Source organism: Conexibacter sp. CPCC 205762 (assembly GCF_030646155.1).
Lineage (GTDB): Bacteria > Actinomycetota > Thermoleophilia > Solirubrobacterales > Solirubrobacteraceae > Conexibacter.
On record NZ_JAUTDN010000030.1, the window covers coordinates 1 to 57671 of the forward strand.

Sequence of the window (57671 nt, forward strand, 5' to 3'; positions counted from 1 at the left end):
CGCTGCCGGCCGGCGCCGCGGCGGCGGCCGGCGCGGGCGGGGCGGGAGCCGGTGCGGGCGCGGGCGGCGGCGAGCGCCGTGCGGCCGGTGGCGGCAGCGGCAGCGGGGTTCTGCACGGCACGCGCGCCGACCAGGACAGCGGCACGAGCGCGCCGACCGCGACGCCCTACAGCGGCGGCACGCAGACCGGCGGCGGAACGACCGGCAACGGCGGCAACGGCGGCGGGACCGGCAGCAGCGGCGGGACCGGCGCCAACGGGGCCGACGGCGCGAACGGCGCCGAAGGCAGCCCCGGCGGCAGCGGCAACCCCGGCGCCGGCGACGCCGGCACCGGCAGCCCGGGCGCGAACGGCAGCCCCGGCGCCAACGGCAGCCCCGGCAGCCCCGGCAGCGGCGGCTCGGGCGGCAGCGGCAGCGGCTCGGGAACCGGCGGCGGGACCGGCACGGCCGGCACCAACGGCCTCGCAGGCGTCACCGGCGCCGTCGGCGACACCGTCGACGACACGACCAACAACCTCGGCGGCACCGTCGAGCAGACCGGCGGCACGCTCGACCAGACGGTCCAGGGCGTCACGAGACCGGTCGGCGACGTCGTCAACCAGGTGGCGCCGGGGCTGGGCGACACCGTCACGCAGACCGGCGGCGTCGTCGGCGGCGTCGTCAGAACGACGACCGACACCGTCGGCGGCGTGGTGAGAGGCACCGGCGGCCTCGTCGGCGGCCTGCTCGGCGGCAGCAGAGGCACCGCCGCCACGAGATAGCTGTGCGGGCGTCCGCGCGCGGGGGCGACGCCCTCGGCGCGCGGGCGGTGACGGCCGCGGGGGAGGGGTCGGGCGCCTCGCACCCCGGCGAGCCGGCATAATCACGGCCGCGATGGCCGCGACCCAACAGCTCTCCTACGTGCTCCCGCTCGGGAGCCGCGTCAACGACCTCGGACACCTCGAGATCGGCGGCTGCGACGCCGTCGAGCTGGCGCGCGAGTTCGGCACGCCGGCCTACGTCGTCGCCGAGGACGACATCCGCTCGCGGGCGCGCGCCTTCGTCGAGGCGCTCAGAGCCCGCCACGACGACTTCGACGTCCTCTTCGCCTCCAAGGCCTTCCCCTGCACCGCGGTCTACCGCGTGCTGGCGGAGGAGGGCCTCGTCTGCGACGTCGCCTCCGGCGGCGAGCTGCACCTGGCGCTGCGCGGCGGCTTCGACCCGAAGCGGATCTACCTGCACGGCAACGCGAAGTCGCTCGCCGAGCTGGAGCAGGCGATCGACGCCGGCGTCGGCCACGTCGTGCTCGACTCGTTCATGGACATCGAGCGGCTGGAGCGGATCGCGAGCGAGCGCGGCATCCGCCAGGCGGTGCTGGTCCGCGTCACGCCCGGCGTCAACGCCAGAACGCACGCGAAGATCTCGACCGGCCAGGCCGACTCGAAGTTCGGCTTCGGCCTCGACGACGCGAGGCTCGCGATCGAGCGGCTGCGCAGATCGCCGAGCCTCAACCTCGTCGGCCTGCACATGCACATCGGCTCGCAGCTGCTGAGCCTGGAGGCGTACCGCCCGGCGGTCGAGGCGCTCGCGTCGCTCGGCGACTTCCCGACGTACAACTTCGGCGGCGGCCTCGGCGTCGCCTACACGGCCGCGCAGCAGCCGCCGACGATCGAGCAGTACGTCGACACCAACGTCAGCGCGCTGCACGACCTGCTCGGAAGGGACAAGCGGATCCTGATCGAGCCGGGCCGCTCGCTCGTCGCCAACTCGACCGTCACGCTGTACACGGTCGAGACGATCAAGCGCAACGTCTCGACGTGGGTCGGCGTCGACGGCGGCATGTCCGACAACCTCCGCCCGATGCTCTACGGCTCGGTCTACGAGGCGTTCTTCGCCGACCGTCCCGCGCTCGCCGGTCAGGGGGAGCGAGCGCACGTCACCGGCAAGCACTGCGAGTCCGGCGACGTGATCGTGCGCGACGTGCCGCTGCACGAGCCGAAGGCGGGGGACGTGCTCGTCACCCCCGCGACCGGCGCCTACGGCCACGCGATGGCCAACAACTACAACGGGATCCCCCGACCGCCCGTGATCTTCTGCAAGGACGGCGACGCGCGTGTCGTCGTCCGGCGTGAGACCTACGACGATCTGGCTGCCCGTGACCTCTGAACCAGCTCCCTTCCGCATCGGCCTGCTCGGCTACGGCACCGTCGGTGCCGCCTTCGCCGAGCTGCTGCCCCAGCGTGCCGACCAGATCGCGCACGTGACCGGGCTCACGCCCGAGATCTCGGGCGTGCTGACGCGCTCCAGAGGCGACTTCGAGCAGATCCTCGCCGGCTCCGACCTGATCGCCGAGCTGATCGGCGGGATCGAGCCGGCGCGCGACTACGTGATCCGCGCGATGCGCGCCGGCAAGCACGTCGTCACCGCCAACAAGCAGCTGCTCGCGCAGCACGGCGAGGAGCTGTGGGCGATCGCCCGCGAGCAGAACGTGCAGCTGCGCTTCGAGGCGGCGGTCGCCGGCGTCGTGCCGGTCATCCGCGTGCTGCAGGAGTCGCTGGCGGCGGCGCACGTCGAGCGGATCCACGGGATCGTCAACGGCACCTCCAACTTCATCCTCAGCGAGATGGCCCGCACCGGCGCGCCGTACGCCGAGGTGCTGGCCGAGGCGCAGCGGCTCGGCTACGCCGAGGCCGACCCGTCCGAGGACGTCAACGGCAAGGACGCCGCCGCCAAGATGGCGATCATCGCGCGGCTCGCGTTCGACACGCCGGTCCACCTCGACCAGGTCGTCTACGAGGGGATCGAGCGGATCGGCCCCGACGACCTCGAGTACGCGAGGGACCTCGACCTCGGGCTGAAGCTGATCGGCACGGCCGAGCGCGTCGACGGCGGCATCTCCGTCCGCGTCCACCCGGCCTTCCTCTACGCGCGCCACCCGCTCGCCTCGATCGACGGCCCCTTCAACGCCGTCACGATCGAGTCGCCGTCGATCACCGAGATCACGATGTCGGGCCCCGGCGCCGGCGGCCCGCAGACGGCCAGCGCCGTCCTCGGCGACGTCATCAGCGCGATGATCCCGCCGGCCTCGACGCCGGAGACGAGCGCCAGGCTGGAGATCGTCTCCGACGTCGTCTCCTCCTTCTACCTGCACCTGGAGGTGCTCGACGAGCCGGGCGTGCTGTCGCGCATCACCGGCGTCCTCGGCGAGCACGGCATCTCCGTCAAGTCGGTCGTGCAGAAGGGGCTGGGCGACAACGCCCGCCTCGTCATGGTCGTCCATCCCGTCCTGGAGTCGCGCTTCTTCGCGGCCGTCGAGCAGATCGCGACGCTGGAGGCGCTGCGGACCGACCCGCGCGCGATCCGCGTCATCGAGGAGGAGTTCTCAGCATGAGCGTCGGCCTGATCGAGCGCTACCGCGACCGCCTGCCGTTCGCGGACGACGACCCGGTCGTCACCCTCGGCGAGGGCTCGACCCCGCTGATCCACGCGCCGACGCTGTCCGAGCGCGTCGGGGCCGAGGTGTGGCTCAAGTACGAGGGCCTCAACCCGACCGGCTCGTTCAAGGACCGCGGCATGACCTGCGCCGTCTCCGCCGCCGTCCGCGAGGGCGCCGAGGCGGTCATCTGCGCCTCGACCGGCAACACCTCCGCCAGCGCCGCCGCCTACGCCGCGCGCGCCGGCCTGCGCTGCGCCGTGATCGTGCCGGAGGGCAAGATCGCGACGGGCAAGCTGGCCCAGGCGCTGATGCACGGCGCGCGCGTGATCGCGCTCAACGGCAACTTCGACGAGGCGCTCAAGCTCGTGCGCGAGGTCGTCGACCGCCACCCGATCGCGCTCGTCAACTCGGTCAACAGATACCGCCTCGAAGGCCAGAAGACGGCCTCGTTCGAGATCATCGAGCAGCTCGCCTCGATCGACGCGCTCTGCATCCCGGTCGGCAACGCCGGCAACATCAGCGCGTACTGGAAGGGCTTCAACGAGGTCGGCCACAGACCGGCGATGTTCGGCTTCCAGGCCGCCGGCGCGGCGCCGCTGGTGAGCGGGGCGCCGGTCGCCAACCCGCAGACGATCGCGACCGCGATCCGGATCGGCAACCCGGCCCGCTGGGAGGAGGCGATGAACGCGATGACCTCCTCGCACGGCGCCGTCAGAGCCGTCACCGACGACCAGATCCTCGACGCGTACCGCTTCCTCGCCTCCAGAGAGGGCGTCTTCTGCGAGCCGGCCTCGGCCGCCTCGGTCGCCGGCCTGATGGTCCACGGCGCGGGCGACGCGCAGCGGATCGTCTGCGTCCTCACCGGCCACGGCCTCAAGGACCCCGACACCGCGCTCGACCAGGTCGGCGGCGTGCTGCCCTGCGAGCCGACGTTCGAAGCGGTCGAGCGCGCCGTCCTCGGCTAGATGCAGCGTCGCCGCGTCGTTCGCGTCCCCGCCTCGTCGGCCAACCTCGGGCCCGGCTTCGACGTGCTCGCGGCCGCGCTGTCGCTGCGGCTGGAGGTCGAGGTGGTGGAGACCGGCCAGTTCGCGATCGAGACCGACCTCGACATCGCGAGAGACCGCAGGAACCTGATCGTGCGCGCCTTCGAGCGGCTCCACCCCTCCGACGGCTTCAGCTTCCGGATCAGATCCGAGATACCGCTCTCCGGCGGGCTCGGCTCCTCCGCCGCCGCGATCGTCGCCGGCCTGACCGCCGCCGACCACCTCTTCGAGCTCGACGCCGACGTCTTCAAGCTCGCCTGCGAGATCGAGGGCCACCCCGACAACGTCGCCGCGGCGATCCACGGCGGCGTCGTCGTCTGCGCCGACGGCACGGTCACGCGGATCGAGCCGCCGACCGGGCTGGAGGGGCTGCTGGTCGTCCCGCACGAGGCCGTCCGCACCGCCGCCGCCCGCGCCGCGCTGCCGAAGCAGGTGCCGATGGCCGACGCCGTCCACAACGTCGCCCACGTCGCGCTGCTGACGCTCGGGCTGGCGCGCGGCGACTGGGACCTCGTCGGCCGCGGCCTCGACGACCGCCTGCACGAGCCGCACCGCGCCCACCTCTACCCGAAGTCGGCCGAGCTGGTGCAGGACGCGCGCAAGCTCGGCGCGCTCGGCGCGACGATCTCCGGCGCCGGCCCGACCGTGCTGGTCTGGAGCCACTACGAGCAGACCGCCGCCGTCGCCGAGGCGTTGCGCGAGCGCGCCGCCGGCTGGGCGCAGGTCCTCCGCGTCCCCTTCGAGACGCAGGGCGCGGACGTCGTCGAAGTCGTCTAGGCGCGGATCGTCACGAGCGTCCCGATCGGGACGGTGTCGACCGCTCTGCGGATCGCGTCGGTCGGGGCGCGCAGGCAGCCGGCGCTGGCGCGGGTGCCGATCGTCTGCGGCAGGTTGGTCGCGTGGATCGCGATCCGGTCGCCGCCGCCCCAGCCCTGCGGCGTCGAGGTCTGGTGGCCGCTGAGGGCGAGGATGCAGCAGCCGTAGGGGGATGAGCCCGATCCGGTCAGCAGCTTGTCGGTGACGGCGAAGCGGCCGGTCGGGGTCGGCGTCCCCTCGCCGCCGATCGCGACCGGGAAGCGCTGCACGATCTGCCCGTTGCGGCGCACCTCGACGCTGCGCCGGCTCAGCGAGACGTCGATCTGCCAGCGGTTGCGGTGGGCCTGGTAGCGGACCGCTGCGGAGATCCAGCCGACGCGGCCGTTGGGCAGCCGCGCGGTGACGACGCCGAGCCAGTCGCCGCGGACGGCGACGACCGGCAGCACGGTCGGTGAGTCGAACTCGCTTCTCGGGGTCAGTCGCCCGATCACCTTTCCGCCGGGCCGGTCGCGCAGCGCGGTGCTGCGCAGCAGGTGGATCGTCGGGCGCACGCTCGTGACCGCGCGCGCGGAGGCGGAGGCGTCGCGGCTGCCGGCCGGCGCGGGGGCGGCGGTGGCGGCCTGCGGCGCCGGCGCGGCCGCGCCTCCGACGGCATCGCGGTCGCGCGCGCCCGCTGAGGCGGCGGCGGGCTCCGGGGCCGACGCGGAAGCCGCCGGCGCGGTGGCGGTCGCGTTCGGCGCCATATCGCGCCCCTCAGGAGCGGCGGCCTGCGGCGCCGTCGCAGGCGGCGCCTGCACGGTCACCGTCCGCGGCGGGACGGCTGCGGCGGTCGGCTCGTCGCCGCCGCAGCCGGCGATCGCCGTCACCACGCAGGCGAGCACGGCCAGAAAAGCGGCGCGAACGGTCACCGACACAGCGTACGGCCCGTTCTGCGCGCGCTCGGAAGCGGGCGCTCAGGCGTCCGGCTTGTGGCCGTTGGAGGCCGCTTCGATCAGCGGCTTCAGTCTCCGCCGCGCGCCTCTCAGGTCGAGCCGCCGCAGCAGCTCGTCGGCGACCAGCAGGTAGTCGAGCCCGAGGTCGGGGCGGTAGTCGACGATCGACAGCGCCCGCTCGGCGGACTCGGCGTAGGCGATCGAGGAGCGGATCGTCTGCTCGACCAGCTTCTCGCCGAAGTGCTCTCTGAGCGAGTCGTACGCCTCGCGCGAGTGGCGCGTGCGCATGTCGGCGATGTTCAGCACGACGCCGAGCCACTCCAGCCCCGGGTTGAGGTTGTCGCGCGCCAGCTCGATCACCTCGAGCGCCTGCTCGACGCCCTGCATCGCGAAGTACTGCGCCTCCGCCGACAGCAGCGCCCAGTCGGCCGCGACGAGCGCGTTGACGGTCAGCAGCCCAAGCGCCGGCGGGCAGTCGATCAGGACGACGTCGTAGCCGTCGGTGACCTCTCTGAGCGCCTTTCTGAGCGTCAGCTCGCGGCCCATCTTGCCGCCGAGCGTCAGCTCCGCCTCGGCCAGGCCGAGGTTGGCGGGGAGGACGTCGTCGTGGATCGCGTCGGCGGCCTTGGCGCGGCCGGTCAGCACGTCGCCGACCGTCGGCTCGGCGGACGGGTCGACGTCGAGGTAGTCCGACAGGTTGCCCTGCGGATCGAGATCGACCGCGAGCGTCGCGAGACCGATCCGGCGGAAGACGTCCGTCAGCGTTCGCACCGTGGTCGTCTTGCCGGTGCCGCCCTTCTGGGAGAGGACCGCAATCGTGGTCGCCATCAGAGCCGCGCACTATAGACGCGGTCGCGGGCGACAGGCGCCGCCCGCGTGGGTCAGCTGTCTGACCTGTCAGCCGGCGAGCGCCTGCGGCGCCTGCAGCGCGCTGAACTCGCGCGTCCCCGTCACGGCCGGCACGTCGACGAACCAGAGGTGGTGCCTGCCGACGACCAGCTCGTCGCCGTCGCGCAGCGCGTGCCACTCGACCCGCTCGCTGTTGACGAAGACGCCGTTGAGCGAGCGGTCGTCGAGCACGCGCACGCCGTCGGCGCGGCGTACGACGAGCGCGTGGCGGCGCGAGACGGTTGGATCGTCGAAGCGCACGTCGGCGGCGAGGCTGCGGCCGATCCTTGTCCACTCGCGCGTCAGCTCGTGGACGACGGCCGCGCCGTCCTCCTGGTAGACGAGGTACTGACCGGCGTTCTCGATGCCGTCGCGGACGCCGCCGAGCCACTGCTCCGCCTCGACCTCCATCTGCTCGGGCACGCTCGCGGCGGAGACGCCGTGCGCGGTGAAGAGGGAGGCCCGTGCGTATTCGGTCCCGCCGCAGCTGGGGCAGGCGGGGAGGGCGTCGGCCGCGGCGAGCGAGACGACGTAGTCACATTCGACGCAACGAAACGTGCCGGTTCCGGCGAGGGTTCCCGAAGTAAGAGCCTGCATGGTCTTCGACCTCCGTTGCGTGGCCCGGAGCGGGGGCACCGGGCAAGCGGCACGCAAGTAACAAGTGTCACGAGCGAAGTATGGTTCAGGAGAGCGCCGTGGGGCGATCGCCTCGCGTTCTCTCCTACCCGTAGCAGGGCGGGCGAAACTTTATCCCCTATGCAGAGTTCCAGTGCGTCAGCATGCTGGCGTTCGGTCTGTCATGCAGGATTTCTGTCACGAGAGGGCGTCGGCCGCGGGAAGCCGAAAACAAGGGCATGCTCCGCATCTCGCAGTCCGCAGACCTCGAGCGCCAGCTGCTGCGACGCAGCGTCATGGCGCTCTCGGCCGGCCGCGACACCTGCGACGGCTGCCACCGCACCCCGCTCCAGGGCGAGCGCGTCCACCAGTACGAGGGCGGCCGCGTGCTGTGCGAGCTGTGCCGCGGCGAGCGCCGCGAGCAGCCGGTCGGCTCGCGCGTCGTCCACGGCGGCGAGCACGGCAACACCGTGCGCATCACCGACCAGCGTCCCGAGCGGACCGAGCGCGACCGCCGCGCCGCCCGCCGCCGCGCCGTCCGCGCCGCGTAGGGCGGGTTCTGGGGCCGGCCTCCCCGCGGGCGGGGGCGAGTCGTCCGCGCGCCCGCTGGCGTAGACTTGGCCGCGCTATGGAGCCTGTCACTGTCACCGCCTTCATCGCCCGTCCGCGCGAGGAGATCGTCGCCTATCTGAGCGACGTGGCGAACCACCCGGAGTTCAAGGACCACTTCCTCGAGGACTGGCACCTGCTGCGGGAGGACAGCGAAGGCACGGGCGCCGGCGCGCGCTTCCGCGTGAAGCTGCCGTTCAACCGCTTCAGCTGGGCCGACTACACGCTCGTCGAGGTCGCCCCGGGCCGCATCGTCGAGCGCGGCCGCAGCGGCAAGTTCAACCGCAACCGCACGGTCGGCATCTGGACGCTGACCGAGCAGCCCGGCGGTCAGACGCGCGTCGAGTACCGCTTCGAGTCCGAGAGCAACATGCCCAGCGACCGCCTGCGCGAGAGCCGCGGCTGGTGGAAGCGCAAGACGGCGAAGTCGCTCCGGCGCCTCCAGGCGATCCTGGAGGAGAACCGCGACCGCGGCCGTCGAGTGACGGTTGCCGGCCGCTAGTGCCTTGTCCGGTGGCGTCCGGCGTGTCCGGCGCCGTCATCGTCGTGGCTGGCAAGGACGCAGACCCGATGGAATGGCTCTGCCATTTCGAGGGTCGAGGACGCCGCCAGGCGCGGCGAGGACAAGCCCGACACGGCGAACGCTGCCGGACACGGCACGAGACGGATAGACTCCGCGACCGCTCATGACGAACAGACTTCTTCGAACCCCCCCGCTCGTCGGCGCCCTGCTGGTCGCGCTGTCGTTCGCAGCCTGCGGCTACAACGCCAGCGAACCCGTCACCAGAGGTGAGAACGAGTCGGTGAACGTGCAGGCCGGCGACCTGGTCTACCAGGTGCAGATCAGCCGCGCGCTCAACCCGTCGTCGGTCCAGGACAGCCAGTTCCTCGAGGGCGTCGCCCCGGCCGAGGCCGAGCTGAGACCTGAGGACCAGTTCTTCGGCGTCTGGATCCGCGCCGAGAACACGACCGACAACCCGCACCCGTCGGCCGACGACTTCAGACTGCTCGACGCCGCCGGCAACGAGTACGAGCCGATCGAGATCGAGGACACGAACCCCTTCAAGTACACGGCGAAGGTCGTGGAGAAGAAGTCGGGCAACGGCCAGCCGATCCTGCCGGACCCCAACAGCGCCGCCGGCGCCGGCCCGATCCAGGGCTCGCTGGTGCTGTTCAAGGTGCCGCACACGATCTACCAGAACGCTCCGGTCGAGTTCGAGATCACCCCGGAAGAGGGCCTCGTCTCCACCGTCCAGCTGGACATGTAGCGCTCGGTCCGCCGGCGCTTGTCCGGCGGGCAGATCGACACGCTTCGCAAAAGCCCCGGCCTCGGCTGGGGCTTTCGTCTATCTGATCCGCTGCAGCGCGGTGACGAGCACTTCGCGCGCGGCGGGGGCGGCGACCTCGCCGCCGGCGCCGGCCTCGGTGAACAGCACGCCGACCGCGACGCGCGGGTTGTCCTCGGGCGCGAACGAGACGAACCAGGCGTCGGTGTCCGGGATGTCGTCGGTGAGGTGGTCGGGCGTCTCCTCGCCGTCGGCCGGCGCGACCGTGCTGCGCAGCTCCGCGGTGCCGGTCTTGCCGGCGACCTTGACGCCGTCGATCTGCGCGGCGGTGCCGGTGCCCTCGGCGACGACCGCGTCCATCATCTTGCTGACCTCGCGCGCGACTCTCGGCGAGGTGACGCGCACGAATCTCGGTCTGGCGCCCAGCTGCAGCGTCGGCACCGGCCGCTTGCCGCCGTCGGCGATCGTCGCCGCCGCCAGCGTCATCTGCAGCGTCGTCGCCTGCACGAGGCCCTGGCCGATCGCGGTCGAGCCGACGTTGAGGTCGTCGCCCATGTCGGCCGGCTGGGGGATCGTCGAGACGGCCGAGCCGGGGATCCCGAGCGGCTGATTGAAGCCGAACCGCTCGGCGACGTCGAACAGCTTCTCCGGGCCCAGTCTCGCGCCCAGCGGCGCGAAGACCGAGTTGCAGGAGTGCGCGAACGACTGCACCAGCGTGCCGCCGCAGTACTCGCCGTTGGCGTTCTGGATCGGCACGCCCGACAGCAGCGCCTCGCTGACGACCGGGTACTGCGTCGTCGGCTTCGCGATGCCGGCCTCCAGCGCGCCGGTCAGCGTGATGATCTTGAAGGTCGAGCCGGGCGGCTGCAGGCCCGAGAAGGCGACGCCGGAGAGCGCGAGGATCTCGCCGTTGCGCGGGTCGATCGCGGCGATCCCGCCGTAGCGGCCGCCGAGGTTGGCGATCGCCGAGCGCTCGATCTCGGGGTCGATCGTCGTCTTGACGGCCGCGGCCGTCGCCGGCTCCGTTCTGGCCAGCACGCGCGAGCCGCCGAGCAGGCGGCCGCCGGGCGTGCCGGCGAGCTGCTGCTGGAAGATGCGCTCCAGCCCGGAGGCGCCGACGCGCGCGTCGTCGGGGTAGCCGAGCGCGCGGTAGACGGGCAGCTCCGCGGCCGGGATCTGCTGGAGGCCGCCGACGATCTGGCTGGCGACGTCGCTGATGTCGGAGGTGCGGTCGGCGCCCTTGGCGAGCACGGCGCCGTCGCGCGCCAGCAGCGAGGCGCGCTCCGGCATGCTCGTCTCGCGCGTGAGCGCCTCGCCGGGCTGCAGGTCGGGGAAGACGAGCGCTCTGCGCCAGGCGACACGGGCGTCGTCGCCGTCGCCGCTGGTCGGCACGTCGAGGATCCCCTGGATCGTGCCGAAGACGCGCGTGCGCACCGTCACCGGGACCGGCACGGTGTCGCCCTCGTTCGTTCTGATCTGGCCGACCGTCAGCGATCTCGTCGTCGCGGTCGTGGCAGCGTCGCGGTAGGCGAGCTGGAAGGCGTCGAGGCCGATCGCTCTTCTCGAACGCTCGTCGAGCAGCTCGTACATTCTTCTGTAGTCGTTGACGGCCCAGGCGGCGGCGAACTTCTCGGCCGTCTCGCGCGCGCCGCGGCCGGGATCGCGGCTGGCGAAGAAGCCGATCGCGAGCGCGATCACGGCGACGCCGCCGACGACGGGAAGCAGCCGGCGCAGCAGTCGACGACGCCGCTCTACGTCTGCGGCGCTGTATCGCGACGGACCGCCATGCCGCGCGCCCCCATACCGATGACCTGCCTCCACGTGCACGCGAGAGTAGATCATCCACGCGAAAACTGGAAACTCGCTATTTGCGGGGACGGGCGCGCGCGAGCGCCGACCCGTCATGATTTCGCCATACCGTGACCACGATCGACTGGGTCATCGCCGCGCTCGTCGCCCTCTTCGCCCTGTTCGGCTGGCAGCGCGGCTTCATCGTCGGCGCGCTGTCGCTGGCAGGCTTCGCGCTCGGCGCCGTGCTGGGCGCGCGCGTCGGCCCGCTGCTGCTGCCCGACGGCTCGCACTCGCCCTACGCGGCGCTGTTCGCGCTGGCCGGCGCGCTGCTGGTCGGCGGGCTGCTGTCGAGCGGGCTGGAGACGCTCGGCACGCAGCTGCGGCGCACGCTCAAGCTGCCCGGCCTCGGCGCGCTCGACGGCGCGCTCGGGGCGCTGCTGTCGGCCGCGCTGGCGCTCGGGCTGGTGTGGGTCGCCGGCGCCGTCGTGCTGCAGACGCCCGGGATCCGCGACCTGCGCGCCGACGTGCAGCGCTCGGCGGTGCTGAGACGGCTCAACGAGCTGCTGCCGCCGTCGGGCCCGATCCTCAACGCGCTCGCCCGCTTCGACCCGCTGCCGTCACTGCACGGGCCCGGCGCCGACGTGCCGCCGCCGTCGCGCGCGGTGCTGAACAGGCCCGGTGTGAAGGCGGCCGCGCCGAGCGTCGTGCGGATCCTCGGCAACGCCTGCGGCCTCGGCGTCGAGGGCTCCGGCTGGGTCGCCGGCGACGGGCTCGTCGTCACCAACGCCCACGTCGTCGCCGGCCAGAGCGACACGATCGTCCAGCGCGGCGGCACCGGCGCCTCGCTCGACGCGACGCTCGTGCACTTCGATCCCCACAACGACGTCGCGGTGCTGGCGGTGCCCGATCTCGGCCTGCCGGCGCTCGGGCTCGCGCCCGACCCGGCCAGCGGCACGGCGGGGGCGATCCTCGGCTACCCGCTCAACGGGCCGTTCGACGTGCGCGCCGCCCGCATCGGCGCCACCCGCACCGTCCTGTCCGACGACGCCTACGGCAACGGACCGGTGTCGCGCGCGCTGACGACGCTGCGCGGGAGAGTCCGCAGCGGCAACTCCGGCGGCCCGGTCGTCGACGCCTCCGGCCGCGTGCTGACGACCGTCTTCGCCGCGACCACCAGCGGCCGGCCCGGCGGCTACGGCGTGCCGAACGCGATCGTGCGCAGAGCGGTCGCCGACGGCAGCCGCGGCGTTGCCGTATCCAGCGGACCTTGTGCCCGATGACACTGGCGTCGCGGCGACGGAGAGCGCGAGCCGCTGCCCGGGGCGCTATGTTGCACGGCCCATGTCGAAGACGCTCGTCATCGCCGAGAAGCCCTCAGTCGGCAGAGACCTCTCCAGAGTCCTTTCGGGACCGTTCAGAAGAGGCGAGGGCTTTCTCGAAGGCCCCGACCACATCCTGACCTGGGCGGTCGGCCACCTCGTCCAGCTCGCGGAGCCCGACGAGTACGACGACAAGTACAAGAGATGGCGCATGGCCGATCTGCCGATCGTGCCGGAGAAGTTCAGACTCGTGGTGCGCGACGAGCGCTCGAGAAGACAGATGAACGTCGTCAAGCGCCAGCTCGGCCGCGACGACGTCAGCCTCGTCATCAACGCCTGCGACGCCGGCCGCGAGGGCGAGCTGATCTTCGCCTACCTGTACGAGAAGGCCGGCTCGAGACTGCCGGTGCAGCGGCTGTGGCTGTCGTCGATGACGCAGACCGCGATCAGAAACGCCTTCGGCCAGCTGCGCGACGGCGGCGAGATGCGCTCGCTCGAGGACGCGGCCCGCTCGCGCTCGGAGGCCGACTGGATCGTCGGCATGAACTCGACCCGCGCGGCGACGATCCGCCTGCGCTCGTCGTTCGACGGCGCTGTCTCGCTCGGCCGCGTGCAGACGCCGACGCTCGCGATCCTCGCCCGCCGCGAGGAGGAGATCCGCGCTTTCAGACCGGAGCCGTACTGGACCGTCGACGCCTCCTTCGCCGCCGCCGGCGAGCGGCTCTACGACGGCCGCTTCCACGTCGCCGCCGGCAGCGGCGACGGCAGAGGCCCGCGGATCGGCTCGGCCGAGTTCGCGGCCGCGGTCGTCGCGGCCTGCCGCGGCACGCAGGGCGTCATCACGAAGCTGGAGAAGAGAAAGCGCAGAGAGCGCGTCCCGCTCCTGTTCGACCTGACCTCGCTCCAGCGCGAGGCCAACTCGCGCTTCGGCTTCTCCGCCAGACGCACGCTCGCCGCCGCCCAGCGCCTCTACGAGGAGCACAAGGCGCTCACTTATCCGCGTACCGCCTCGCGCTACCTGCCGACGGACATGATCCCCGAGATCAAGCCGATCGCCGAGATCGTCGGCGAGCGCAGCGAGTACGCGGCCGGCGCCAGATACGTGCTGTCGCTCGACGTGCTGCCGCTCGCGCGCGTCGTCAACGACGCCAGAGTCACCGACCACCACGCGATCATCCCGACCAGAGCGCCGCACCCGGTCGACAAGATGAGCGACGACGACCGGCGCATCTACGACCTCGTCGCACGTCGCTTCCTGGCCGTCTTCCACCCCGACGCCGTGTTCGAGAACACCTCGGTCGAGACCGAGGTCGCCGGCCACGTCTTCCGCACCCGCGGCAAGGTGATGCTGGAGCCCGGCTGGCGCGGCGTCTACGGCGAGTCGGCCGACGTCGAGCCGAGAGAGGGCGAGGAGGACGAGGGCCGCGAGCAGCAGCTCCCGAGACTCGAGCAGGGCGAGCAGGTCGACACGCGCGACGTCCGCTCCGAGCAGAAGGAGACGAGACCGCCGCGGCGCTATTCAGAGGGCTCGCTGCTGGCCGCGATGGAGACCGCCGGCAGACTCGTCGACGACGAGGAGCTGCGCGAGGCGATGAAGGACTCCGGCATCGGCACGCCGGCGACCCGCGCCGCGATCATCGAGCGGCTGCTGCAGGTCGGCTACATCGAGCGCGACGGCCGCGCGCTGGTCGTCACCGAGAAGGGCGTCAACGTCATCAGACTGCTCGGCGAGCATCCGCTGACCTCGCCGTCGCTGACCGGCGACTGGGAGCACCGGCTCGCGAAGATCGAGCAGGGGACCGACTCGCGCAGAGCGTTCATGGGCGACATCGTCAAGTTCGCCGAGGGGACGATCACCGAGCTGGACGAGAAGCTCAGAGACGTGCGGATCCCGCGCGCCAACCTCGGTCCCTGCGCCGTCTGCGGCCACGACATCGTCGAGAACCGCAAGGGCTACTCGTGCTGGTCGCGCGAGGATCCGGGCTGCGGCTTCGTGATCTGGAAGGCGAAGGCCGGCAAGACGCTGAGCGCGGCGATCGTCAAGGAGCTGATCCGCACCGGCAGAACCGAGCGGCCCGTGACCGGCTTCAGAAGCCGCGCCGGCAGATCGTTCCGCTCGCGGCTGGCGCTGATGCAGACGCCCGAGGGCAGATGGCGCGTCGAGTTCGACGAGCCGTGGGCGCGCGAGGGCGCGAGACCGCCGGAGGCGGAGGTCGCCGAGGGCGAGGCCGCGACGACGAGAGCGGTCGCCGAGGCCGACAGCGGCAGACAGGCCGCCGTCGCCTGACGTCCTGCCGGCGTGATGTCGTGGGATGCGTGACGCGCGTCCCGACGACCCCGCGAGTTCCCGCTTCGGCGCCGCATGGGCACGCGCCGTCGTGGAACTCGCAATGCGAAGCACGATGCTGAAGCTGTTGACAGGTCCCGCCAACGCGGCCAAGGCCGGTGCCGCGCTCGGCACCTTCCGCGCGCGGCTGCGGCGCGACCCGTGGCTGGTCGTGCCGACCGCCGAGGACGTGCTCGCCTACGAGCGCGAGCTGGCGCACGACCTGCCGGTGCGGCGCGGCGGCCGCGTCGGCACCTTCAACGCCTTCGTGCGCGAGGTCGCGCTGCGGGCCGGCTACGTGCGGCGGACCGTCACCCCGCTGCAGCGCGAGCGGCTCGTCGCCGACGCGATCGCGCAGGCGCCGCTGGAGGCGCTGGCGCCGATCGCCTCCACGCGCGGCTTCCTGCACGCCGCCGGCGCCTTCACCGCCGAGCTGGAGCGGGCGCTGATCACGCCCCAGCGCTTCACCGCCGCCGTCCGCGCGCTGCCGCAGGCGCCGCCGACGCTGCACGAGGTCGCCGCGATCTACGACCGCTTCGCGCGCGCGCTGGAGCGCGCCGGGCGCGACGACGACGCGCTGTTCGCCTGGAGAGCGCTCGACGCGCTGCGCGCCCAGCCCGGCGCCTGGGGCGAGACGCCGGTGATCTTCTACGGCTTCGACGACCTGACGCGGATCGAGCGCGACGCGATCGAGACGATCGGCAAGGTCGCCGGCGCCGAGGTGCTCGTCGCGCTCACCTGGGAGCCCGGCCGCGAGGCGTTCGCCGGCCGCGCCGGCACCGTCCAGGAGCTGACCCAGATCGCCGACGAGGTCGAGGCGATGCCGGCGCTCGACGACTGGTACGACGACGCCGCGCGCACGCCGCTGCACGCACTCGAACGCGGCCTGTTCGAGCCGCAGCCGGCGCAGGCCGAGCCCGGCGACGCCGTCCGCCTGCTGGTCGCGGGCGGCGAGCGCGCCGAGCTGGAGCTGGTCGCGGCAGAGCTGCTGAGACTGCTGCGCGACGGCGTCCCCGGCGAGCAGATCGCGGTCGTGCTGCGCTCGCCGGCCCGCTCCGCCTCGCTCGTCGAGCAGCTGTTCGGCGCCTACGGCATCCCGCACGCGCTCGACTGGCGCGTGCCGTTCGCGCACACCGCGCTCGGCCGCGGCCTGCTGGCGCTGGCGCGCTGCGCGCTGCTGCCGGAGGAGGCGCGCCCGGCCGACCTGCTCGCCTACCTGCGCACGCCCGGCCGGCTGAGAAAGCTGGAGCTGGCCGACAAGCTCGAGCTGACCGTCCGCAGACGGGCGCTGCGCGACCTCGACGCCGCCCGCGCCGCCTGGGAGGAGGCGCCCGGCGGCTGGCCGCTGCGCGAGCTCGACCGCCTCCGCGGCGCCGCCGCCGACGGTCCCGCCGCGCTGCTGGGCGCGCTCGCGCGCGAGGCCCGCACGCTGTTCGTCGCCCCGCACCGCGGCGCCGCCCGCCAGCTCGACGCCGCCGAGGAGGCGGACGCGCGCGCGCTCGCGGCGCTGCTGAGAGCGGTCGAGGAGCTGCGCGAGCTGGTCGCCGCCGAGCCGCGCCGCGCCGGCGAGCTGCTGGCGCCGGCGGCGCTGCTGGCGACGCTGGCGGAGCTGGAGGTGGCGCTCGGCTCGCCGCCGCGCGCCGGCGCGGTGCTGGTCGCCGATCCGCTCGCGATCCGCGCGCGCCGCTTCGACACGGTGATCGTCTGCGGCCTGCAGGAGGGCGAGTTCCCGCGCCCGGCCCACCCCGAGCCGTTCCTGCCCGACGAGCTGCGGCGCGAGCTGAACATCGCCGCCGGGCTCGGCCTGCCGCCGCGCGAGGACGCGCTCGCCGACGAGCGATACCTCTTCTACGCGACCGTCTCGCGCCCGCGGCGGCGGCTGCTGCTGAGCACGCGCGACGCCGACGAGGACGGCAATCCCGCGCTGCCGTCGTTCTTCGTCGACGACGTGCGCGCCGTCCTGCCGGGCCTGCCGGAGACGCATCGGCCGCTGTCAGAGGTGACGTGGCCGCTGGCGCAGGCGCCGACCGCCGCCGAGCGCGCTCGCGCCGAGGCGCTCGCCGGCCCGCGCCTGCAGCCGCGCCCGATCGCCTCGCTCAGCGCCGCCGCGACCGCGCGCCTGCGCCAGCGCGAGGTGCTGAGCGCCGGGGCGCTGGAGAAGTACGCCCGCTGCCCGGTCCGCTGGTTCGTCGAGAGCGAGCTGCAGCCGGCCCGCTTCGAGCCCGACCCGGAGGCGATGACGCGCGGCTCCTGCATCCACGCCGTGCTGGAGCGGTCGCTGGCGTCGCTCGACTGGCCGCTGCCGCTGGACCGCTTCGCCGAGGTCGAGACGGTCGTGCGCGAGGCGGTCGCGGTCGAGTCGCCGAAGTGGGTCCTGGGCCGCGGCAGAGCGGCGCAGGCGGCCGCCGCGCACGAGATCGCCGCCGACGTGCTGCGGCTGCTGCGCCACGAGGCGGAGGCCGGCGGCGCCTTCAAGCCGGCGGAGCTGGAGCTGCAGTTCGGGATGGGGGAGGCGGGGCTGCCGGCGCTGGAGCTGCACTCGCTGGAGCAGCCGGGCGCGGAGCCGCTGCGGCTGCGCGGCGTGATCGACCGCGTCGACCTCGACCTCGCCGGCAGAGCGCTCGTGCGCGACTACAAGAGCGGCCGCCCCGGCAGAGGCTGGCCGGTCGCGCAGTGGAGAGCGGAGGACCAGCTGCAGGTCGCGCTCTACATGGTCGTCGTGCGCGAGCTGCTGAGACGGACGCCGGTCGGCGGCGTCTACCAGCCGCTGCGAGGCGAGAACCTGAGAGCGCGCGGGATCGTGCGCGAGGACGTCAACGCCGGCGTCGCCGTCGTCAAGACCGACCGCCGCTCCCAGCCCGACCTGGAGCAGGAGCTGGCCGCCGCCTCCGAGCGCGCCTGCCAGCTGTCGGTCCAGTTGCGCGCCGGCCGGCTCGTGCCGGCGCCCGACCGCTGCAGCCGCGACGGCTGCGCCTACCCCGGCATCTGCCGCGTGGTCGACGCGTGAGCGCGTCCGTCCCCTTCACGCGCGAGCAGCAGGCCGCGATCGACCATCGCGGCGGCCTGCTGCTGACCGCCAACGCCGGCTCCGGCAAGACCTCGGTGATGGCCGAGCGGTTCGTCCGCGCGGTCCGCGAGGACGGCGTCGACGTCGCGCGGATCCTCGCGATCACCTTCACCGAGAAGGCCGCCTCGGAGCTGAAGGAGCGCGTGCGGCGCCGCTTCGAGACGCTCGGCGATCCCGAGCGCGCACGCCAGACCGAGGGCGCCTGGGTCTCGACGATCCACGGCTTCTGCGCGCGGCTGCTGCGGACCCACCCGCTCGCGGCCGGGATCGACCCGCGCTTCGAGGTGCTCGACGAGAACGCCTCCAGAGCGCTCGCCGACGAGGCCTTCCAGGCCGCGCTCGACGCGCTCGCCGAGGAGCACGGCGAGCCGGCGCTCGACCTGATCGCCGCCTACCGCCCCGGCGACCTGCGCGAGGCGATCCTCGACCTGCACGGCGAGCTGCGCAGCCGCGGCCAGGAGCAGCCGAGCCTGCCCGAGCCGCAGCCGGCGCCGCTGGAGCCGGCGCGGGCGTCGCTGGCGATCGCGCGGATCGAGGCGGAGTCCGAGGTCGCCGGCGCGAAGGACGGCGCGACCGTCGACCGCGCGCGGCTGGCGCTGGCCGAGTGCGGCCTGCTGCTGGAGCGGCTCGCCGCCGCCCCGGCCGACGCGCCGCCGCCGCACCCGAGCGAGCTGGGGCAGTACGCGCTGCCGAGAAACGGCAGAGCGCTCGCCGGGCCCGGCTGCGAGGGCTACCGCGACGCGCTGAGCAGATACGCCGACGCCTGCGCCGACGCCCACGGGCTCGTCGTCCACGCGCTGCTCGACGCGCTGCTGCGCGGCTTCGCGAGCCGCTACGCGAGCGCGAAGGCCGCCGCCTCGGCGGTCGACTTCGAGGACCTGGAGCTGCGCGCCAACCGCCTGCTGCGCGAGCACGACGACCTGCGCGCCCGCTACGCCGAGCGGTTCGTGCACGTGATGGTCGACGAGTTCCAGGACACCAACCCGCTGCAGCTGGAGCTGCTGGAGCGGATCGCCGGCGACCGCCTCTTCACCGTCGGCGACGAGCTGCAGTCGATCTACGGCTTCCGCCACGCCGACGTCGAGCTGTTCCGGCGCCGCCGCGCGCAGCTCGCCGGCAGCGGCGGGACCGCGACGCTGGCGACCAACTTCCGCAGCCACGCGGAGATCCTGGAGACGCTCAACGTCGCCTTCGAACCGCGCTTCAGAGCCAGCTTCACGCCGCTCGTCCCCGGCCGCAGCGAGCCCGCGGACGCGCCGCCGGTCGCCGGGCCGCGGGTCGAGCTGATCGTCGTCGACAGCAGAGCCGACTGGAGCGAGAGCGGGCTCGTGCCGGAGGGGATGGCGGCTCCGGCGCCGCTGTGGCGGATCGCGGAGTCGCGCGTGCTCGCCACGCGCGTGCGGGAGCTGATCGACGGCGGCAGACGGCCGGGCGAGGTCGTGCTGCTGCTGCGCGCGACCGGCGACCTCGCCGTCTACGAGCGCGCGCTGACCGACCTCGCGATCCCGACCTACGTGATCGGCGGGCGCGGCTACTGGTCCCAGCAGCAGGTGCGCGACCTGATCGCCTACCTCGGCGCGCTCGCCAACCCGCGTGACGGCGTCGCGCTGCAGACGCTGCTCGCCTCGCCGCTCGTCGGCCTCTCCAGCGACGCGCTCGTGCAGGTCGTCGCGACCGCGCGTGCGCTCAAGCGCGACGACGAGGCCGACCCGTGGTGGGTGCTGATCGAGTCGACGCAGCTGCTCGACGCGCTCGCCGACGAGGACCGCGCGCGCGTGCTGCGGCTGCGCGAGTGGCTGCCGGGCGAGCGCGTGACGGCGCCACGCCACTCGCTGGAGACGCTGCTGGACCGCGTGCTCCACCACACCCGCTACGACCTCGAGCTGCTGCGGCTGCCGGGCGGCGCGCGGCGGCTGGCGAACGTGCGCAAGCTGATGCGGCTGGCGCGCGAGTACGAGGTCGACCACGGCCGTGACCTGCGCGGCTTCGTCGACCTCGTGATGCAGCTCGGCGGCGGCCTCGACGGCTCCAGAGAGCAGGACCGCGAGAGCGAGGCGCCGGTCGAGGGCGAGGCGCTCGACGCCGTCCGCCTGATGACGATCCACCGCGCGAAGGGGCTGGAGTTCCCGGTCGTCTGCGTCGCCGACCTGGGGCGCGGCTCGCCGTTCGCGGGGGACGTCGTGCGCGTCGGCAGAGACGGCCGCGTCGGCCTCAAGCTGCGCTCGCTCGACGGCGGCAGGCCGCATCCGGCGTTCGCGTACAGAGCGATCGGCGACGCCCGCGCCCGCGCCGACGCCGACGAGGAGGCGCGGCTGTTCTACGTCGCGATGACCCGCGCCCGCGAGCAGCTGATCCTCTCCGGCGGGATCGCGACCGAGCCGTGGCCCGAGTGGAGAGCCGGCGTCCCGCCGCTGACCTGGATCGGCCCCGCGTTCGTGCCCGAGATCGCGAGACTGGCCGCCCCCGACGCCGACGACCCCGCCGGCGTCGCCGAGGTCGGTCCGGGCCTGCACGTCGCCTGGAGCGTCACCCGCCCCGCGACCCTCCCGCCGCCGCCCGCGCCCGCCGAGTCTGCCGAAGTCTGCGGCTCTGCCCCTCCGCTGGAGGGCGAGAGCCGCAGACTCCCCGCCGAGCCGGCGCCGGCCGCGCTGCCGGCGGCGCCGGTCGGGGCGCTCTCCTACACGGCGCTGGAGCTGCACGCGCGCTGCGGCTACCGCTTCTACCTGGAGCGCGTGCTGAGGCTGCCGGCCGCCGACGACCCGTGGATCCGCGGCGGTGGCGGCGCGGGAGGCGGCGGAGGCGGCGGCCTGCAGGCGACCACGCGCGGCACGATCGTCCATGCGCTGCTGGAGCAGATCGACCTCGTGCGGGCGCAGCCGCCGGACGCCGACGCGGTCCGCCGCGCCGCGCTGCGGGTCGCGGGCGTCGAGCCCGCGCGCCAGGAGCTGGACGCGATCCGCGCGCTCGTCGTCAGATTCCTCGCCAGCCCGCTGCGCGAGCGGCTCGCGCAGGCGAGAGAGCTGCGCCGCGAGCAGCCGTTCGCGTTCGAGCTGGGCGGCCTGCCGCTGGTCGGCGTCTTCGACGTGATCGCGAGAGAGGGGATCCGGACGCTCGTCGTCGACTGGAAGTCCGACCGCCTCGGCGGCGCCGACCCCGAGCAGCTCGTGAGGGAGTCGTACGGGATCCAGCGCGCCGCCTACTCGCTCGCGGCGCTGATGGACGGCGCGGCCGAGGTCGAGCTGGTCCACTGCTTCCTCGAACGGCCCGAGGCGCCGGTCGCGGCGACCTTCCGCCGGCAGGACGTCCCCGCGCTGGAGCGGGAGCTGGAGGCGCGCGCCGAGCGCGTGCTGCGGCGCGACTTCCCGGTCGCGCCCGAGCCCGGCCCGCGCCTCTGCGACGGCTGCCCCGGCCGCGGCTCGCTCTGCTCGTGGCCGCTGGAGCTCACGCAGGGCGCGGCCCGCGAGGGCCAGCTGTTCTAGCGGCCCTGCCCGCGGACGCCGCGCCGGCGCCCGCGCCGTCTACGCGGCGCGCCCGCGCCGTCTACGCCGCGTCGCCGGCCGGCGCGAAGGCGGCGTAGGCCTGCTTCTCGTCGTCGCGCAGCTTGCGTGAGGAGCGCGCCTCGCGGTCCCAGCCGACGAGCACCGAGACGCCCTCGGCGGCGACCTCGCCGTCGGGCCGCAGCAGCCGCTGCGCCAGCCGCACGCTGGAGCTCCCGACCCGCTCGACGGACGTCTCGACGACGACCTCGCGCGTCGGCACCGGCACCTCGCGGCGGTAGTCCAGCTCGACGTGCGCCAGCACGTATTCGTTGGAGTCGCTCGCGAGCTGCGTCAGCAGCGCGATCCGGCCCTGCTCCAGCAGCTCGTGGTAGACGGCCTGGTTGAGGTGGCCGAGCACGTCGAAGTCGTTCAAGCGCAGCTGCAGGCTGACCCGCACCGCACTGCCGTTCCCATCGCTCATCGGCCGCACGATAGCGGCGCCCGGCACGCGTCCACCCCGGCCGGAAGCTAGTGTGCGCGCCCGTGCGCACCGTCGCCGCCACCCGCTACGTCACCCCGCTGCGCGAGGGCGGCTCGCTGCCGGCGCTGGTCGAGGCCGACGACGACGGGCTCTACGTCGTCAAGCTGCGCGGCGCCGGCCAGGGCCCGAAGGCGCTCGCCGCCGAGCTGATCGTCGGCGAGCTGGCGCGGGCGCTCGCGCTGCCGGTGCCGGAGCTGGTCTACGTCGAGCTGGACCCGCACCTGCCCGACGCCGAGCCCGACCCGGAGATCCAGGAGCTGCTGCAGGCGAGCGCCGGCCGCAACGTCGGGCTCGACTTCCTGCCGCGCGCGCTGCCGTACAACCCGGCGCTGGAGGACTTCCCCGTCGACCCGGAGCTGGCGGCGGCGATCGTCTGGCTCGACGCCTACAGCGAGAACGTCGACCGCACGCCGCGCAACCCGAATCTGATGACCTGGCACGGGAGACTGTGGCTGATCGACCACGGCGCCGCGCTCTACAAGCAGCACGCCGGGCTCGACCCGCAGAAGGCCGGCAGCGCCTTCCCCGCGATCCGCGACCACGTGCTGCTGCCGCTCGCCGGCTCGATCGAGCAGGCCGACGCGCGCCTGGCGCCGCTCGTCACGCGCGAGCTGCTGGAGCGGCTCGTCGGCCTCGTGCCGCCCGAGTGGCTCGGCGACGGCGGGGCGCAGGCGTACGTCGGCTACCTGGAGGCGCGCCTGCGCGAGCGGCGGGCGTTCGTCGCAGAGGCGGAGCAGGCGCGCAATGGGTGAGCGCGAGCCGCGCACACCCGCGCCGGCCACGCCCGCGCCCGCCGCGCGCGAGCCGCGCGAGGTCTTCCAGTACGCGATCCTGCGCGCCGTGCCGTCGCTGCCGCGCGGCGAGGCGCTCAACGTCGGCGTCGTCGTCCACAGCCGCCGCCACCGCTTCCTCGGCGCCCGCACGCAGGCCGACGCCGCCCGCCTGCACGCGCTCGACCCGGCCCTCGACGTCGACGCGCTCGCCCGCCACCTGCGCGCCGTCGAGCGGATCGCGGCGGGTGACGAGAGCGCCGGCGCGGTCGCGCGGATGGACCGCTCGGACCGCTTCGGCTGGCTGACCGCGCCCTCCAGCGCGCTCGTGCAGCCGTCGCCGGTCCACACCGGCCTCTGCGGCGACCCGCAGCAGACGCTCGACAGGCTGTTCGCCGCGCTGGTCGCGCCGCCGGCCGGCTGACCGCCCGCGCGTCCGTTTCGCCCGCAACGGGAACGCTCTCAGCGTACCCGCGCATCCCGCGCGGGCGCGGATCGCAAGGAGGGCCGCATGATCGGCGCCATCATCCTCGGCATCGTCGCGGGCTATCTCGGCAAGTGGCTGATGCCCGGCGACGACCACGAGCCGCAGGGCTTCATCGCGACGACGCTGCTCGGGCTGGTCGGAGCGCTCGCCGGCTTCTTCGTCTTCACGGAGCTGCTCGGCATCGGCGACGACAAGATCTTCGACCTCGGCGGCCTGATAGGCGCCGTCATCGGCGTGATGCTCGTGCTGTTCCTCTACCGCATGGTCGCCTCGCGCCGCGAGGGCCGTGGCGGCGCGCGTCCGGTCTAGCCCTTGGAGGACTCGACCAGCCGATCGCGCAGCAGCGTGAAGCCGAGCCCGGCGGAGACGACCGTCAGCAGCTGACGGGCGTCGTCGTCGAGCTCGGTCGGCTCGTCGAAGACCAGCAGCAGCATCCCCAGCGTCTCGCCGACGACAGTGATCGGGACGGCGAGGCTGTGGAGCCCGCCGGGCGCGCCGAAGGCGCCGCCGGCGGCGGGGGAGAGCCAGCCGGGCTGGCCGGCCTGCATCAGCGCGGTCAGGTCGGCGTAGCCGGTGACCGTCACCATCCGCGGCCCCAGCAGCGCGCGGCTGGAGCTGCCGAGCGCCAGCTCGCCGGCCATGTAGACGGCGATCCCGGCGTCGACCGCCGACAGTCTGCGCACGAGCGTGTCGGCCGTGGTCGCCAGCACCGCGTCGCCGGCCTCGTGCTGAAAGCGCTCCGCCAGCGCCGCCGCCAGCGCCAGCCATCTCTCCTGGCGCTGCTCGCGCCGTCGCAGCGCTCTCAGCTCGCGCCGCGTCTCGACCAGCTCACGGCGGGTGCGGCGGTCCTGCGCACGGTCGATCCCGACGAGCGCGACCGTCGGCGGCTCGCCGTCGCGTATCGGCAGCCGCCAGGCGAGCGAGCGAGCGCGGTCGCTGCCGCCGTTCCAGGCCGGGTGGGCGCATTCGAGCGCGGGCGCGTTGGAGGAGAAGAGCGTCTTGAGCGTCCGTTCGAGGTCGCTGCCGGCGAACCACGGCAGCCCGTCGAGCGGCTGGCCGGCGGCGTCGTCGGCGGGGAAGGCGCGCAGCGGCCCATTCGCCCACAGGACCTGCAGCGGCGTCGGCCCGGCGACGATCAGCGTCGGCGTCGGGGCGTGCTCGACGACGGCGGCGAGCGTCGCGTCGGCGACGGCCGGCGTCTCGGCGACGACGCCGGAGGCCTCGATCGCGCGCGCGAGCGGCACACCCTGCTCGGCGGCACGGCGGACGGCGACGACACGGGCGGCGTCGGTCAGCGCGTAACGGCGCGGCCCGTCGCCGCTGCGGCGCGGCAGCGGGAAGCCGAAGCGGCGCTCCCAGGTGCGCAGCCGCTCGCGCGAGACGCCGGTGAGGGACGCGAACTCGGTTGCGGCAATCGTCTGTCCACTCTTGTCCACCCTAGGGTTGTAGCGCACCGGACGCCTGTTCACCACTGACCGGGTCTGCCCACCTTGTCATGCCCTCCGAGCGCGCGAGCATGGCCATCAAGGACTGGGCACCCGACGAAGGAGGCGCAACCCGTGTCCGCAACGGCTGTTCGCCCGAGGGTTGACGTTGCCGCATGCGACGAGCGTGAGCTGCTCCGCCGCTGGCACGAAGACGGCGACGAGCGTGCGCGGCAGGCGCTGATCGAGCGGATGATGCCGCTCGTCCGCTCGCTCGCTCGGCGCTATGCGAATCGCGGGGAACCGCTCGACGACCTCGAACAGGTCGGCTGCGTCGGGCTCATCAAAGCTGTCGATCGCTTTGATCTTTCCCGCGAGCTGCGTTTTTCCACCTTCGCGGTGCCGACGATCCTCGGCGAGATCAAGCGCCACTTCCGTGACCGCGCCTGGTCGGTGCGCGTCTCGCGCGGCCTCCAGGAGCTGAGCGCGAGAGTCACCCGGGAGGCCGATCGGCTGTCGACCAAGCTCGGCCGCTCGCCCACGATCGAGGACCTCGCGGAGGCGACCAACTCGACCCCCGAGCAGGTGCTCGAGGCGCTCCAGGGCGCGCAGGCGTACAGCACCGTGCCGCTGGAGGAGCCGCTCGGCGACGACGGCGAGCCGGTCGCGCGGATCGGCTCCGAGGACCCGGAGTTCGAGCTGGCGGAGGAGCGCATCGAGCTGAGCCGCGGCCTCCACGTGCTGAGCGAGCGCGAGCGGCGGATCGTGCTGCTGCGCTTCTTCGCCGGCCTCACGCAGCGCGAGATCGCGGAGCGGGTCGGCATCTCGCAGATGCATGTCTCGCGGCTGCTGCGGCGCTCGCTGGAGCGGATGGGCGAGACGATGTCGCCCCCGCCGCCGGCGGGGAGATGACGTGCAACCCCGCGCCCACCGCTTGATCGGCGGGGCGCGGGGGTAGAGGATCGTTCCCATGCCACGCGCGATCTGGAGCGGCGCGATCAGCTTCGGGCTCGTCAACGTGCCCGTCAAGCTGTACAGCGCCACCTCGCCGAAGTCGGTCCGCTTCAACCAGCTGCACGCCGCCGACGGCGGGCGGCTGAAGCAGAAGCGCGTCTGCTCGATCGACGGCGAAGAGGTCCCGTACGACCAGATCGTCAAGGGCTACGAGGTCTCGCCCGACCGCTACGTGACGGTCACGCAGGAGGAGCTCGACGCGCTCGACACGCGCGCGACGAAGACGATCGACATCGAGGAGTTCGTCGACCTCGTCGAGATCGACCCGGTCTACTACGAGAGCGCTTACCACGTCGCTCCGAGCACCGGCGGCGCGAAGGCGTACCGGCTGCTGCTGAGCGCGATGGAGGAGGCCGGCAAGGTCGCGATCGCGCGCTTCGTGCTGCGCAGCCGCCAGCAGCTGTGCGCGCTGCGCCCCGCCGACGGCGTGCTGACGCTGTCGACGATGCTCTATGGCGACGAGGTCAACTCGCCCGAGCGGCTCGACGAGCTGGAGGCGCTCGGCGACGTCGAGGCGAACGAGCGCGAGGTCGCGATGGCGCGCCAGCTGATCGAGTCGCTGGCGGCGCCGTTCGAGCCGGGGAAGTTCAGAGACGCCTACCGCGAGCGCGTGCTGGAGCTGATCGAGCGCAAGGCCGCCGGCGAGGAGATCGCGATCCAGCCGGCCGCCGAGGAGCCGGCCGAGGTGCCCGACCTGATGGCGGCGCTGGAGGCGAGCCTGCAGACCGTGCGCGGCGAAGGCGACACCGCCGCGCCGGCCGCCGCCGCGCCGAGAAGACGCGCGCGCAGAGCGCCGGCAAGAGCCAGAGCAAAGGCGAGAGCGGCAAAATAGTCCTGCATCGTGTGACTTTCCGCGTCACATGGTGTTTACGCTTTCTCAACTCCGTCGCATGGAACGCGGCGGAACCTCCAGCTCATGAGCCCGCTCATCGCACCCGTCGCGGATCCGGCCCCGCCGGCGCACCTGCGCTCGCTCCGCGTGACGCTCGCCGACGGCGCGCAGACGACCGTCCACGTCGCCGCCCACCAGCTCGCCAGCACGCGCGTGCGCGTCGTGCGGCTGACGCGACCGGAGCAGCTCGCCAGCTGGTGCGCCCGCACCGGCACCGAGGAGGCGATCGTCGGCGGCTTCTTCGTGCGCCCGCACGGCCGCCCGCTGGGCGAGGTCCGCACGCATGGGATCGCGCGTGAGAGCACGCCCTTCCTGGCGCCGTGGCACAAGATCCGCGCGTCGCTGCACGTCGACCGCGGCAGCGTCGCGATCGGCCCGCGCGACAGCTTCTGCACCGCGCCCCGCGGCGACCTGCTGCAGGCCGGGCCGCTGCTCGTCCACCACGGCAAGCCGGCCGTCCACGCCGGCACCGACCCGGAGGGCTTCTCGGCCGGCGCGGAGCAGTTCGACTCCGACATCAGCGACGGCCGCCATCCGCGCGCGGCGATCGCGCTCGCCGGCGAGACGCTGCTGGCGGTCGCCTGCGACGGCCGCGCCGACGACGAGGCCGGGCTGACGCTCGACGAGCTGGCGGCGACGCTGGTCGACCTCGGCGCGCAGCAGGCGATGAACCTCGACGGCGGCGGCTCGACCTCGCTCGTCTGCGGCGGCACGCTGCGCAACATCCCGCGCGGCAACTACGACACCGTCGTCCCGGGCGGCCGCTCGATCTCGACGGCGATCGCCTTCGCGCCCCGCTGACACGGCTGACACCCGGCGCCGTCGCGGTCCGCGCCCGCCGGCGCCCCGCCCCCGCCGGCGCCCCGCCCCCGCCGGCGCCCCGCGCCCGCCGGCGCCTCGCCTGCCTCGCGCGCGCCGATTCGCGCGGCGCGCGCCCCCGCGCGCAACTAGCCGGTTGCACGAGCGCCCGCGGGCCCGGAATCCCGCTGCTAGCGTCGAACGGGTGCTGGACCAAGATTCCGACGACTCGCGCCGCCGCGCCCTCATCGGCGTCGCCTTCTTCCCGCGCGGCGGCTCCGCCCACGTGATCCGCGCGCTCGCCGGCGCGCTGCCCGCGCACGGCTGGGAGACGACCGTCGTCAGCGGCTCGCAGCCCGGCGCCGGCGACGCCGAGCAGTTCTACGCCGGTCTCGACGTGCGCGCGGTGCCGGTCGCCGAGCGCGGCCTGCTCGCCTCCTACGAGGATCGCCCCGACGCGCCCGACCGCGTCTTCGCCGACCTCGGCGACGCCGCCTTCGAGCGGCAGGTGACCGCCTGGGCCGGCGCCCTGGAGCAGGCCGGCGCGGCTGAGGCCGACGTCCTCCACCTGCACCACCTGACGCCGCTGCACGCGGCGGCGGAGCGCGTCGCGCCGGACGTGCCGGTCGTCGGCCACCTGCACGGCACCGAGCTGCTGATGCTGGAGCGGATCGCGGCCGGCGCGCCGCCGAGCTGGCGCCACGCCGACGCGTGGGCCGAGCGGATGCGCGCGTGGGCCGACCGCTGCGCGCTCACGATCGTGCTGACCGAGCGCCAGAAGGAGCGCGTCGCCGCGCTGCTCGAGCTCCCGCCCGAGCGCTGCGTCGCGGTCCCCAACGGCGTCGACGCGGCGCAGTTCGCGCCCGCGCCGGTCGACCGCCGCGCCCACTGGCGCAGGCTGCTGGTGGAGCGGCCGCGCGGCTGGCGCCCCGGCGGTCACGAGGGCTCGGTCGCCTACGAGGTCGGCGATCTGACCGCCTTCGAGGGCGACGGCCCGGTGCTGCTGTACGTCGGCCGCTTCACCGAGGTCAAGCGCGTCGGCCTGCTGATCCGGGCGTTCGCGCGCGCCCAGCGCAACTGGGACGTGCGCGTCCCGCTCGTGATCGTCGGCGGTCATCCCGGCGAGTGGGAGGGCGAGCATCCGTGGGAGGCGATCCGCGCCAGCGGCGCCCGCGACGTCTTCCTGGCCGGCTGGCAGCACCACCACGAGCTGCCGCAGATCCTCAACGCCGCCGACGCGCTGATCCTGCCGTCGGTGCGCGAGCAGTTCGGCTCGGTGCTGGTCGAGGCGATGGCCTGCGGGCTGCCGCCGGTGGCCGCCGACGCGCTCGGTCCGGCCGAGATCGTGCGGCCGGGGGAGACCGGTTGGCTGGTCGAACCGGACGACGAAGGGGCTTTGGTCAACGCGTTGACAGAAGTCGTCGAGAAGCCGGCAGAACGCCGACGGCGCGGGGCGAAAGCACGGATCGACGCGGTCGCGCGTTTCGGTCGCGACGCAGCGGCAGCGCGAGTTGCGGCAACATATGCGGCGGCGGTCAGCGCGGACGCGCCTCCGAGCGGGGCTCCGGCAGTCGCTTCGAGCTGACCCACATATCACGAATTTCCTGCTGGTGGAGCGCTGCCGGGGGTCGGCCCGCTGGTACCCTGTGGCCTCTTCTCAGTGTTCGCGACGCCCGCCGGGACACAGGATTCATGCGCACGATCAAGCCGCCAAAGGCCGCTGGCCTCTACCACCCCTCACATGAGCACGACGCCTGTGGTGTCGCGTTCGTAGCCAAGATCACGGGTGATGCCGACCACGGCGTCGTCGGTCGCGCGCTCTACGCGCTCGAGAACCTCGAGCACCGTGGCGCCGCCGGCGCGGACCCGACGACCGGCGACGGCGCGGGCATCCTGCTGCAGCTGCCCGACGAGTTCTTCCGCGCCGTCGTGCCGTTCCCGCTCCCGGAGAAGGGCCGCTTCGCCGTCGGCGTGCTGTTCCTGCCGCAGGAGCAGGAGGCGCAGGAGCGGATCGTCGCGCTCGTCGACCAGACGATCGCCGACGAGGGCCAGAGAGTCCTCGGCTGGCGCGACGTGCCGGTCGACGAGGCGTTCGTCGGCGTCACCGCCGGCGCCGCCGCGCCGCTGATCCGCCAGGTCTTCGTCGGCGCCGCCGACGAGCTGCCCGACCAGCTCGCCTTCGAGCGCAAGCTGTACGTGATCCGCCGCCTGATCGAGAAGGGCGCCGGCCCGGAGCTGGCGATCCCGTCGTTCTCCTCGCGCACGGTCGTCTACAAGGGCATGCTGACCGCGCCGCAGATGTCGGGCTACTACCCCGACCTCAAGGACGAGCGGATGGTCACGCGCCTGGCGCTCGTCCACTCGCGCTTCTCGACCAACACCTTCCCGTCGTGGGAGCTGGCGCATCCGTACCGGATGCTCGCCCACAACGGCGAGATCAACACGCTGCGCGGCAACATCAACTGGATGCGCGCGCGTGAGTCGCAGCTGCTCTCGGACCACTTCGGCGACGACCTCGACAAGATCATGCCGGTCGTGCGCGAGGGCGGGTCGGACTCCGCGACCTTCGACAACGTGCTCGAGCTGCTCGTGCTCGACGGCCGCCCGATCACCCACGCGGTGATGATGATGGTGCCGGAGGCCTACCGCGACAACGCGGAGCTGCCGCCGGCCGTGCGCGGCTTCTACGACTATCACTCGTGCGTGATGGAGCCGTGGGACGGCCCCGCCGCGATCTGCTTCACCGACGGCACCCAGGTCGGCGCGACGCTCGACCGCAACGGCCTGCGCCCCGGCCGCTGGGTCCAGACGACCGACGGCTACGTCGTGCTCGCGTCCGAGACCGGCGTGATCAAGGCGAAGCCGAACGAGATCGTCCGCAAGGGCCGCCTGCAGCCGGGCAAGGTCTTCCTCGTCGACCTCGAGCAGGGCCGCATCGTCGAGGACGAGGAGGTCAAGGCGAGAATCGCCGGCCAGCGTCCCTACGGCGAGTGGTACGCCGAGCGCGTCGTCCACATCGACGACCTGCCCGAGCGCGCCCCGCGCGCGCCCCGCGTCGAGCCGCTGCGCAGCAAGCAGCTCGCCTTCGGCTACTCGCAGGAGGACCTGCGGATCACGATCGCGCCGATGGCGGTCAGCGGCGAGGAGCCGACCGCCTCGATGGGCAACGACGCCGCGCTGGCCGTCCTCTCCGACCGCCAGCCGCCGCTGTTCTCGTACTTCAAGCAGCTGTTCGCGCAGGTCACCAACCCGCCGATCGACCCGATCCGCGAGAAGGTCGTGATGTCGCTGGCGACCTCGGTCGGCGCCGAGGTCAACCTGCTCGACGAGAGCCCGGCGCACGCGCACCAGCTGTTCATGAAGCAGCCGATCCTGCGCAACCACGAGCTGGAGAAGCTGCGGCAGGTCTCGCACGACATATTCCACGCCGCCACGATCGACCTCACCTGGCCGGTCGAGCAGGGCCCGGACGGCATGGAGCGCCGCCTCAGAGCGATCTGCGACGAGGCCTCGACCTGGATCGAGCGCGGCGCCAACATCGTGATCCTGTCGGACCGCAACCTCGGCGCCGAGCGCGTCGCGATCCCGTCGCTGCTGGCGGTCGCCGCGGTCCACCACCACCTCGTCCGCGCCGGCACGCGCCTGCGCTGCGGGCTCGTGATCGAGAGCGGCGAGCCGCGCGAGATCCACCACATGGCGACGCTGATCGGCTACGGCGCGGCCGCGATCAACCCGTACCTGATGTTCGAGTCGCTCGACGAGCTGGCCGACCACGGCCGCCTGCCGATCGACCTCGACCGCGAGACGGCCGAGCAGCGGATCGTGAGAGCGATCGGCAGAGGCCTGCTGAAGACCTTCTCGAAGATGGGCATCTCGACGATCCAGTCGTACTGCGGCGCGCAGATCTTCGAGGCCGTCGGGCTCGAGCCGAGACTGGTCGAGACCTACTTCACCGGCACCTCGTCGCGGATCGGCGGCATCGGCATGGACGTGCTCGCGAGAGAGGCGCTCGAGCGCCACTTCCGCGCGTACCCGCGCACCGGCCGCGAGACGCTGCCGGTCGGCGGCGTGCTGCAGTGGCGCCGCAACGGCGAGCGTCACATCTGGAACCCGGACACGATCGCGCTGCTCCAGCACGCGGTCAGAGCCGAGGACGGCAAGGCCGGCCAGACCTACGACGACTTCGCCCGCGCCGTCAACGACGAGGCGGCCCGCAAGGCGTCGCTGCGCGGTCTGATGAAGCTGAAGACGCTCGCCGAGCCGATCCCGCTCGACGAGGTCGAGTCGGCCGAGGAGATCGTCAAGCGCTTCTCGACCGGCGCGATGTCGCTCGGCGCGATCTCGCGCGAGTCGCACGAGGCGCTCGCGGTCGCGATGAACCGCATCGGCGGCAGATCGAACACCGGCGAGGGCGGCGAGGACCCCAGCCGCTTCGCCCCGGACGAGAACGGCGACAACCGCCGCTCGGCGATCAAGCAGATCGCCTCCGGCCGCTTCGGCGTGACGCCGCATTACCTCGTCAACGCCGACCAGCTGCAGATCAAGATGGCGCAGGGCGCCAAGCCCGGCGAGGGCGGTCAGCTGCCCGGCCACAAGGTCGACGGCTACATCGCCAACCTGCGCCACTCGACGCCCGGCGTCGGCCTGATCTCGCCGCCGCCGCACCACGACATCTACTCGATCGAGGATCTCAAGCAGCTGATCTACGACCTGCGCTGCTCCAACCCGGAGGCGTCGGTCTCGGTCAAGCTCGTCTCGGAGGTCGGCGTCGGCACGGTCGCCGCGGGCGTCGCGAAGGCGCACGCCGACCACATCGTCGTCTCCGGCCACGACGGCGGCACCGGCGCCTCACCGGCGTCGTCGATCCAGGCCGCCGGCACGCCGTGGGAGATCGGCCTCGCCGAGACGCAGCAGACGCTGCTGCTGAACGACCTGCGCTCGCGCGTCGTCGTCCAGGCCGACGGGCAGATGAAGACCGGCCGCGACGTCGTCGTCGCCGCGCTGCTGGGCGCCGACGAGGTCGGCTTCTCGACCGCGCCGCTGATCGCGATGGGCTGCATCATGATGCGCGTCTGCCACCTGAACACGTGTCCGGTCGGCATCGCGACGCAGAACCCGGAGCTGCGCGCCCGCTTCCAGGGCACGCCCGACCACGTCGTCAAGTACCTCTTCTTCGTCGCCGAGGAGACGCGCCAGCTGATGGCGTCGATCGGCGTCCGCAGCTTCGCCGAGATGATCGGCCGCACCGACCTGTTGGAGATGGACGGCGCGATCGACCACTGGAAGGCGCGCGGGGTCGACCTCAGCGCCGTCTTCGCGATGCCGGAGCTGCCCGAGGGCACGCCGCTGCACCAGACGATCAGCCAGGAGCCGGTCCTCACCGACGCGCTCGACTGGACGCTGGTCGAGGGCGCGGAGCCGGCGATCGCGCGCGGCGAGAAGGTCGTGCTGGAGGCGGAGGTCCGCAACGTCGACCGCACCGTCGGCGGCATCCTCTCCAGCCGCGTCGCCAAGCAGCTCGGCCCGGACGGCCTGCCCGAGGGCACGATCGAGGTCGCGCTCAGCGGCTCCGCCGGCCAGAGCTTCGGCGCCTGGCTGATGCCCGGCGTCAGCTTCACGCTCACGGGCGAGACGAACGACTACACCGGCAAGGGCCTCGCCGGCGGCGTGCTGACCGTGCGCCCGCCCGCCGACGCCGCCTACGACCTCGAGAGATCGCCGATCGTCGGCAACACCGTGCTGTACGGCGCCACCCGCGGCCGCGCCTTCTTCCGCGGCCTCGCGGGCGAGCGCTTCGGCGTCCGCAACTCCGGTGCCCACGCGGTCGTCGAGGGCGTCGGCGACCACGGCTGCGAGTACATGACCGGCGGTCGCGTCGTCGTGCTCGGCCCGACCGGCCGCAACTTCGCCGCCGGCATGTCCGGCGGCGTCGCGTACGTCTACGACGAGCACCACCGTTTCGCCGCGCTTTGCAACCCGGAGCTGGTGGAGCTGGAGCAGCTCGACGAGGACGACGAGATCGAGCTGAAGGACCTCGTCGCGGAGCACGCGGCGCGCACCGGCTCGCAGATCGCGCAGCGGATCCTCGACGACTGGGAGAACGCCTCCCAGCGCTTCGTCAAGGTGATGCCGCGCGACTACAAGCGCGCGCTCGCCGAGAGAGCTGCGCGTGAGCAGACCGCGACCGGCGTCGCGGCCGAAGCCTGAGAAGGACACGGACATGGGTGAGCTTGGCGGTTTCCTGAGAATCCAGCGTGTCGGCTTCGACAAACGCGACCCCGAGAAGCGGGTCAACGACTACGACCAGTACTTCCAGCTCCAGCCGGAGGAGCAGCTCAAGCAGCAGGGCGCGCGCTGCATGGACTGCGGCATCCCCTTCTGCCACGAGGGCTGCCCGCTCGGGAACCTGATCCCGGACTGGAACGACCTCGTCTTCCGCGACCGCTGGCAGGACGCGATCGTCCAGCTGCACGCGACCAACAACTTCCCCGAGTTCACGGGCCGGATCTGCCCGGCGCCGTGCGAGTCGGCGTGCGTCCTGGCCGTCAACGACGACCCGGTCACGATCGAGCAGGTCGAGCTGTCGATCGTCGAGCGCGCCTACGAAGAGGGCTGGATCGTCCCCGAGCCGCCGGACCGCCGCACCGGCAAGACGGTCGGCGTCGTCGGCTCCGGCCCGGCCGGCCTCGCGGTCGCCGCGGAGCTGAACAAGTCGGGCCACTTCGTGACCGTCTACGAGCGCGACGAGGGTCCAGGCGGCCTGATGCGCTTCGGCGTGCCGGACGCGAAGCTGCCGAAGTCGGTGATCGACCGCCGCGTCGCGATCCTCAGAGCCGAGGGCATCAGATTCGAGTACGGCGTCGACGTCGGCAACGACGTGACGGCGGAGGAGCTGCGCGACCGCCACGACGCCGTCGTCGTCGCGATCGGCTCGCGCATCCCGCGCGACGTCGAGGCGCCCGGCCGCGAGCTGGCCGGCATCCACCCGGCGATGGACTACCTCTACCAGCGCAACCGCTGGGTCGCCAGACAGGAAGGGCGTCCCTCGCGCGACCCCGCGCCCGGCGAGGAGATCGTCGCGGCCGGCAAGCACGTGATCGTGATCGGCGGCGGCGACACCGGGATGGACTGCATCTCGAACGCCAACCGCGAGGGCGCCGCCAGCGCGCGCATCCTCGACGTGTACCAGGAGCTGCCGGAGGGCGGGCGCGACGAGCGCACGCCGTGGCCGCTGCCGCCGAAGCGGACCGAGACGACCTACGCGCTCGAAGAGGGCGGCGAGCGCCGCTGGGGCACCGAGGTCTACGGCTTCTCGGGCGAGGACGGCAAGGTCACGCACGTCCACGCGCGCAAGGTCGTCGGCTCCTCCTCGCGCGACCTGAGAGTGGTCGAGGGCAGCGAGTACACGCTGCCGGCCGACCTCGTGCTGTTCGCGATCGGCTTCACGCATCCCGAGCACGCCGGCCTCGTCGAGCAGCTCGAGCTCGAGCGCGACCCGCGCGGCAACGTCAAGACGATGAAGACCTACCGCACCAACGTCGACGGCGTCTACGCCTGCGGCGACGCGCGCATCGGCCAGTCGCTGGTCGTGACCGCGATCGCGGAGGGGCGCAAGTGCGCGCGCATCGTCAATCGCGACCTCGGCGGCTCGCCGATGGACGCGGACCGCGAGAAGCTGGCGATCGGCGCCTGGGACGGCGAGATCGACCACACGCTGCGCCACGAGGCCGACGTCGCCGGCAACGTCCGCCTCGGCGACGACTTCTTCAGCGGGCCTGGTGGCCCGATCTGACACCCTGTCAAGGTAAGCTGCACGCGGCAGGGCGCTTGACGTTCTGCTGCGCCGGAATCGTCTCCCCCACGATTGCCGGCAGCGGAGGGCCCGGATGTTTTCGGGCCCTTCCGCATATCCTGGGTCAAGATGCTCGTCACCGCCTCGCTCGGCAGCGATATCAGTCGCTTCTTCGACTCGGTCGGTGAGTTCCTCGGGAACCTGGCCGGGCTGAACTGGCTCGCGCTGCTGCTGGCGCTCATCTGCTATTTCGCCTACCTGACGCTGCGCTCGCGCGCGCTCTTCAACGCCGTCCAGGCGGCCTTCCCGAGCGAGCCCGTGCGCTGGCGCGACATCTGGGGGGCGTACGTCTCCGGCGTCGGCATCAACCAGGTCTTCCCGCTCGGCGGCGGCACGATCGTCCAGTACTTCCTGACGCGGATCTCGATACCGAACTCGTCCTACCCGGCGATCGTCGCCGCGCTCTGGACCGGGCTCGTGTTCGACTACGCCGTCAACATCGTGATCCTGCTGTTCGCCTTCACGCAGGGCGTCTTCCCGAAGCCGCCGGACTTCTCCAAGCTGCCGGCGTTCGACCTCGCCTTCTTCGCCTCGCACCCGCGCTTCACGCTCTTCTTCCTGACCGCGCTGGGGATCGGCGTGCTGGTCGCGTTCGCGCTGCTGTCGGCGAGAGTGAAGGCGTTCTGGGCGCGCGTCCGGCAGGGCTTCACGATCCTCAGAGACCGCCGCCGCTACCTGCGCGAGATGGTCACCTGGCAGTCGGCGGCGTGGATCGCGCGCTTCTTCACCTACTGGTTCCTGCTCGACGCCTTCCACATCGGCGGCGGGGTCAGAAACGCGCTGCTGGTGCTCGGCGTCCAGGTCGTCGCGATGCTGATGCCGTTCACGCCCGGCGGCGCCGGCGTGCAGCAGGCGCTGCTGCTGACCGTCTTCGCGGGCGCGGCGACGGGGGCGGAGGTCGCCGCCTTCTCGGTCGGCCAGCAGATCGCGCTGGCGGCCGGCGCGGCGGCGATGGCGTTCGGCGCGCTCGCGATGATCTTCAGATTCCGCTCGTTCAAGGAAGTGATCAGAGCGGGCAAGGAGCACCGCAAGCAGGGCGACGCACCGCCGCCGATCGACGCGACCGCTCGAACTTGACGCTGGCCGTCTGGCCAGTCTAGGGTGACGCCCCTGTCACTTTTGAGGAGAGAGGGAGACGTTCGCGATGGCTGCCCTTCCGTCGGTCTGCATCATCGGTGCCGGTTCCTCCGGCATCGCCGCCGCGAAGGCGCTGCACGAACGCGGCATCCCGTTCGACTGCTTCGAGAAGTCCGACCGCGTCGGCGGCAACTGGGTCTTCGGCAACAAGAACGGCATGTCGGCCGCCTACCGCTCGCTGCACATCAACACCTCGCGCGAGCGGATGGAGTTCAGCGACTTCCCGATGCCCGCGTGGTATCCCGACTTCCCGCACCACTCGCACATCGCCTCCTACTTCGACCTCTACGTCGACCACTTCGGCTTCCGCGACAGGATCGCCTTCGAGACCGGCGTCGAGCGGGCCGAGCGCGGCGCCGACGGCGCCTGGACGGTCACGCTCGACACGGGTGAACAGCGCCGCTACGACGCGCTCGTCGTCGCCAACGGCCACCACTGGGATCCGCGCTGGCCCGAGCCGGCCTACCCCGGCAGCTTCGACGGCGCGCAGACGCACGCGCACCACTACGTCGACAACAAGCCGTTCGAGGGCAGACGCGTGCTCGTCGTCGGGATCGGCAACAGCGCGATGGACATCGCCGTCGAGTCGAGCTTCGTCTCCGAGCGGACCTTCCTGTCGGCGCGCCGCGGCGCCTACGTGCTGCCGAAGTACATCTTCGGCCGGCCGCTGGACCAGATCGGCGTCAACAGACTGACCGGCGCGGTGCCGTGGGCGATCCGCCAGCGGTTCCTCGCGGCGATGTACAAGGTCGGCGTCGGCAACGTCGAGGACTACGGCCTGCCGAAGCCCGACCACGGCCTCGGCGAGGCCCACCCGACGATCTCGGCCGACTTCCTCAACCGCCTCGCGCACGGCGAGATGGCCTACAAGCCGGGGATCGCGTCGCTGGCCGGCGAGCGCGTGCTGTTCGAGGACGGCAGCGAGGAGGAGATCGACGCGATCGTCTGGTGCACCGGCTACAGAGTCACCTTCCCGTTCTTCGACGAGGGGCTGATCAGCGCGCCCGGCAACGACCTGCCGCTGTTCCGGCGCGTCTTTCACCCGGCGATCGACGACGTCTTCTTCGTCGGCCTGCTGCAGCCGCTCGGCGCGATCATGCCGCTGTCGGAGGCGCAGGGGCAGTGGATCGCCGCCTACCTGCGCGGCGAGTACGCGCTGCCCGACCCGGCCGCGCTGGCGGCCGACGTCGAGGCGGAGCGGCGCAAGATGTTCAAGCGCTACGTCGCCTCCAAGCGCCACACGATGCAGGTCGACTTCGACACCTACCTCCATGACCTGCGGCGCGAGCGCAAGGCCGGCGCGCGGCGGATGCGCGAGCGCGGCTTCGCGCTGCCGGTGCCGGCGCGGGCTGGAGCCGAGGCGCCGGCCTCGTGACCGGCGCGGCGGTCGGCAAGCGCGAGCGGACGAAGGCGCAGAACCGCACGGCGATCCTCGACGCCGCCTGCGCGGTCTTCGCCGAGCAGGGCTTCGACGGCGCCTCGATCCGCGACGTGATCCGTCGCACCGGGCTCGCCTCCGGCACCTTTTACAACTACTTCCCGGACAAGACCTCGGTCTTCCAGGCGGTGCTGGAGGAGCGCACGGTCGAGCTGCGGCGGAGACTGCGCGAGGTGCGCCAGGTCGAGACGACGCTCGACGCGATCGTGCTGGAGGGCTTCCGCGTCTACTTCCACTTCATCGTCGAGGACCGGCCGCTGTTCGAGCTGCTGCGGCGCAACGCCGGCACGGTCTCGACGATGCTCGACACGCCCGCGCTGCAGGACGGGATCTATGAGCTGTTCGAGGATCTCAGCTCGCTCGCGGCCCGCATCGGCGTCGCGCCGACGATCGACCTCGACTACCTCTCGGCGGCGATGGGCGGGGTCGCGTTCGAGCTGGGAATCAGGCTGGTCGAGCAGCCGCAGCCGGACGTCGAGCGGACCGCGCGCTTCGCCTCGGAGCTGTTCCTGGGCGGAATCGCGCGCTTGGCAACAGGAGGGTGACAGCAAGGTGGTGCGGGGCCTTCTATATTGATCCCCGCTTTGCCGTCGTTCTGCCGCCATAACCGCTTCGCGAACAACTGCCCGATCTGCTCTCGCGAGCAGGCCGAGAAGGCCGCCCCGCGCCAGACCGGGGTCAGAAGCAGCGGCGGCCACGTCACGCGCAACCCGCGCACGACGAGCAGAACCACGCGCAGCCGCTCGACCAACGACCTCAGAGTCCGCCGCATCGCGCGCGCGGGCGCCGACGGCTACGGCTCGCAGCTGGTGCCCGGCATCAGAGCGACCGCCGACGCCGAGCGGCTCGCCGAGGAGCTCGGCTTCGCCTCCGGCCGCCTCGCCTCGCTCGCCGTCGCGCCGACCGGCCTCTACGCGGAGGTCGCCTCGCTCGGCGCCGCCGGCGACTACGAGGAGGCGACCTGGCTCGCCTTCCTGATCGCCTACGTCGGCCCGCTCGACGGCGAGGACCCGTGGGCCGGCATCAGCGCCGCCCGCACGAGCTGGGCCTCCGGCGAGCTGCCCGACCTGACCGACGTCCCGCTCGGCCCGCGCACCTCGCACGCGAAGGCGAGAGGGACGACGACGATCGAGGCCTACCGCGCCTGGATCGTGCGCTCCGGCACGCAGCAGAGAGCGTTCGAGGGCGAGCCCTCGTGGACGCCCGCGCGGCGCTTCCAGCGCGTCTTCGAGCGGCTGGCGCTGAAGGGCTTCTCGCGTGACGCACGCTACGACCTGCTGGTGACGCTCGGCCGCCTCGGCCTCTACGAGCTGAGCGGGCCGTCGCTGTACGTCGGCGGCGACGACGAGACGACGGTCGCCGCCAAGCGCGTCTTCGGCATCGGCGACACGCTGCTGCTGGAGAGACGCGCCGCCGACCTCGCCGAGGCCGCCGAGCTGCCGATCGAGGTGCTCGACGTCGGCCTCTGGAACTGGGCCCGCCCGCCGGCGCGCCCGCTCGTCCCCGGTGGCCGCGCCACGCTCGGCGCTCCCGCCAGCGAGCCCGACGCCGACGCGTACACGCGCGCGGCCTCCGCGCTCGGGCTCTAGCCCGCGCCTCGACATAACACCGTAATAGCGGGCGTACATACGTCCGTAAACAGGGGTGTTTAACACGCTCTTTGCGGCATTTCTCTAGTCAGGATGGGGAGAAAACGCCGCTGTTCTGCCTCCTGCGGCCGATGACTGCGGCTGTGCGAGATGGCGCCGACGCGCCAGTTCGCCGCCGACAACAGGGAGGTCGCGGATGGGACGGTCGCCGGTCCGGCATGGGAGCGATGCCGGAGAGGAGCAGGTGCTGGCGCTGGTGCGCGAGCACGCGGGGGAGCTGCTGCGCCTGGCGCGGCGCTTCTCGATCTGCGCTGAGGACGCACAGGACGCGTATCAGCGAACGCTCGAGAAGCTCGTGCGGCGGATGCGCCACGAGCCGCCGGAGAACGCCGTCAACTGGGTCAAGACGGTCCTGCGCCACGAGGCGATGGCGATCCGCGCCGAGCGCGAGCAGACGATCGGCGCGTTCGACGGCGATCGCCACCGTGACGAGGACTCCGTCGACCCGGCCGATCGCGTCGAGCGCTTCGAGCGTCTGGCGCACACGGCGGAGGCGCTGCGCGGCCTCAAGCCGCAGGAGATGACGGCGCTGGCGCTGCGCGCCGAGGGGCTGTCGTACAAGGAGATCTGCGCCCGCACGGGCTGGACGTACACGAGAACGAACCGCACGATCAACGAGGGCCGGCGGGCGCTGCTGGCGCGTCTGTCCGCGATCGAGTCGGGCGCGGAGTGCGCGCGCTGGTTCCCGCTGCTGTCGCTGCTGGCCGACGGCGAGGCGACCGCGAGAGAGCTGTCGGAGCTGCGCCCGCACCTGCGCTCCTGTCCCGCCTGCCGCGCGACCCTGCGCGGCATCCACGCGGCGCCGGGTCAGGTGGCCGCGCTGCTGCCGGCGGCGGCGCTGCCCGCGCTCGCCACGGCTGGGGCGGCCGGCGGCGGCTTGGGGTTCGGTCGTCACCTGGAGGCGCTGGCGCAGAGCTTCGCCGAGCGCGCGAACACGACCGTCCTGCGCTTCCACAGCGTGATCGACACGGTGCCCGGCACGAAGCTCGCGGCGGTCGCGGCCTCGACCGTCGCCGTGGCCGGAGGCGGAGCCGCGATCGAGCAGGCCGCGACGGCCGGCTCCGGTGCATCGGCGGCCGCCGGCGCACCGTCTGTCACGGTCGCCTCCGGCCCGTCACCGACCGCCTCCGCGACCCCGATCGCCGCCCCGCTGTCCGCCACCGCACCCACCGCCCCGGGTCCTGCGTCGCCGGTCGGTCCGGCGCCCGCCGCGACCCCGTCGCCGGCCGCAGCGCAGCCCGCGACCGGCCCGCTCGCCGAGTTCGCCCTCGAACCGCTCGCCGCGCCGCCGCGCGCGTCAAGCGCAGCATTCGCGGCCTCGTCGCTGCTCCCCGCCGCGGCCTTCTCAGCCGAGACGCAGCCCGGCGACCCCACCGCGCCGGCCAGCGGCCGCGATGCGCCTCTCCGCGACGCCGCCACGCCCGCCGGCAGCGCCGGCGGTGCCGCCAACGCCCGCCGACCCGGCAACGACACCGACCCCGCCACCCCGAGCCCCACAGCAGGCCGCAAGCAGGCCGCCAGCGGCTCCCGGGACCCCCAAGGCACGGCCACAAGCCCCACCGCCGCTCAGACCCCCGGCGAGCCCCCGGAGTTCACCTCCAGCACCGCTCCGCCGCCAGCCGCACCGAAGCCGGCCTTCTCCCAGCCCCATCAACCCGCCGTCGCCGACGGCGCCGAGTTCGCAACCCCATGACACCCACAACCCCACGAGGTCACAAGATGCGCAAACAGATCCCCCTGGCCCTCACGGCCCTCCTCGCCCTGCTCCTCCTCCTCACCACCACCCCCGCCAGAGCAGGCACCTACACCGTCTACAGCTGCAGAACCCCCTCCGGCACATGGGTAGGAGCCGAAGGCTGGACGCGCGCGGTTTCGGAGCCGGTTCAAGGAGTCGATCGTGGGACTGCCGTGCTTTGTCCCGCCACGGATCCGAGACTGCAACTCCGATTTGGGGACCCACAACTCCCAGTTGACGAGGGCACGGCGATCGAACTTGGGTTCGTGGCTCCTCTCTCGACAAGCATCGCGTCGGTGTCGCTGGTCCGGTCCTACATCGTGGACTGGCCGTTTCTCGCGGATGTCTTTGAGCGACCGTACGTCTACGACGCTTGGCATGACGATGACGAATGGGAGCGTCATATGAGTTCGTCTGGAGTGCGGGCTGCAAGCGATCCGTCAGACACTGAGCTGAGAGCCGCCGGCCAGAGATGGAACTCGATACGCCTTCGCCTGACGTGTTGGAGCCTCTGGGGTGCTCTCAACTGCGGGCCGGGTCGGGCTTCGCTCACCGTGCCTCGCGCGGAGCTTCAGCTGACCGATACGGGCCTTCCATGGGTGGCGAGCCTCTGCTGCGATGCAGTCGCGCGGGGGATGCTCGATGTCGGCTTTACCGCGCAAGACCTTCAAAGCGGCGTCTACCGCGCGAGGTTCGAGTTGGACAACCGGGTCATCGAGGAGAGAGCGGTCGACGCTAACAATGGCTTTTGCGCCGACGTTGAGCCCGGCAACGACAATCGCTACGAATTCGCTTCTCCTGATCCGTGCGCCGCAAATGTCGATAGTCAGTTTTCATACGACACACGCAGACTTAGAGACGGCTCTCACACCTGGAGACTCAGCGTCGAAGACGCGGCTGGAAATCGCTCGAGCGTGATTGAGCGAGCGGTCACCACCCACAACGCGCCGGTTTCGGTCGAGGCTCCTTCGGTTGTTGGTGTGGAAGGGCTGGGGGAGGGGGTGCGGGTTGATGTTGGGCAGTGGGACGGCGCGGTGACTGGGTACGGCTACCGGTGGCTGCGGTGCGATCGGGCGGGTGGCGGGTGCGTTGCGATCCTCGGTGCGGATGGGGCGGAGTATCGGCTTGTGGCTGCGGACGTCTACCACCGGATCGTGGTGGAGGTGACTGCTGGCAATGGCAGCGGGTCGGCGACGGCGCGTTCTGATGCCAGCGGGATGATCGCGGATGGGGACGGCGCCACCAGCCCGGGTGAGCCGACCGGCAGAGAGCCGCAGCCGGGTGGGAGAAGCGGTGGGGATGACGACGGGGAGGGCGACGGCCCCGGGGCGAGAGCGACCGGGACTGGCGCGGGCGGCGGGGTCGCAGGGATCCCGAGCCTGCAGAACCCGCTCGGCGAGCGGCCCGGCCGCGCTGCGAACGGGAGAGGGGCGACTGCGAAGGCGCGGCTGACGCTCGGAGTGCGCGGCAGCGGCGGGCGGATCGTGCGGCGGGCGCTTGGCTCGCGGACGCGCAGGTGGACGGTCGCCGGGCGGCTGGTGAACGCTGCAGGCAAGCCGATCGCCGGTGCGCGCGTCAACGTGCTGCAGCGCGTCAGCGGGCGGCGCTGGGTCGCGCGCAAGGGGCTCGTGCGCACCCGCGCGAACGGTCGCTTCAGCGCGACCCTCCCGGCCGGGCCGAGTCGCTCCGTCAGAGTGACCTACTTCCCGTTCGGCGACAGCGACGCGTTCCGCGCCTCCAACACCGTCGCGATCGACGTGCTCGCGCCGCTCACGATCACCACCGACCGGCGCGTGATCGCCGGCAAGCGGATCGTGACGATACGCGGCAGCGCCGGCGGCGGGTCGATCCCGCGCGGCGGGCTGCTCGTCACGCTTCAGGGCTACCAGTCCGGATACGGGTGGCGGACGTTCAAGACGCTGCGGACCAACGGGCGCGGGCGCTGGCACGCCAGCTACCGCTTCCGCGCCACCAACGGGCGGTTCGCCTTCCGCGCGCTCGTGCCGCGTCAGGGCAGCTATCCGTACGCGACCACGATCTCGCGGCCGGTCGCGGTCACCGTGCGCTGACGCGAGGGGCGGCGGTCGGCGGCGACGGGAGACGATCCCGTCGCCGCCGTGCCGTCAACCTGCGGACCGCGCGCGTTCGCGCGCGATGATCCCCTCGACGATCTCCGGCTCAAGCCGCGTGATGCGGATGATCCGCTCGGTCGAGAAGCCGGCGCGGCTGGCCACCGCGATCCGCCGCTCGAGCGCGCCCATCGCGGCGCGCACGCCGCCGAGGCCGTCGAGGTCGAAGCGCAGCTTCGGCCTGTCGGGACCGTGATAGTCGATCACCGCCTCCGCCGCTCCGTAGAAGTCGAGCGCCGATCTGAACAGTCCGCGCTCGAGCATCGAGGCCACCGCCGACTCACCGTCGTCGATCGCTGCCTCGGTCTCTCCCTGCGTCGTCACGACTCGCATCTGCACCTCCGTCGCGCACGGCGAGAACCGCGCGTCCCGAACGCCGGCGATCCCCCGCGATCACCTGGCGCTGCCGCTGAATCTGCTGCACCCGCACAGCCCGGCGACTTCGTGTACGCCGGTATTCCTCATGTTGGCAGCCTCGGGCTTACGACGCAAACGTCGTAAAACCAGTTGATCGCGGGCAGTGTCGCGCTAGTCCGCGGGGTCCGCGGGCTCGGCCGGCGGCAGGGCGGCGATCGACTCGGCGCGGGCGAACAGCTCGGAGCAGAGGAGATCGAGACCCGAGACCAGGCGCAGTAGCGTCCTGGCGGTCGGATTGCCGATCCCGGCTTCGAGCTCCCAGATCCTTCGCTGGGGTACGCCTGTGCGCAGCGAGACGGCCTCCTGTGTCAGGTCGAGTTCGTCGCGACGCTCCCGCAGCGCTCGTCCGAGCGCGCGCAGAAAGGGGGTGGCATCCGGCACCGCGCCACCCTCCGCTGCGGGTGGATGTTCTGCAACGACATTTACGTCGTGGGTAGCGATCGTGACGATTCTCACAGGTGTGACATTTTGCCGTCTGCACCGGCCCGTACAGTCCTGCACGATCTTGTTCTTCTTGTTCCTCGATCTGTGACGACGCCGGGAGCCCCGATGTCCCTCTGTTTCATCGAGCCTCAGAATGCCATTCGCGTGATTGCCAACTCCGTGGGCCGGGAGGCGCGTCGGCAGCTGCTGGGCGAGGTGGTTCGGGCGTGGGTGGACGAGATTCCCGATGCGGATCTCGACTCGCACTACGCCAAGGCCGTCGCCGATCTCGATGAGCACGACCTGTCGATGCTCGCCGCCTGGCACGCCTCGCTCGAGGTCGGTCACCCGATCGCGAACAAGGAGTTCCTCGTCAACCTCTTCCCGTCGCTCGGCGAGAACCGTCGCGAGGCGCTGAAGATCGCCGCCGGCTTCCGCGGCGAGGAGGCGTTCGACGCCGGTGTCGCCGAGGAGCAGTCGCTGGAGATGGTGCTGCCGTTCCTGTCGGAGCAGCGCTGCCGCGAGCTCGCGCAGGAATGCGTCGAGCTGTACTGCTGGGACCGGCTCGGCTCCGAGAACTGAGCGCGCCGCCCGCGTGAGGCGGGCGCTCGCGTCAGGAGGATGAGTCGCGCGCCGGGCCCAGGCAGGGGCCGCGGGCGTCAGGCCGCGGCCGGGGGAGACCCGCCGTCGAGCACTGACTCGACCTCGGCGATCGCCTGCTCGTTGCTCTGGAAATGGACCGCGTTCATGCCGAGCGCGCGGGCCGCGTCGCAGTTGACCTCGAGGTCGTCGATGAAGACCGTCGCCGCCGCCTCGACGCCGAGTCTCTCCAGCAGCAGCTGGTAGATCTCTGGCTCCGGCTTGCGCATGCCGACGAACGCCGAGTCGATCACCAGCTCGAAGATCTCGTCGATCGGCAGCATCGCACGCCAGCGGGCCTCCCACTCGCGCACGTTGTTGGTGAGGATCGCCATCCGGTAGCCGCGGCCCCGCAGGTCGCGCATGAAGTCGATCAGCTGCGCGTTCGGATGCAGCGCGGCGAACAGTCTCTCGCCGAACCCGTGCAGCGTCACCTCGCGGCCGAGCACGTCGCGCATGCCGGCGTCGAGCTGGCGCACGAACTCGGCCTCGCTGATCGCGCCGCGCTCGAGCTCGAACAGCGGCTGCGCGCCCGCCAGCTCGGCCGCGCGCGCCATGCCGGCGCCGAACTGCTCCCAGGGGATCCCGCTCTCCTCCTGGACGGCGGCGAAGGCCTGCATCAGCGGCGTCGTCAGGACGCCGCCGAAGTCGGAGACGACGACCTCGACGCGGCTCATCTGCGCCGCAGCACGTCGTAGCGGCCGACGCCCTGCGCGCCTTCCATCCGCCAGCGGAAGAAGGAGCAGTCGAGCCGCAGCTCGCCGAGGTCGAAGGTCGTCCCGCAGACGACCTCGCCGGCGCCGCGCAGCGGCCCCTGCTCGCCTTCCTCGTCGACCCACAGCTCGAGCCCGGCGCGCAGCTGGCGCCCGCCGCCGTCGAGCGTCGTCGAGAGGCGCGGGTCGTCGATCGGCTGCGGCGCCTCCAGCAGCCAGGCGCTGACGACCTCGTCCTCGTGGCCCTCGACGCCGCGCGGGCGGACCGAGGCGAGCGCGACGCCGCGCTCGTCGTCGAGCCAGACGCCGAGCGTGCGCGACAGCTCCAGCTGCGTCCAGTCGGGCGCGCCCCAGGTGTGGCCGCGCTGGCCGAGGCAGTCGATCTTGAAGGTGCGCTCGCCGACGGTGACCGTCCCGCGCACGCGGCAGAGCTGCTCGTAGCCGTTGAGCGCCGCGGCGCTGGCGGCGATCTCGTCGCGGCCGACCTCGGCCGCGGGCGCGAGCGCTTCGAAGGTCAGCTCGAAGCCGCCGCCGTCGCCGTCGTGGGAGACGCTCCAGCGCTGCAGCGGCTCGACCAGCTCGGCGGTCGCGTCGCCGGCCTCGACGCGCGCCCAGTCGAGCGCAGGCGCCTCGACGGCACCGGAGGAGGCGACGTCGACGACCTCACCGTCGTGGAACAGCATCACGATCGAGGTCGCGCGCGGCGGATCGCCCGCGACGAGCCCGAAGCGGGCGCTGCCGTAGAGGCCGTTCGCGGCGTCGCCGAAGGCGTACGTGACCGCGTCGCCGAAGCCCTCGCCCTCGGCGGGGCGGGGCGATTCCTGTTCTGGGCCGATCATCCGCGCAGCTGGGGGCCGGCGCCGTCGACGTCTCTTGCGGTGGAGTCCACGTCGTAATCCTGCCGTGCGCGGCCGCGCGATGCTCCGCCGATGCTCGCGGCCGCCATCAGCATCCGCCCGCGCGCGCCGCTCAGCAGCAGCTTGCGGGTCAGCACGCGGGTCGGCGGCAGCAGCAGGAAGATGCCGAAGACGTCGCTGATGAAGCCGGGCACGATCAGCAGCGCGCTGCCGAAGACGACGAGCGTGCCGTCGACGACCTCGCGCGTCGGCGCGCGGCCGGCGGAGACGGCGCTGCGGAAGCGGCGCCAGGCGAGCCGGCCCTGCGAGCGCAGCAGCACCGTGCCGAGGATCGAGGAGGCGAACAGCAGGGCGATCGTCGGCAGCGCGCCGATCGCCTGGCCGACCTGGATGATCACGTACAGCTCCGCGATCGGTACCAGGATCAGCAACAGCAGGAGCAAGATGAACATCGTGCTCTGAGAGTACCCGCCGCTCGTCGTCGGCACGATGGGGATGGCCGTACGACGCCGCGTGGTCGCGCTCGTGGCGAGGAGCGCGGTGCGCGCTAGGCGTGCGCGACGCGCAGGCGCGGCCGCGGGCGGATCGCGTGCGCCGAGATGTCGACGTCCCTGCTCGCCGTCGCGCGCTCGACGTGCACGCCGTCGATCCGGTCGAGGCCGACCAGCTCGATCAGCGCGACGATCTGCGGCTGCGCGTTGCGCAGCGCGACGGTGCGGCCCTGCGCGCGCAGGCGGCGGGCGAGCATGACGAAGTCGAGCATCAGCGAGGCGTCCGCCCACGTCAGCTCGGTCAGGTCGATGACGACATCGGCCGGGGCCTTGATCGCCCGGGCCAGCGCCGGACGGCGGCGGGCCTGGGTCAACCGGTCCTCGTCCCCCGAGCAGCGCAGCGTGGGCGGGTGTTCGGCGTAGTCGACGATGCGCGCGAACCTAACGAAACCTTCATGGTCTGCGCAAGCCCGATGAGGCCTTTCTCACGTTTGCCGATCACCCTTTGGGGCCGCCTCGGAAAGGGCGGATTTCCGGCGCGTTCCGATGGGCCGGGGGAGCGCGGGCGGGCCGCTAGACTGGTCTGCGTGCCGACCACGATCGAAGAAGTCAACGACGCGCTGTCCAACGTCATCGACCCGGAGCTGGGCCTCGACTTCGTCGAGCTCGGGCTCGTCTACGGCGTCGAGATCGACGGTGAGACGGTCAACATCACGTTCACGCTGACGACGCCGGCGTGCCCGATCGGACCGCAGGTGAGCGAGCAGATGGTCGAGTTCGTCGGCGAACTGGACGAGGTCGAGCAGGTGAACCCGAAGATGGTGTTCGATCCGCCGTGGTCTCCGGACAAGATGTCCGAAGATGCGAAGTTCGCCCTGGGCTTCTAGCCCACTCGTCCTCGGACTGCTGCTGACAGCCGGCGCCGCACTGGCGCCGGTCTCCGCGCAGGCGGCCGGAAGCGCCGCCGCCGTGCCGACCGGGCGCCTGCTTGTGCTGACCGACCGCCACGCCGGCGCGGCGAGCGCGCCCGTCGCGATCGCCGCTGCTGGCGTGCAGGCCGACGGCCGCCCGCTGCCGCAGATCGGGCTCGTCGCCGTCCGCCCGCGGGCGGGGGAGAGCGCCGCGCAGGCCGCACGCCGGCTCGCCGCCCTGCCCGGCGTCGCCGCCGTCGAGCCCGAACGCCGGATGCGCCTGCGCGCCGTCGCGCCGCCGAGCGAGTCTGACGGCGGCACGCGCCTGCGCGCCGTCGGGCCGCCGAGCGAGTCTGACGGCGGCACGCGCCCGCGCGCCGTCGGGCCGCCGAGCGAATCTGACGGCGACACGCGCCTGCGCGCCGTCGCGCCGCCGCTGCCGGACGACCCGGCGCTGACGCTGCCCGAGCCGGCCGCCGGCACGGCCGGCTCACCGCTCCCAGCCGGCACGCCGCTGCAGTGGCCGCTGCTGCGCGAGCGCTTCCCGCGCGCCTGGCAGCTGGTCGACGGCTCGAAGGCGCTCGTCGGCGTGATCGACACCGGCGTCGACGCCTCCCATCCGGAGCTGGCGCCGCAGATCGCGCGGCTGGTCGACCAGCGAGAGGAGCCCTCCGACGGATCCGCCGGCAGCGACGAGGAGGGCCACGGGACGCACGTCGCCTCGCTCGCCTGCGCCGCCACCGGCAACGCGACCGGGATCGCCGGCGCCGGCGACGGCTGCCGGCTCGTGGTCGAGAAGACCGACCTCAGCGACGGCTCGATCGCGGCCGCGATCGTCGACGCGACCGATCACGGCGTGCACGCGATCAACATGAGCTTCGGCGACGACGGCAGCCGGCCGGCGAGCGCGACGATCAGACGCGCGCTGCGCTACGCCGCCAATCGCGACGTCGTGCTCGTCGCGGCCGCCGCCGACGAGCCGCTGCAGGAGCAGGGCGACCCCGCCAACGTGCTGCAGCCGACCGGCAGCGGCAAGGACCTCGACGCCGGCAGCGGCCTCAGCGTCACGACCGCCGAGTGGGACGGCCGCCGCGCGCCGTTCGCCGGCTACGGCTCGCAGATCTCGCTCGCCGCCTACGGCACGGCCGGTGGCGCCGGCGCGACGCCGCGCGGCGTGATCGGCGCCTTCCCGGCACAGCCGACCCCGTTCGAGGTCGGCACGCGTCCCTGCGGCTGCCGCGCCACGATCGCCGGCGACACCCGTTACGGCTACCTCGCCGGCACCTCGATGGCGGCGCCGCAGGTGGCGGCCGCGGCGGCGCTCGTACGCGTCCTCAACCCCGACCTCTCCGGCCGCGCCGTCGTGCGGCTGCTGAAGCGAACGGCGCGGCGGCCGGCCGGGCGCGGCTGGAACGACCAGCTCGGCTGGGGGATCCTCGACGCGGGCGCCGCGCTGGAGGCGGCCCGCGACAGCGACGCGCGCGCTCCCCGCACGCGCCTGACCGCGACCGCCGCGAGACCCGCGGGGACGATCGCGCTGCGCTGGCGCGCGACCGACTCCGGCCCGCCGACCGTCCGTGTCAGCGGCGTCAGATCGGTCGCGCTGACGCTGGTGCGGCTGCGCGACCACAGGGTGCAGCGGCGGATAGCGCTGCGGGCGAAGGTGACGGCCTTCCGGCTGCGCGGCGAGCCGGGCGCGCGCTACGGCCTCTACGCGCAATCGCTCGACCGCGCCGGCAACCGCGAGCCGCGCCCGCGCCGCTACGACGCCGTCGTGCGCGCGCCGCGCTAGGAGCGGCGACCACGCCGTCGGCCGCCGCTGAGCCGCGTCAGGAGCCTCTGCCGCTGCCGTTGCGCGAGGACGGCCGCCTCCGCGCGCGCATCGCCGCGCCCGGTCCGTCCGTTCGCGAGACCGGCCCGCGCGGGAGCAGCTGCGGCTCGGCGGTGCCGTTCTCGGAGGGGGCGGAGACCGTCGCCACCGGCTCGCGCGACCTGCGCGCGGGCGCTCTGCGCGTTCTCGCGGCGGCGGCGCGTCTGCGTCTCGGGGCTCTCTCGGCTCTCGCGGGAGCGGTCCCGTTCGCGGACGGGGCTCTCGCCGGAGCCGGAGCCGGCGCCGACGACGCCGCGCTGACCGTCGCGCGGGCGCCGGCCGCGCGCGCCTCCTTCGCCTGCGCGGCGCGCTTCAGCTCCGCCAGCCCGTCGGCTATCCCGTCGGCGATCACGTCGATGTCGGGCAGGTTGTCGTAGTCGCCGAGCAGGCCGAAGTTGACTCTGCCGTTGTACGACATGATCGCGATCGCCAGCGAATGGTTCTTCGGCAGGAACGCGACGGGGAAGAGGTCCTGCAGCTCGCGGCCGAGCACGTAGAGCGGGAACTGCGGGCCCGGCACGTTCGTCGTCAGCAGGTTGAAGAGGCGGGTCGAGAACTGGATCCGCGACGCCTGCGCGAGCACCGTCGGCGGCGCCAGCTGCTGCACGTCGGCGAGCACTCTCGCGCCGACCGCCTGCTTGGACTCCTTCAGCCCGTCCATCGCCTCCTTGACGAAGCGCAGCCGCGCGACCGGGTCCTTGATGTAGACGGGCAGCGGCCCGCGCATCAGCACGATCTGGTTGCCGAGCTGGTGTCTCTGGCCCTCGGCGCGGATCGAGACCGGCACGAGCGCGCGCAACTCCAGCCCCTCGGTCCGCATCCCGCGCGAGCGCAGCCATCTGCCGAGCGCGCCCGAGATCAGCGCAAGCACGACGTCGTTGACGGTCGCGTTGAAGGCGCCCTTGACGTAGCGGAAGTCGGCCAGCTCGTTGCGCACGATCGCGTAGCGGCGGTGCGGGCCGATCGGCACGTTCAGCGGCGTGTCGGGCGCCGGGTTGAGGCCGGCCCAGACGATCTCGCCGATCCCCTCCGACGCCTCCCGCAGCGCCTCGACGGCGCCGCTGGGATTGGTCGCGGCGGCGAGCGCCTTGGAGGCGATGTCGATGCCGGTCTTGACGAGCCCGGCGACGCCGGCGGCGACCATCTCGGCGCTCGTCGGCTCCGGCTTCGGCTGCCACGGCGTCGCCTCGGGGTCGAGTCTCGGCGGGACCGGCTGGAGGTCGAACAGGACCGTCGCGAGGTCGACGCCGGAGACGCCGTCGACGAGCGCGTGATGGGTCTTGAAGATCAGCGCGAAGCGGTTGTCCTCGAGGCCCTCGACGAACCAGCACTCCCACAGCGGCTTGGAGCGGTCGAGCTGCTGCGAGCCGATCCGCGCCGCCAGCCGGTAGAGCTGCTGCTCGCTGCCGGGCGCCGGCAGCGCGCTGTGACGGACGTGGTACTCGAGGTTGAAGGTCGGGTCGTCGACCCACAGCGGCCGGCCGCTGTCGAGCGGCGGGTAGGCGAGCTTCTGGCGATACCGGGGGACGAACTGCAGCCGGCCGCGGATGTGATCGAGGACGGCCGCGAACGGCGGCGGCGGACCCTCGAAGATCGTGACCGCGCCGATGTGCATGTGCGACGCCGCGTCTTCCTGATGCAGGAAAGACGCATCTACGGCGGTCAGTCGATCGAGGTGTTCCTGCGCCACGCTTCAGTGCCTCCCCAGCAGCTACCAACAGTGGTCGGATTTTCAAGCGTATAGCCGGAACTCCTCCAAGGCGAACGCCACGTCGGCCGAACGCCTGCCAAGCTGTGCCGATGGCGACGCGCGGACTCGGCTGGGCACTGCTGCCCGTCTTCCTCTGCGGCGCGATCGGGATCGGCGCTGCGATCGTCCTCGCCGGCTCCGGCGGCTCGGTCGACATCCCCGGCACGCCGGTCGCGACCGCGAACCGCTTCGACGGCGCGCGCGCTCACGCGCTCGTCGCCAGACAGGTCGCCCACGGCCAGCGCCCGGCCGGCTCCGCCGCCTCGCGCAGGCTGGCCGCGTGGCTGCGCACGCAGCTGCCCGGCGGCCGCTTCGAGCAGGTCCCCGGCGGGCTGCGCAACATCGTCGGCACGCTCCCCGGCAGCAGACCGGCGATCGTCGTCAGCGCCCACTACGACACGAAGGTGCTGCCGGGCGAGAGAGGCTTCCAGGGCGCCAACGACGGCGCCGCCGGCACCGCGGTCGTGCTGGAGCTGGCGCGCGTGCTGAGAACGATCAGACGGCCGGCCGGCGCGCCCGAGCTGCGCTTCGTGCTGTTCGACGGCGAGGAGTCACCGGACGACGACGCCGACTTCTACGCGACCGGCCTGCGCGGCAGCAAGGCGTACGCGCGCCGTCACGCGCGCGACCTGGGCGCCGTCGTCAACGTCGACTTCGTCGGCCAGAGAGGGCTGCGGCTGGAGCGCGAGCAGGGCTCGGACCCGGCCGCCTGGGAGCGGCTGCGCGACGCGGCCGCGCGCGTCGGCGTCGTGCGCGTCTTCCCCGGCAAGACGCGCAGCGAGATCCTCGACGACCACACGCCGTTCGCACGCGCGGGCGTGACCGCGATCGACCTGATCGACTTCGACTACGCCTGCTTCCACGACAGCTGCGACCGCCTCGACCAGGTCGAGGAGCCGAGCCTCGACGCGACGGGCGAGGCGCTCGTCGAGCTGCTGCGTCAGAAGACGCCGATCCGCTTCGGCGGCCAGTAGGTCGCGAAGGCGGTGCCGATCAGCCAGTCCTTCGGGACCGGCCCCCAGTAGCGGCTGTCGTCGGAGGCGCCGCGGTTGTCGCCCATCATGTAGAAGCTGCCCTGGGGCACGGTTATCGTGCCGGGGAAGCTGCAGCCGAAGCCGTCGCCGCACTCGTTGACGAACGTCTCTCTCTGCAGTCTGCCGTTGCGGATCACGTGTCCGTCGCGGATCGCGATCGTGTCGCCGCCGGTGCCGACGACGCGCTTGATGAAGGTCTGCTTCGACTCCTCGGGAGTCGCGACCGAGCAGGGCTTGGCGCTGCTGCCGCCCTCGTCGGCCGCGCCGCAGCGGGCGGGCTGGATGTCGGCGCCGGCAGGCGGGTGGAAGACGACGATGTCGCCGACCTTCGGATCGCCGAAGCGCATCCCGATGCGGTTGACGAGCACGCGCTGCCCGATGTCGAGCGTCGGCTCCATCGAGCCGCTCGGGATCCGGTACGTCTTTATGAAGAACGCCTGGATCAGGAAGGCGAGCAGCAGGGCGACGATGACGATCCCGACAAGCTCGACGAACTTGTTGGTTCCCTTCTGCTCCTGCTTCGGCGAGAGCCCCCCGGCGTCGTTGCGAACCATCTCGGCCATGAGGCCACCGTAGAGGGTTGCCTACACTGTGTCGAGTCACATGCGTCCTACGCCCGAAAAACTTCTGCTCGCCTCCCCCCGCGGTTACTGCGCGGGCGTCGACCGAGCCGTCCAGACCGTCGAGCGCGCGCTCGACTTCCACGGTGCGCCCGTCTACGTGCGCAAGGAGATCGTCCACAACAAGCACGTGGTCGAACAGCTGCGCTCGCGCGGCGCGATCTTCGTCGACGACGAGTCGGAGGTCCCCGAGGGCTCGACCGTCGTCTTCTCCGCCCACGGCGTCGCTCCGAGCGTCCACGAGAACTCGGCCAAGCGCGGCCTGCAGACGATCGACGCGACCTGCCCGCTGGTGACGAAGGTCCACCGCGAGGCGGTCAGATTCGCCGCCGACGACTACACGATCGTGCTGATCGGCCACGCCGGGCACGAGGAGGTCGAGGGCACGATGGGCGAGGCGCCCGACCACATCGTGCTCGTCGAGACCGAAGAGGACGTCGACACGCTCGAGATCGCCGACGCCGACAAGGTCGCCTACATCTCGCAGACGACGCTGTCGGTCGACGAGACGAGGGCGATCATCGCGCGTCTGCGCGAGAAGTTCCCCAACATCACCGGGCCGCGCACCGACGACATCTGTTACGCGACGACCAACCGCCAGGCGGCCGTCAAGCAGCTCGCGAGAGCGTGCGACCTGGTGCTCGTGATCGGCTCGCAGAACTCCTCCAACTCGCGCCGCCTGGTCGACGTCACGCGTGACCTCGGCACCGACTCGTACCTGATCGACCACGAGGGTCAGGTCGACGAGGCGTGGCTGGAGGGCAAGCGCGTCGTCGGCATCACCTCCGGCGCGAGCGCGCCCGAGGAGCTGGTGCAGCGGCTGGTCGAGTTCTTCAGAGCGCGCGGCACCGCGTCGGTCGAGGAGCTCGAGGTCGTCAAGGAGGACGTCCGCTTCATGCTGCCGAAGCCGATCCGCCAGGCGATGGCGGCGCAGTCGGCCTAGCAGCCGCCGGCGCGGGCTCACGGGCGCGAGGGGACGCACGCCTGCCGGCCACGCTCGTCATCTCCGATCTGCACCTCGGCGCGGCCGACGGCCGTGACCTGCTGCGGCAGGAGGCGCTGTTCGAGCCGCTGCGCGCGGCGCTGGCGCGCGAGCGGATCGAGCGCGTCGTGCTGCTGGGCGACGCGATCGAGCTGCGGCAGGGTCCGCTGCGCGACGCCTTCGCAGTCGCGCGGCCGTTCTTCGAGCGGCTCGGCGCGGCGCTCGGCGGCGACGGCGAGGTCGTGCTCGTGCCCGGCAACCACGACCACCAGCTGGTCGCGCCGTGGCTGGAGCGCCTCCGCCGCGACACCGCCCCGCCGCCGCTGGGGCTGGAGCAGCGGGCGAGCTGGGAGCCGGGCGACGCCGTCGCCGCGCTGGCCGATCGGCTCGCGCCCGCGCGGCTGACGCTCGCCTACCCGGGCATCTGGCTGCGCGACGACGTCTACGCGCTGCATGGCCACTACCTCGACCGTCACACGACGGTGCCGACCTTCGAGCGGCTGTCGGCCGGCGCGATGGGGCGGATCGTCGGCCGTCCGTCGCTGCGCGACGCGACGCCCGACGACTACGAGGCGGCGCTGGCACCGATCTACGCCTGGTCGTACTCGCTCGCGCAGCAGTCGCGCCGCGGCGGCGGCACGCCGCGCGGCACGCAGGGCGTGTCGGTCAGAGTCTGGGACGCGATCGCCGGCGACGGCCACAAGCCGCTGCGGCGGCGGGCGCTCGGCGCGCTCTTCCCGCTCGGCGTCGCGGCCGTCAACCGCGCCGGCCTCGGCCCGGTCAGAGCCGACGTCTCAGGGCCGGCGCTCGGCGTCGCCGGGACGCGCGCGATGGGCGCCGCCGTCGAGGCGCTCGGAATCGAGGCCAGACACGTGCTGTTCGGCCACACCCACCGCAGCGGCCCGCTGCCGGGCGACGACCTCGCCGTCTGGCACGCGGCCGGCGGGATCGCGCTGCACAACACCGGCACGTGGGTCTTCGAGCGCCACTTCCTGACGAGAACGCCGGGGGAGAGCCCCTACTGGCCCGGCCGCGCGATCGTCGTCGGCGCCGAGCCGGGAACGCCGCCGCGGCGGCTGGACCTGCTCGGCGACCGCTCCTGGGACGAGCTGTCCGCCTAGGCGGACGCGATCCCGGGCGTGAAGCAGACGGCCTCGCAGGTGACGCCGTCGCCGACCTCGAGCTCGAGCACGCCGGTCGTGTGGTGCTCGTGCGAGACCAGCTGGTAGCAGCCGGGATGGGCGACGACGATCTGCTGGCCGTTGGCGCGCACGCTGCCGCTGCCGCTCAGCACCGCCCAGACGCCGCCGGCCTCGTACGGGCCCGACCACTCGCCCTGCTGGTCAGCCGTCTGCGCCGGCAGCAGCAGGCCCGGCTCGTCCTCGGGACGGACCGGTGGGACCGGCTCCTGCTCGATCCCCAACAGCTCCTGGATCGCCAGCTCGGTCTCGACGTAGCCTCCCTCGCCGATGTGGACCTCGAACAGTCTGCTGCTGTCGTCCCACAGGTAGCGGCTGGGCCAGCCGTCGATCCCGTAGGACTCAGCCGCCTTCAGCTCGCCGTCGATCAGGACCGGATATTCGATCCCCAGCCGCGCGACGGCGGCGCGGATCGCGTCCGGGTCGGCGGAGGCCTGGAAGCCGGCGGCGTGGATGCCGACGACGCGCAGGCCGGCCTCGGCGTAGCGCTCGTGCCACGCCTTCAGGTACGGCAGCGTGCGCAGCGAGTTGACGCGGCAGAAATCCCAGAACTCGACGAGCACGGGATGGCCCTGCTCCTTGTCCATCCGCAGCATCGCGACGTTGACCCATCTCGACGGGGCGGGGAAGGCGGGGGCGAGGATCTGGGCTTCGTCTGGCAGGCGCATGAGGCGGGAAGGGTATCGCCGCGTAGAATCGCGAGCTCCGCCGACCGCCGCTCGCGGCCGGCCCAGACCATGACCGCGTCCCGTCCGCTCCGCCTGCTCGCCGCGCCCGCGCTCGCCGCGACGGCGCTGCTCGCGCTGCTGCCCGCCAGCGCCTCCGCGCACGGCCTCGTCGGCAAGGCCGACCTGCCGCTGCCGACCTGGCTGTTCGCATGGGCGGCGGCGATCGTGCTGGTGATCTCGTTCGCCGCGCTCGGCCTGCTGTGGCCGCAGCCGCGGCTGCAGAGACCGCGCGAGCGGCGGCTGCTGGCGCTGGGCGCGTGGGCCGACGTGCTGCTCGGCGCGGTCGGGCTCGCGATCTTCGCGCTGACGGTCTACGCCGGCTTCGCCGGCACCGCCGTGCCGACCGCCAACTTCGCGCCGACGACCGTCTACGTCGTCTTCTGGGTCGGCCTCGTCGTCGCCTCGATGCTGTTCGGCGACGTCTTCCGGCTGCTGAGCCCGTGGCGGGCGCTCGCGCGCGCGGCGGCCTGGCTGGCGGGCCGGCTGCGGCGCGGCGGGGCGGAGGCGGTGCCGGAGGCGCTGGCGTGGCCGCGGCTGCTGGGGCAGTGGCCGGCGGTCGTCACGATCGCCGCCTTCGCCTGGCTGGAGCTGGTCTCGGTCGACCGCGACGACCCGCAGCTGCTGGCGATCCTCGCGCTCGTCTACGGCGCGATCCAGCTGATCGGGATGAGCGTCTGGGGGATCGAGGCGTGGAGCCGCAACGGCGACGGCTTCGGCGCCTTCTTCGGCCTCTTCGCGCGCATCGCGCCGTTGACGCGCAGAGCCGGCGCGCTGTGGCTGCGACGCCCGCTCGACGGGCTGCCGTCGCTGCCGGTGCTGCCGGGGACGGTGGCGCTGCTGTGCGTGATGATCGGCTCGACGACCTTCGACGGCGCCTCCGGCGGGCCGCTCTGGACCGATCTGGCGCCGCACCTCCAGAGCGTCTTCGAGGACCTCGGGATGAGCGCGACCGGTGCCGGCGAGGCGGCCTTCACGGTCGGCCTGCTGGCCTGCTTCCTGCTCGTCGCGCTCGTCTTCCGGCTCGGGATCCTCGGGATGCGCACGGTCGACCGCGAGCGCAGCGCCGGCGAGCTGGCGGCCGCCTTCGTCCACACGCTCGTGCCGATCGCGCTCGCCTACGCGCTCGCGCACTACGCCTCGCTGCTGATCTACCAGGGCCAGGCGTACGGCTACCTGCTGTCGGATCCGCTCGGCAACGGCTCCGACCTGCTCGGCACCGCTTCCTGGACGATCGACTACACGGTGATCTCCGCGACCGGGATCTGGTATCTCCAGGTGGTCGTGATCGTGCTCGGACACATCGGTGCGCTCGTGCTGGCGCACGACCGCGCGCTCGCCCTCTACCGTGGCGGCCGTGCGGCGATCCGCTCCCAGATCTGGATGCTCACGGTGATGGTCGCCTTCACCTGCCTCGCGCTGTGGCTGATCTCGGCGGCCAACCAATGACCGTCTTCGCCCACATCGGCCACTGGTACGTGTCGATCATCTACGCCGCGCCGGCTCTGCTGCTGGCCGGCGCGCTCGCCGTCAGCACGCTCCGCCAGCGCAGACGCGACGCGGCCAGAAGAGCCGCCGCCGCGAGAAA

General features: G+C 72.8%; 49 protein-coding genes and 1 pseudogene (1 of these 50 running past the window's edge). 35 read left to right on the forward strand and 15 right to left on the reverse strand.

Features of this window, described 5'->3' with window-relative positions:
- The 5 genes and pseudogenes from Q7L73_RS19875 to thrB form a co-directional block, all read left to right on the forward strand.
- A pseudogene (locus Q7L73_RS19875) lies at positions 1-761 on the forward strand (hypothetical protein); the annotation flags it as partial.
- Between the two features lie 112 nt (positions 762-873).
- A complete protein-coding gene (gene lysA / locus Q7L73_RS19880; RefSeq protein WP_304694928.1) occupies positions 874-2145 on the forward strand; it encodes a diaminopimelate decarboxylase in 1272 nt (423 codons plus the stop codon).
- The gene (locus Q7L73_RS19885; protein ID WP_304694929.1) at positions 2135-3370 is read left to right on the forward strand and encodes a homoserine dehydrogenase; all 1236 of its coding nucleotides are present in this window, start codon (positions 2135-2137) and stop codon (positions 3368-3370) included. Before lysA ends, Q7L73_RS19885 begins: the two co-directional genes overlap by 11 nt.
- On the forward strand, positions 3367-4380 hold the full coding sequence (gene thrC, locus Q7L73_RS19890) for a threonine synthase (RefSeq protein WP_304694931.1): 1014 nt from the start codon (positions 3367-3369) through the stop codon (positions 4378-4380). Before Q7L73_RS19885 ends, thrC begins: the two co-directional genes overlap by 4 nt.
- A complete protein-coding gene (gene thrB, locus Q7L73_RS19895) occupies positions 4381-5235 on the forward strand; it encodes a homoserine kinase (protein WP_304694932.1) in 855 nt (284 codons plus the stop codon). It abuts the gene before it with no gap.
- Here thrB and Q7L73_RS19900 read toward each other — a convergent pair.
- The 3 genes from Q7L73_RS19900 to Q7L73_RS19910 all read right to left on the reverse strand — a co-directional run bounded on the left by Q7L73_RS19900 (position 5232) and on the right by Q7L73_RS19910 (position 7730).
- A complete protein-coding gene (locus Q7L73_RS19900) occupies positions 5232-6182 on the reverse strand; it encodes a L,D-transpeptidase (protein ID WP_304694934.1) in 951 nt (316 codons plus the stop codon). The genes thrB and Q7L73_RS19900 overlap by 4 nt on opposite strands.
- A 45-nt stretch (positions 6183-6227) precedes the next feature.
- Positions 6228-7034 (reverse strand): ParA family protein, encoded by an 807-nt coding sequence (locus tag Q7L73_RS19905; protein ID WP_304694936.1) that lies wholly within the window; start codon positions 7032-7034, stop codon positions 6228-6230.
- Between the two features lie 69 nt (positions 7035-7103).
- Positions 7104-7730, reverse strand: coding sequence for an FHA domain-containing protein (locus Q7L73_RS19910; protein WP_304694938.1), 627 nt, complete (start codon positions 7728-7730; stop codon positions 7104-7106).
- A 218-nt stretch (positions 7731-7948) separates the two neighbouring features.
- On the opposite strand from Q7L73_RS19910, the gene Q7L73_RS19915 reads away from it, so the two are divergent.
- The 3 genes from Q7L73_RS19915 to Q7L73_RS19925 all read left to right on the forward strand — a co-directional run bounded on the left by Q7L73_RS19915 (position 7949) and on the right by Q7L73_RS19925 (position 9586).
- Complete coding sequence (locus Q7L73_RS19915) at positions 7949-8260, forward strand: hypothetical protein (RefSeq protein WP_304694940.1); 312 nt, start codon at positions 7949-7951, stop codon at positions 8258-8260.
- A 77-nt stretch (positions 8261-8337) separates the two neighbouring features.
- A complete protein-coding gene (locus Q7L73_RS19920) occupies positions 8338-8820 on the forward strand; it encodes an SRPBCC family protein (RefSeq protein WP_304694941.1) in 483 nt (160 codons plus the stop codon).
- 184 nt (positions 8821-9004) lie between these two features.
- Positions 9005-9586 (forward strand): hypothetical protein, encoded by a 582-nt coding sequence (locus tag Q7L73_RS19925; RefSeq protein ID WP_304694943.1) that lies wholly within the window; start codon positions 9005-9007, stop codon positions 9584-9586.
- Between the two features lie 78 nt (positions 9587-9664).
- Here the strand turns inward: Q7L73_RS19925 and Q7L73_RS19930 are convergent, their stop codons facing one another.
- Positions 9665-11302, reverse strand: coding sequence for a penicillin-binding transpeptidase domain-containing protein (locus Q7L73_RS19930; RefSeq protein WP_304694945.1), 1638 nt, complete (start codon positions 11300-11302; stop codon positions 9665-9667).
- A gap of 221 nt (positions 11303-11523) precedes the next feature.
- Between Q7L73_RS19930 and Q7L73_RS19935 the strand changes: the two genes are divergently transcribed.
- The 4 genes from Q7L73_RS19935 (at position 11524) to Q7L73_RS19950 (ending at position 21586) form a co-directional block, all read left to right on the forward strand.
- Complete coding sequence (locus Q7L73_RS19935; protein WP_304694947.1) at positions 11524-12675, forward strand: MarP family serine protease; 1152 nt, start codon at positions 11524-11526, stop codon at positions 12673-12675.
- Between the two features lie 61 nt (positions 12676-12736).
- Positions 12737-15001 (forward strand): type IA DNA topoisomerase, encoded by a 2265-nt coding sequence (locus tag Q7L73_RS19940; protein WP_304694948.1) that lies wholly within the window; start codon positions 12737-12739, stop codon positions 14999-15001.
- Between the two features lie 115 nt (positions 15002-15116).
- The gene (locus Q7L73_RS19945) at positions 15117-18047 is read left to right on the forward strand and encodes a PD-(D/E)XK nuclease family protein (protein ID WP_304694949.1); all 2931 of its coding nucleotides are present in this window, start codon (positions 15117-15119) and stop codon (positions 18045-18047) included.
- Positions 18044-21586, forward strand: coding sequence for an exodeoxyribonuclease V subunit beta (locus tag Q7L73_RS19950; RefSeq protein WP_304694950.1), 3543 nt, complete (start codon positions 18044-18046; stop codon positions 21584-21586). Before Q7L73_RS19945 ends, Q7L73_RS19950 begins: the two co-directional genes overlap by 4 nt.
- Positions 21587-21647: 61 nt before the next feature.
- On the opposite strand, the gene Q7L73_RS19955 is transcribed toward Q7L73_RS19950, so the two are convergent.
- Positions 21648-22067 carry a thioesterase family protein gene (locus Q7L73_RS19955; RefSeq protein ID WP_304694951.1) on the reverse strand — a complete coding sequence of 140 codons (420 nt, stop codon included), beginning with the start codon at positions 22065-22067 and terminating at the stop codon, positions 21648-21650.
- A 62-nt stretch (positions 22068-22129) separates the two neighbouring features.
- On the opposite strand from Q7L73_RS19955, the gene Q7L73_RS19960 reads away from it, so the two are divergent.
- The 3 genes from Q7L73_RS19960 to Q7L73_RS19970 all read left to right on the forward strand — a co-directional run bounded on the left by Q7L73_RS19960 (position 22130) and on the right by Q7L73_RS19970 (position 23693).
- Positions 22130-22879 carry a HipA family kinase gene (locus Q7L73_RS19960; protein ID WP_304694952.1) on the forward strand — a complete coding sequence of 250 codons (750 nt, stop codon included), beginning with the start codon at positions 22130-22132 and terminating at the stop codon, positions 22877-22879.
- A complete protein-coding gene (locus Q7L73_RS19965; protein WP_304694953.1) occupies positions 22872-23321 on the forward strand; it encodes a DUF3037 domain-containing protein in 450 nt (149 codons plus the stop codon). Before Q7L73_RS19960 ends, Q7L73_RS19965 begins: the two co-directional genes overlap by 8 nt.
- Positions 23322-23408: 87 nt before the next feature.
- Positions 23409-23693 carry a GlsB/YeaQ/YmgE family stress response membrane protein gene (locus Q7L73_RS19970; protein ID WP_304694954.1) on the forward strand — a complete coding sequence of 95 codons (285 nt, stop codon included), beginning with the start codon at positions 23409-23411 and terminating at the stop codon, positions 23691-23693.
- Here Q7L73_RS19970 and Q7L73_RS19975 read toward each other — a convergent pair.
- Positions 23690-24820 carry a MerR family transcriptional regulator gene (locus Q7L73_RS19975; RefSeq protein ID WP_304694955.1) on the reverse strand — a complete coding sequence of 377 codons (1131 nt, stop codon included), beginning with the start codon at positions 24818-24820 and terminating at the stop codon, positions 23690-23692. The two genes, Q7L73_RS19970 and Q7L73_RS19975, sit on opposite strands and share 4 nt — an antisense overlap.
- Before the next feature lie 243 nt (positions 24821-25063).
- Here Q7L73_RS19975 and Q7L73_RS19980 point away from each other — a divergent pair, with 243 nt between their 5' ends.
- From Q7L73_RS19980 to Q7L73_RS20035, 12 genes are all read left to right on the forward strand, one after another.
- Entirely contained in the window at positions 25064-25720 is a 657-nt protein-coding gene (locus tag Q7L73_RS19980) for a SigB/SigF/SigG family RNA polymerase sigma factor (RefSeq protein WP_304694960.1), read from the forward strand.
- A 58-nt stretch (positions 25721-25778) separates the two neighbouring features.
- A complete protein-coding gene (locus tag Q7L73_RS19985) occupies positions 25779-26654 on the forward strand; it encodes a Ku protein (RefSeq protein WP_304694956.1) in 876 nt (291 codons plus the stop codon).
- A gap of 84 nt (positions 26655-26738) precedes the next feature.
- A complete protein-coding gene (locus tag Q7L73_RS19990) occupies positions 26739-27515 on the forward strand; it encodes a phosphodiester glycosidase family protein (protein ID WP_304694958.1) in 777 nt (258 codons plus the stop codon).
- Between the two features lie 202 nt (positions 27516-27717).
- Positions 27718-29097, forward strand: coding sequence for a glycosyltransferase family 4 protein (locus Q7L73_RS19995; protein WP_304693378.1), 1380 nt, complete (start codon positions 27718-27720; stop codon positions 29095-29097).
- Between the two features lie 107 nt (positions 29098-29204).
- A complete protein-coding gene (gene gltB, locus Q7L73_RS20000) occupies positions 29205-33719 on the forward strand; it encodes a glutamate synthase large subunit (RefSeq protein WP_304693380.1) in 4515 nt (1504 codons plus the stop codon).
- A 13-nt stretch (positions 33720-33732) separates the two neighbouring features.
- Positions 33733-35304 carry a glutamate synthase subunit beta gene (locus tag Q7L73_RS20005; protein WP_304693382.1) on the forward strand — a complete coding sequence of 524 codons (1572 nt, stop codon included), beginning with the start codon at positions 33733-33735 and terminating at the stop codon, positions 35302-35304.
- Positions 35305-35433: 129 nt separating this feature from the next.
- On the forward strand, positions 35434-36441 hold the full coding sequence (locus Q7L73_RS20010) for a lysylphosphatidylglycerol synthase domain-containing protein (protein WP_304693384.1): 1008 nt from the start codon (positions 35434-35436) through the stop codon (positions 36439-36441).
- Between the two features lie 67 nt (positions 36442-36508).
- Entirely contained in the window at positions 36509-37876 is a 1368-nt protein-coding gene (locus Q7L73_RS20015) for an NAD(P)/FAD-dependent oxidoreductase (protein WP_304693386.1), read from the forward strand.
- Entirely contained in the window at positions 37873-38484 is a 612-nt protein-coding gene (locus Q7L73_RS20020) for a TetR/AcrR family transcriptional regulator (RefSeq protein WP_304693388.1), read from the forward strand. The genes Q7L73_RS20015 and Q7L73_RS20020 overlap by 4 nt, the downstream gene beginning before the upstream one ends.
- A 39-nt stretch (positions 38485-38523) precedes the next feature.
- Positions 38524-39528 carry a hypothetical protein gene (locus Q7L73_RS20025; RefSeq protein WP_304693390.1) on the forward strand — a complete coding sequence of 335 codons (1005 nt, stop codon included), beginning with the start codon at positions 38524-38526 and terminating at the stop codon, positions 39526-39528.
- Between the two features lie 196 nt (positions 39529-39724).
- Positions 39725-41281 carry a sigma-70 family RNA polymerase sigma factor gene (locus Q7L73_RS20030; protein ID WP_304693392.1) on the forward strand — a complete coding sequence of 519 codons (1557 nt, stop codon included), beginning with the start codon at positions 39725-39727 and terminating at the stop codon, positions 41279-41281.
- Between the two features lie 1259 nt (positions 41282-42540).
- Positions 42541-43392 carry a hypothetical protein gene (locus tag Q7L73_RS20035; RefSeq protein ID WP_304693394.1) on the forward strand — a complete coding sequence of 284 codons (852 nt, stop codon included), beginning with the start codon at positions 42541-42543 and terminating at the stop codon, positions 43390-43392.
- 54 nt (positions 43393-43446) lie between these two features.
- Here the strand turns inward: Q7L73_RS20035 and Q7L73_RS20040 are convergent, their stop codons facing one another.
- Both Q7L73_RS20040 and Q7L73_RS20045 read right to left on the reverse strand, forming a co-directional pair.
- Positions 43447-43785, reverse strand: coding sequence for a hypothetical protein (locus tag Q7L73_RS20040; protein ID WP_304693396.1), 339 nt, complete (start codon positions 43783-43785; stop codon positions 43447-43449).
- Between the two features lie 195 nt (positions 43786-43980).
- The gene (locus tag Q7L73_RS20045) at positions 43981-44325 is read right to left on the reverse strand and encodes a helix-turn-helix domain-containing protein (protein ID WP_304693398.1); all 345 of its coding nucleotides are present in this window, start codon (positions 44323-44325) and stop codon (positions 43981-43983) included.
- A 93-nt stretch (positions 44326-44418) separates the two neighbouring features.
- Here Q7L73_RS20045 and Q7L73_RS20050 point away from each other — a divergent pair, with 93 nt between their 5' ends.
- The gene (locus Q7L73_RS20050) at positions 44419-44874 is read left to right on the forward strand and encodes a hypothetical protein (RefSeq protein ID WP_304693400.1); all 456 of its coding nucleotides are present in this window, start codon (positions 44419-44421) and stop codon (positions 44872-44874) included.
- A 77-nt stretch (positions 44875-44951) separates the two neighbouring features.
- Here Q7L73_RS20050 and Q7L73_RS20055 read toward each other — a convergent pair whose 3' ends face one another.
- The 4 genes from Q7L73_RS20055 to Q7L73_RS20070 form a co-directional block, all read right to left on the reverse strand.
- Positions 44952-45608, reverse strand: coding sequence for an HAD family phosphatase (locus Q7L73_RS20055; RefSeq protein WP_304693402.1), 657 nt, complete (start codon positions 45606-45608; stop codon positions 44952-44954).
- Positions 45605-46483, reverse strand: a complete 879-nt coding sequence (locus Q7L73_RS20060) for a hypothetical protein (protein WP_304693404.1) — start codon at positions 46481-46483, stop codon at positions 45605-45607. The genes Q7L73_RS20055 and Q7L73_RS20060 overlap by 4 nt, the downstream gene beginning before the upstream one ends.
- Entirely contained in the window at positions 46480-46953 is a 474-nt protein-coding gene (locus Q7L73_RS20065) for an FxsA family protein (RefSeq protein ID WP_304693406.1), read from the reverse strand. Before Q7L73_RS20065 ends, Q7L73_RS20060 begins: the two co-directional genes overlap by 4 nt.
- A gap of 95 nt (positions 46954-47048) precedes the next feature.
- Positions 47049-47423, reverse strand: a complete 375-nt coding sequence (locus Q7L73_RS20070) for an STAS domain-containing protein (protein WP_310720292.1) — start codon at positions 47421-47423, stop codon at positions 47049-47051.
- A gap of 156 nt (positions 47424-47579) precedes the next feature.
- Between Q7L73_RS20070 and Q7L73_RS20075 the strand changes: the two genes are divergently transcribed.
- Both Q7L73_RS20075 and Q7L73_RS20080 read left to right on the forward strand, forming a co-directional pair.
- Complete coding sequence (locus Q7L73_RS20075; RefSeq protein ID WP_304693408.1) at positions 47580-47879, forward strand: metal-sulfur cluster assembly factor; 300 nt, start codon at positions 47580-47582, stop codon at positions 47877-47879.
- The gene (locus Q7L73_RS20080) at positions 47854-49695 is read left to right on the forward strand and encodes a S8 family serine peptidase (RefSeq protein ID WP_304693410.1); all 1842 of its coding nucleotides are present in this window, start codon (positions 47854-47856) and stop codon (positions 49693-49695) included. The genes Q7L73_RS20075 and Q7L73_RS20080 overlap by 26 nt, the downstream gene beginning before the upstream one ends.
- 37 nt (positions 49696-49732) lie before the next feature.
- Here the strand turns inward: Q7L73_RS20080 and Q7L73_RS20085 are convergent, their stop codons facing one another.
- On the reverse strand, positions 49733-51463 hold the full coding sequence (locus Q7L73_RS20085; RefSeq protein WP_304693412.1) for a wax ester/triacylglycerol synthase family O-acyltransferase: 1731 nt from the start codon (positions 51461-51463) through the stop codon (positions 49733-49735).
- Between the two features lie 110 nt (positions 51464-51573).
- On the opposite strand from Q7L73_RS20085, the gene Q7L73_RS20090 reads away from it, so the two are divergent.
- A complete protein-coding gene (locus Q7L73_RS20090) occupies positions 51574-52497 on the forward strand; it encodes a M28 family metallopeptidase (protein WP_304693414.1) in 924 nt (307 codons plus the stop codon).
- Here the strand turns inward: Q7L73_RS20090 and lepB are convergent.
- Positions 52464-53120, reverse strand: coding sequence for a signal peptidase I (lepB, locus tag Q7L73_RS20095; protein ID WP_304693416.1), 657 nt, complete (start codon positions 53118-53120; stop codon positions 52464-52466). The genes Q7L73_RS20090 and lepB overlap by 34 nt on opposite strands.
- A gap of 40 nt (positions 53121-53160) precedes the next feature.
- Between lepB and Q7L73_RS20100 the strand changes: the two genes are divergently transcribed.
- The gene (locus tag Q7L73_RS20100) at positions 53161-54120 is read left to right on the forward strand and encodes a 4-hydroxy-3-methylbut-2-enyl diphosphate reductase (RefSeq protein WP_304693418.1); all 960 of its coding nucleotides are present in this window, start codon (positions 53161-53163) and stop codon (positions 54118-54120) included.
- Between the two features lie 59 nt (positions 54121-54179).
- Positions 54180-55280, forward strand: coding sequence for a metallophosphoesterase (locus tag Q7L73_RS20105; RefSeq protein ID WP_304693460.1), 1101 nt, complete (start codon positions 54180-54182; stop codon positions 55278-55280).
- Here the strand turns inward: Q7L73_RS20105 and Q7L73_RS20110 are convergent.
- On the reverse strand, positions 55277-56026 hold the full coding sequence (locus Q7L73_RS20110; RefSeq protein ID WP_304693420.1) for a redoxin domain-containing protein: 750 nt from the start codon (positions 56024-56026) through the stop codon (positions 55277-55279). The genes Q7L73_RS20105 and Q7L73_RS20110 overlap by 4 nt on opposite strands.
- Positions 56027-56095: 69 nt before the next feature.
- Here Q7L73_RS20110 and Q7L73_RS20115 point away from each other — a divergent pair, with 69 nt between their 5' ends.
- A complete protein-coding gene (locus Q7L73_RS20115; protein ID WP_304693422.1) occupies positions 56096-57532 on the forward strand; it encodes a fenitrothion hydrolase in 1437 nt (478 codons plus the stop codon).
- Positions 57529-57671, forward strand: the 5' portion of a protein-coding gene (locus Q7L73_RS20120; protein ID WP_304693424.1) for a hypothetical protein. It continues 13 nt past the right edge of the window; 143 of the gene's 156 nt are visible here — the first part of the coding sequence; its start codon is at positions 57529-57531; its stop codon lies beyond the right edge, outside the window. The genes Q7L73_RS20115 and Q7L73_RS20120 overlap by 4 nt, the downstream gene beginning before the upstream one ends.

Coding starts and splice junctions, on each gene's coding strand:
- Q7L73_RS20100 (WP_304693418.1), top strand. CDS start 53,161: ATGCGTCCTACGCCCGAAAAACTTCTGCTCGCCTCCCCCCGCGGTTAC.
- Q7L73_RS19925 (WP_304694943.1), top strand. CDS start 9,005: ATGACGAACAGACTTCTTCGAACCCCCCCGCTCGTCGGCGCCCTGCTG.
- Q7L73_RS19915 (WP_304694940.1), top strand. CDS start 7,949: ATGCTCCGCATCTCGCAGTCCGCAGACCTCGAGCGCCAGCTGCTGCGA.
- Q7L73_RS19905 (WP_304694936.1), bottom strand. CDS start 7,034: ATGGCGACCACGATTGCGGTCCTCTCCCAGAAGGGCGGCACCGGCAAG.
- Q7L73_RS20055 (WP_304693402.1), bottom strand. CDS start 45,608: ATGAGCCGCGTCGAGGTCGTCGTCTCCGACTTCGGCGGCGTCCTGACG.
- Q7L73_RS20065 (WP_304693406.1), bottom strand. CDS start 46,953: ATGTTCATCTTGCTCCTGCTGTTGCTGATCCTGGTACCGATCGCGGAG.
- Q7L73_RS19970 (WP_304694954.1), top strand. CDS start 23,409: ATGATCGGCGCCATCATCCTCGGCATCGTCGCGGGCTATCTCGGCAAG.
- Q7L73_RS20040 (WP_304693396.1), bottom strand. CDS start 43,785: ATGCGAGTCGTGACGACGCAGGGAGAGACCGAGGCAGCGATCGACGAC.
- thrC (WP_304694931.1), top strand. CDS start 3,367: ATGAGCGTCGGCCTGATCGAGCGCTACCGCGACCGCCTGCCGTTCGCG.
- Q7L73_RS20115 (WP_304693422.1), top strand. CDS start 56,096: ATGACCGCGTCCCGTCCGCTCCGCCTGCTCGCCGCGCCCGCGCTCGCC.
- Q7L73_RS20080 (WP_304693410.1), top strand. CDS start 47,854: ATGCGAAGTTCGCCCTGGGCTTCTAGCCCACTCGTCCTCGGACTGCTG.
- lysA (WP_304694928.1), top strand. CDS start 874: ATGGCCGCGACCCAACAGCTCTCCTACGTGCTCCCGCTCGGGAGCCGC.
- lepB (WP_304693416.1), bottom strand. CDS start 53,120: ATGGCCGAGATGGTTCGCAACGACGCCGGGGGGCTCTCGCCGAAGCAG.
- Q7L73_RS20030 (WP_304693392.1), top strand. CDS start 39,725: ATGGGACGGTCGCCGGTCCGGCATGGGAGCGATGCCGGAGAGGAGCAG.
- Q7L73_RS20050 (WP_304693400.1), top strand. CDS start 44,419: ATGTCCCTCTGTTTCATCGAGCCTCAGAATGCCATTCGCGTGATTGCC.
- Q7L73_RS20015 (WP_304693386.1), top strand. CDS start 36,509: ATGGCTGCCCTTCCGTCGGTCTGCATCATCGGTGCCGGTTCCTCCGGC.
- Q7L73_RS19980 (WP_304694960.1), top strand. CDS start 25,064: ATGCCGCTCGTCCGCTCGCTCGCTCGGCGCTATGCGAATCGCGGGGAA.
- Q7L73_RS19940 (WP_304694948.1), top strand. CDS start 12,737: ATGTCGAAGACGCTCGTCATCGCCGAGAAGCCCTCAGTCGGCAGAGAC.
- Q7L73_RS20090 (WP_304693414.1), top strand. CDS start 51,574: ATGGCGACGCGCGGACTCGGCTGGGCACTGCTGCCCGTCTTCCTCTGC.
- Q7L73_RS20060 (WP_304693404.1), bottom strand. CDS start 46,483: ATGATCGGCCCAGAACAGGAATCGCCCCGCCCCGCCGAGGGCGAGGGC.
- Q7L73_RS20010 (WP_304693384.1), top strand. CDS start 35,434: ATGCTCGTCACCGCCTCGCTCGGCAGCGATATCAGTCGCTTCTTCGAC.
- Q7L73_RS19985 (WP_304694956.1), top strand. CDS start 25,779: ATGCCACGCGCGATCTGGAGCGGCGCGATCAGCTTCGGGCTCGTCAAC.
- Q7L73_RS19945 (WP_304694949.1), top strand. CDS start 15,117: ATGCTGAAGCTGTTGACAGGTCCCGCCAACGCGGCCAAGGCCGGTGCC.
- gltB (WP_304693380.1), top strand. CDS start 29,205: ATGCGCACGATCAAGCCGCCAAAGGCCGCTGGCCTCTACCACCCCTCA.
- Q7L73_RS19955 (WP_304694951.1), bottom strand. CDS start 22,067: ATGAGCGATGGGAACGGCAGTGCGGTGCGGGTCAGCCTGCAGCTGCGC.
- thrB (WP_304694932.1), top strand. CDS start 4,381: ATGCAGCGTCGCCGCGTCGTTCGCGTCCCCGCCTCGTCGGCCAACCTC.
- Q7L73_RS20110 (WP_304693420.1), bottom strand. CDS start 56,026: ATGCGCCTGCCAGACGAAGCCCAGATCCTCGCCCCCGCCTTCCCCGCC.
- Q7L73_RS19990 (WP_304694958.1), top strand. CDS start 26,739: ATGAGCCCGCTCATCGCACCCGTCGCGGATCCGGCCCCGCCGGCGCAC.
- Q7L73_RS19920 (WP_304694941.1), top strand. CDS start 8,338: ATGGAGCCTGTCACTGTCACCGCCTTCATCGCCCGTCCGCGCGAGGAG.
- Q7L73_RS19965 (WP_304694953.1), top strand. CDS start 22,872: ATGGGTGAGCGCGAGCCGCGCACACCCGCGCCGGCCACGCCCGCGCCC.
- Q7L73_RS20005 (WP_304693382.1), top strand. CDS start 33,733: ATGGGTGAGCTTGGCGGTTTCCTGAGAATCCAGCGTGTCGGCTTCGAC.
- Q7L73_RS20035 (WP_304693394.1), top strand. CDS start 42,541: ATGATCGCGGATGGGGACGGCGCCACCAGCCCGGGTGAGCCGACCGGC.